General features: G+C 72.5%; 55 protein-coding genes, 1 tRNA gene and 1 pseudogene (2 of these 57 running past the window's edge). 28 read left to right on the forward strand and 29 right to left on the reverse strand.

Going from position 1 to position 55311, the window contains the following annotated elements:
* A protein-coding gene (gene metH / locus ABDB74_RS09910) for a methionine synthase (protein WP_346623666.1) crosses the window boundary here: on the reverse strand, window positions 1-2700 show its 5' portion. It extends 1101 nt beyond the left edge of the window; only the first 2700 of its 3801 coding nucleotides appear in the window; the start codon lies at window positions 2698-2700; the stop codon falls past the left edge of the window.
* Window positions 2701-2904: 204 nt separating this feature from the next.
* Here metH and ABDB74_RS09915 point away from each other — a divergent pair, with 204 nt between their 5' ends.
* Entirely contained in the window at window positions 2905-3771 is an 867-nt protein-coding gene (locus tag ABDB74_RS09915) for a PAC2 family protein (RefSeq protein ID WP_346623667.1), read from the forward strand.
* A gap of 14 nt (window positions 3772-3785) precedes the next feature.
* Here ABDB74_RS09915 and ABDB74_RS09920 read toward each other — a convergent pair whose 3' ends face one another.
* The 3 genes from ABDB74_RS09920 to mshC form a co-directional block, all read right to left on the reverse strand.
* The gene (locus ABDB74_RS09920) at window positions 3786-4118 is read right to left on the reverse strand and encodes a hypothetical protein (protein WP_346623668.1); all 333 of its coding nucleotides are present in this window, start codon (window positions 4116-4118) and stop codon (window positions 3786-3788) included.
* Between the two features lie 121 nt (window positions 4119-4239).
* On the reverse strand, window positions 4240-5289 hold the full coding sequence (locus ABDB74_RS09925) for an HD domain-containing protein (protein ID WP_346623670.1): 1050 nt from the start codon (window positions 5287-5289) through the stop codon (window positions 4240-4242).
* Window positions 5289-6539: a cysteine--1-D-myo-inosityl 2-amino-2-deoxy-alpha-D-glucopyranoside ligase gene (gene mshC / locus ABDB74_RS09930; RefSeq protein ID WP_346623672.1), complete on the reverse strand. Its 1251-nt coding sequence runs from the start codon at window positions 6537-6539 to the stop codon at window positions 5289-5291. The genes ABDB74_RS09925 and mshC overlap by 1 nt, the downstream gene beginning before the upstream one ends.
* A 117-nt stretch (window positions 6540-6656) precedes the next feature.
* On the opposite strand from mshC, the gene ABDB74_RS09935 reads away from it, so the two are divergent.
* Entirely contained in the window at window positions 6657-7373 is a 717-nt protein-coding gene (locus tag ABDB74_RS09935) for a maleylpyruvate isomerase family mycothiol-dependent enzyme (protein WP_346623673.1), read from the forward strand.
* 70 nt (window positions 7374-7443) lie between these two features.
* Here ABDB74_RS09935 and ABDB74_RS09940 read toward each other — a convergent pair whose 3' ends face one another.
* The 4 genes from ABDB74_RS09940 to ABDB74_RS09955 all read right to left on the reverse strand — a co-directional run bounded on the left by ABDB74_RS09940 (window position 7444) and on the right by ABDB74_RS09955 (window position 10094).
* A complete protein-coding gene (locus ABDB74_RS09940) occupies window positions 7444-7830 on the reverse strand; it encodes a VOC family protein (protein ID WP_346623675.1) in 387 nt (128 codons plus the stop codon).
* Between the two features lie 178 nt (window positions 7831-8008).
* Window positions 8009-8758 carry an SCO1664 family protein gene (locus tag ABDB74_RS09945; protein ID WP_346623676.1) on the reverse strand — a complete coding sequence of 250 codons (750 nt, stop codon included), beginning with the start codon at window positions 8756-8758 and terminating at the stop codon, window positions 8009-8011.
* A gap of 14 nt (window positions 8759-8772) precedes the next feature.
* Window positions 8773-9324, reverse strand: a complete 552-nt coding sequence (locus tag ABDB74_RS09950; protein ID WP_346623678.1) for a DUF3090 family protein — start codon at window positions 9322-9324, stop codon at window positions 8773-8775.
* A gap of 71 nt (window positions 9325-9395) precedes the next feature.
* The gene (locus ABDB74_RS09955; protein ID WP_346623679.1) at window positions 9396-10094 is read right to left on the reverse strand and encodes a histidine phosphatase family protein; all 699 of its coding nucleotides are present in this window, start codon (window positions 10092-10094) and stop codon (window positions 9396-9398) included.
* Between the two features lie 285 nt (window positions 10095-10379).
* On the opposite strand from ABDB74_RS09955, the gene ABDB74_RS09960 reads away from it, so the two are divergent.
* Window positions 10380-11936: a hypothetical protein gene (locus ABDB74_RS09960; RefSeq protein WP_346623680.1), complete on the forward strand. Its 1557-nt coding sequence runs from the start codon at window positions 10380-10382 to the stop codon at window positions 11934-11936.
* 50 nt (window positions 11937-11986) lie between these two features.
* On the opposite strand, the gene ABDB74_RS09965 is transcribed toward ABDB74_RS09960, so the two are convergent.
* Complete coding sequence (locus tag ABDB74_RS09965; protein WP_346623681.1) at window positions 11987-12850, reverse strand: undecaprenyl-diphosphate phosphatase; 864 nt, start codon at window positions 12848-12850, stop codon at window positions 11987-11989.
* A gap of 161 nt (window positions 12851-13011) precedes the next feature.
* On the opposite strand from ABDB74_RS09965, the gene ABDB74_RS09970 reads away from it, so the two are divergent.
* Both ABDB74_RS09970 and ABDB74_RS09975 read left to right on the forward strand, forming a co-directional pair.
* On the forward strand, window positions 13012-13992 hold the full coding sequence (locus tag ABDB74_RS09970; RefSeq protein WP_346623682.1) for an aldo/keto reductase: 981 nt from the start codon (window positions 13012-13014) through the stop codon (window positions 13990-13992).
* A complete protein-coding gene (locus ABDB74_RS09975; RefSeq protein WP_346623683.1) occupies window positions 13989-15941 on the forward strand; it encodes an AAA family ATPase in 1953 nt (650 codons plus the stop codon). The genes ABDB74_RS09970 and ABDB74_RS09975 overlap by 4 nt, the downstream gene beginning before the upstream one ends.
* 2 nt (window positions 15942-15943) lie before the next feature.
* Here the strand turns inward: ABDB74_RS09975 and ABDB74_RS09980 are convergent, their stop codons facing one another.
* From ABDB74_RS09980 to ABDB74_RS09990, 3 genes are all read right to left on the reverse strand, one after another.
* The gene (locus ABDB74_RS09980; RefSeq protein ID WP_346623684.1) at window positions 15944-16747 is read right to left on the reverse strand and encodes a DUF2470 domain-containing protein; all 804 of its coding nucleotides are present in this window, start codon (window positions 16745-16747) and stop codon (window positions 15944-15946) included.
* A gap of 94 nt (window positions 16748-16841) precedes the next feature.
* A complete protein-coding gene (locus ABDB74_RS09985; RefSeq protein WP_346623685.1) occupies window positions 16842-17168 on the reverse strand; it encodes a hypothetical protein in 327 nt (108 codons plus the stop codon).
* A 4-nt stretch (window positions 17169-17172) separates the two neighbouring features.
* A complete protein-coding gene (locus tag ABDB74_RS09990; RefSeq protein ID WP_346623686.1) occupies window positions 17173-17445 on the reverse strand; it encodes a hypothetical protein in 273 nt (90 codons plus the stop codon).
* Between the two features lie 131 nt (window positions 17446-17576).
* Between ABDB74_RS09990 and ABDB74_RS09995 the strand changes: the two genes are divergently transcribed.
* Complete coding sequence (locus ABDB74_RS09995) at window positions 17577-17780, forward strand: DUF5703 family protein (protein ID WP_346623688.1); 204 nt, start codon at window positions 17577-17579, stop codon at window positions 17778-17780.
* Here ABDB74_RS09995 and ABDB74_RS10000 read toward each other — a convergent pair.
* Together ABDB74_RS10000 and ABDB74_RS10005 are read right to left on the reverse strand one after the other, a co-directional pair.
* Window positions 17777-18601 (reverse strand): pentapeptide repeat-containing protein, encoded by an 825-nt coding sequence (locus ABDB74_RS10000; protein WP_346623689.1) that lies wholly within the window; start codon window positions 18599-18601, stop codon window positions 17777-17779. The two genes, ABDB74_RS09995 and ABDB74_RS10000, sit on opposite strands and share 4 nt — an antisense overlap.
* 40 nt (window positions 18602-18641) lie before the next feature.
* The gene (locus ABDB74_RS10005) at window positions 18642-19598 is read right to left on the reverse strand and encodes an NADPH:quinone oxidoreductase family protein (protein ID WP_346623690.1); all 957 of its coding nucleotides are present in this window, start codon (window positions 19596-19598) and stop codon (window positions 18642-18644) included.
* A 153-nt stretch (window positions 19599-19751) separates the two neighbouring features.
* On the opposite strand from ABDB74_RS10005, the gene ABDB74_RS10010 reads away from it, so the two are divergent.
* Window positions 19752-20315, forward strand: coding sequence for a methyltransferase domain-containing protein (locus ABDB74_RS10010; RefSeq protein ID WP_346623692.1), 564 nt, complete (start codon window positions 19752-19754; stop codon window positions 20313-20315).
* Between the two features lie 3 nt (window positions 20316-20318).
* Here ABDB74_RS10010 and ABDB74_RS10015 read toward each other — a convergent pair whose 3' ends face one another.
* From ABDB74_RS10015 to ABDB74_RS10025, 3 genes are all read right to left on the reverse strand, one after another.
* Window positions 20319-21122, reverse strand: coding sequence for an SDR family NAD(P)-dependent oxidoreductase (locus ABDB74_RS10015; RefSeq protein ID WP_346623694.1), 804 nt, complete (start codon window positions 21120-21122; stop codon window positions 20319-20321).
* 17 nt (window positions 21123-21139) lie between these two features.
* Window positions 21140-21547 (reverse strand): VOC family protein, encoded by a 408-nt coding sequence (locus tag ABDB74_RS10020; RefSeq protein WP_346623695.1) that lies wholly within the window; start codon window positions 21545-21547, stop codon window positions 21140-21142.
* A 70-nt stretch (window positions 21548-21617) separates the two neighbouring features.
* Window positions 21618-22943: a M20/M25/M40 family metallo-hydrolase gene (locus ABDB74_RS10025; RefSeq protein ID WP_346623697.1), complete on the reverse strand. Its 1326-nt coding sequence runs from the start codon at window positions 22941-22943 to the stop codon at window positions 21618-21620.
* An 89-nt stretch (window positions 22944-23032) separates the two neighbouring features.
* Between ABDB74_RS10025 and ABDB74_RS10030 the strand changes: the two genes are divergently transcribed.
* The 6 genes from ABDB74_RS10030 to ABDB74_RS10055 all read left to right on the forward strand — a co-directional run bounded on the left by ABDB74_RS10030 (window position 23033) and on the right by ABDB74_RS10055 (window position 28096).
* Window positions 23033-24067, forward strand: coding sequence for a GGDEF domain-containing protein (locus ABDB74_RS10030; protein WP_346623699.1), 1035 nt, complete (start codon window positions 23033-23035; stop codon window positions 24065-24067).
* Between the two features lie 68 nt (window positions 24068-24135).
* Window positions 24136-24220 (forward strand) — tRNA-Leu (locus ABDB74_RS10035).
* 485 nt (window positions 24221-24705) lie between these two features.
* Entirely contained in the window at window positions 24706-25383 is a 678-nt protein-coding gene (locus tag ABDB74_RS10040) for a hypothetical protein (RefSeq protein WP_346623701.1), read from the forward strand.
* Between the two features lie 67 nt (window positions 25384-25450).
* Complete coding sequence (locus ABDB74_RS10045; RefSeq protein ID WP_346623702.1) at window positions 25451-27460, forward strand: sensor histidine kinase; 2010 nt, start codon at window positions 25451-25453, stop codon at window positions 27458-27460.
* The gene (locus ABDB74_RS10050; protein ID WP_346623704.1) at window positions 27457-27975 is read left to right on the forward strand and encodes a response regulator transcription factor; all 519 of its coding nucleotides are present in this window, start codon (window positions 27457-27459) and stop codon (window positions 27973-27975) included. The genes ABDB74_RS10045 and ABDB74_RS10050 overlap by 4 nt, the downstream gene beginning before the upstream one ends.
* Window positions 27950-28096, forward strand: a complete 147-nt coding sequence (locus tag ABDB74_RS10055; protein WP_346623705.1) for a LuxR C-terminal-related transcriptional regulator — start codon at window positions 27950-27952, stop codon at window positions 28094-28096. The genes ABDB74_RS10050 and ABDB74_RS10055 overlap by 26 nt, the downstream gene beginning before the upstream one ends.
* A 421-nt stretch (window positions 28097-28517) precedes the next feature.
* Here the strand turns inward: ABDB74_RS10055 and ABDB74_RS10060 are convergent, their stop codons facing one another.
* Both ABDB74_RS10060 and ABDB74_RS10065 read right to left on the reverse strand, forming a co-directional pair.
* Window positions 28518-28649 carry a hypothetical protein gene (locus ABDB74_RS10060; protein WP_346623707.1) on the reverse strand — a complete coding sequence of 44 codons (132 nt, stop codon included), beginning with the start codon at window positions 28647-28649 and terminating at the stop codon, window positions 28518-28520.
* Window positions 28650-28703: 54 nt separating this feature from the next.
* Entirely contained in the window at window positions 28704-29105 is a 402-nt protein-coding gene (locus tag ABDB74_RS10065) for a hypothetical protein (RefSeq protein WP_346623708.1), read from the reverse strand.
* Window positions 29106-29247: 142 nt separating this feature from the next.
* Between ABDB74_RS10065 and ABDB74_RS20680 the strand changes: the two are divergent.
* From ABDB74_RS20680 to ABDB74_RS10075, 3 genes and pseudogenes are all read left to right on the forward strand, one after another.
* A pseudogene (locus tag ABDB74_RS20680) lies at window positions 29248-29463 on the forward strand (hypothetical protein); the annotation flags it as partial.
* Window positions 29464-29774: 311 nt separating this feature from the next.
* Window positions 29775-30167, forward strand: a complete 393-nt coding sequence (locus ABDB74_RS20685) for an EamA family transporter (RefSeq protein WP_407062172.1) — start codon at window positions 29775-29777, stop codon at window positions 30165-30167.
* 125 nt (window positions 30168-30292) lie between these two features.
* Window positions 30293-31489, forward strand: a complete 1197-nt coding sequence (locus ABDB74_RS10075) for a thiolase family protein (RefSeq protein WP_346623711.1) — start codon at window positions 30293-30295, stop codon at window positions 31487-31489.
* 21 nt (window positions 31490-31510) lie between these two features.
* Here the strand turns inward: ABDB74_RS10075 and ABDB74_RS10080 are convergent, their stop codons facing one another.
* A complete protein-coding gene (locus ABDB74_RS10080; RefSeq protein WP_346623712.1) occupies window positions 31511-32314 on the reverse strand; it encodes an SDR family oxidoreductase in 804 nt (267 codons plus the stop codon).
* A 227-nt stretch (window positions 32315-32541) separates the two neighbouring features.
* On the opposite strand from ABDB74_RS10080, the gene ABDB74_RS10085 reads away from it, so the two are divergent.
* Genes ABDB74_RS10085 through ABDB74_RS10115 form a run of 7 tightly spaced genes read left to right on the forward strand, consistent with a single transcriptional unit; the run spans window position 32542 to window position 40587 of the window.
* On the forward strand, window positions 32542-33147 hold the full coding sequence (locus ABDB74_RS10085) for a hypothetical protein (RefSeq protein WP_346623714.1): 606 nt from the start codon (window positions 32542-32544) through the stop codon (window positions 33145-33147).
* Entirely contained in the window at window positions 33147-34946 is a 1800-nt protein-coding gene (locus ABDB74_RS10090; protein WP_346623715.1) for a pyruvate, phosphate dikinase, read from the forward strand. The genes ABDB74_RS10085 and ABDB74_RS10090 overlap by 1 nt, the downstream gene beginning before the upstream one ends.
* Complete coding sequence (locus tag ABDB74_RS10095; RefSeq protein ID WP_346623717.1) at window positions 34943-35506, forward strand: biotin/lipoyl-containing protein; 564 nt, start codon at window positions 34943-34945, stop codon at window positions 35504-35506. The genes ABDB74_RS10090 and ABDB74_RS10095 overlap by 4 nt, the downstream gene beginning before the upstream one ends.
* A gap of 5 nt (window positions 35507-35511) precedes the next feature.
* Window positions 35512-36906 (forward strand): acetyl-CoA carboxylase biotin carboxylase subunit, encoded by a 1395-nt coding sequence (locus ABDB74_RS10100; protein ID WP_346623718.1) that lies wholly within the window; start codon window positions 35512-35514, stop codon window positions 36904-36906.
* A complete protein-coding gene (locus ABDB74_RS10105; protein WP_346623719.1) occupies window positions 36903-38447 on the forward strand; it encodes an AMP-binding protein in 1545 nt (514 codons plus the stop codon). The genes ABDB74_RS10100 and ABDB74_RS10105 overlap by 4 nt, the downstream gene beginning before the upstream one ends.
* On the forward strand, window positions 38447-39904 hold the full coding sequence (locus ABDB74_RS10110; RefSeq protein ID WP_346623720.1) for a hypothetical protein: 1458 nt from the start codon (window positions 38447-38449) through the stop codon (window positions 39902-39904). Before ABDB74_RS10105 ends, ABDB74_RS10110 begins: the two co-directional genes overlap by 1 nt.
* A complete protein-coding gene (locus tag ABDB74_RS10115; protein WP_346623722.1) occupies window positions 39901-40587 on the forward strand; it encodes an HAD family hydrolase in 687 nt (228 codons plus the stop codon). Before ABDB74_RS10110 ends, ABDB74_RS10115 begins: the two co-directional genes overlap by 4 nt.
* A 1596-nt stretch (window positions 40588-42183) precedes the next feature.
* Here the strand turns inward: ABDB74_RS10115 and ABDB74_RS10120 are convergent.
* A complete protein-coding gene (locus ABDB74_RS10120) occupies window positions 42184-42885 on the reverse strand; it encodes a PEP-utilizing enzyme (RefSeq protein WP_346623723.1) in 702 nt (233 codons plus the stop codon).
* 291 nt (window positions 42886-43176) lie between these two features.
* On the opposite strand from ABDB74_RS10120, the gene ABDB74_RS10125 reads away from it, so the two are divergent.
* Genes ABDB74_RS10125 through ABDB74_RS10135 form a run of 3 tightly spaced genes read left to right on the forward strand, consistent with a single transcriptional unit; the run spans window position 43177 to window position 46211 of the window.
* Window positions 43177-43914 (forward strand): SDR family oxidoreductase, encoded by a 738-nt coding sequence (locus ABDB74_RS10125; protein WP_346623725.1) that lies wholly within the window; start codon window positions 43177-43179, stop codon window positions 43912-43914.
* Window positions 43915-43956: 42 nt separating this feature from the next.
* Complete coding sequence (locus ABDB74_RS10130; RefSeq protein ID WP_346623726.1) at window positions 43957-45444, forward strand: AMP-binding protein; 1488 nt, start codon at window positions 43957-43959, stop codon at window positions 45442-45444.
* Window positions 45441-46211 carry a tyrosine-protein phosphatase gene (locus ABDB74_RS10135; protein WP_346623728.1) on the forward strand — a complete coding sequence of 257 codons (771 nt, stop codon included), beginning with the start codon at window positions 45441-45443 and terminating at the stop codon, window positions 46209-46211. Before ABDB74_RS10130 ends, ABDB74_RS10135 begins: the two co-directional genes overlap by 4 nt.
* Window positions 46212-46224: 13 nt before the next feature.
* Here ABDB74_RS10135 and ABDB74_RS10140 read toward each other — a convergent pair whose 3' ends face one another.
* The 4 genes from ABDB74_RS10140 to accB form a co-directional block, all read right to left on the reverse strand.
* Entirely contained in the window at window positions 46225-47019 is a 795-nt protein-coding gene (locus ABDB74_RS10140; protein WP_346623729.1) for a tyrosine-protein phosphatase, read from the reverse strand.
* The gene (locus tag ABDB74_RS10145; RefSeq protein WP_346623730.1) at window positions 46968-48155 is read right to left on the reverse strand and encodes a thiolase family protein; all 1188 of its coding nucleotides are present in this window, start codon (window positions 48153-48155) and stop codon (window positions 46968-46970) included. Before ABDB74_RS10145 ends, ABDB74_RS10140 begins: the two co-directional genes overlap by 52 nt.
* A 94-nt stretch (window positions 48156-48249) precedes the next feature.
* A complete protein-coding gene (locus ABDB74_RS10150; RefSeq protein ID WP_346623732.1) occupies window positions 48250-49707 on the reverse strand; it encodes a hypothetical protein in 1458 nt (485 codons plus the stop codon).
* Between the two features lie 62 nt (window positions 49708-49769).
* Window positions 49770-50351 carry an acetyl-CoA carboxylase biotin carboxyl carrier protein gene (accB, locus tag ABDB74_RS10155; protein ID WP_346623733.1) on the reverse strand — a complete coding sequence of 194 codons (582 nt, stop codon included), beginning with the start codon at window positions 50349-50351 and terminating at the stop codon, window positions 49770-49772.
* 42 nt (window positions 50352-50393) lie between these two features.
* Between accB and ABDB74_RS10160 the strand changes: the two genes are divergently transcribed.
* A complete protein-coding gene (locus ABDB74_RS10160) occupies window positions 50394-51188 on the forward strand; it encodes a FadR/GntR family transcriptional regulator (RefSeq protein ID WP_346623734.1) in 795 nt (264 codons plus the stop codon).
* 377 nt (window positions 51189-51565) lie between these two features.
* Window positions 51566-52366, forward strand: coding sequence for an acyl-CoA dehydrogenase family protein (locus ABDB74_RS10165; RefSeq protein WP_346623736.1), 801 nt, complete (start codon window positions 51566-51568; stop codon window positions 52364-52366).
* A gap of 689 nt (window positions 52367-53055) precedes the next feature.
* Here the strand turns inward: ABDB74_RS10165 and ABDB74_RS10170 are convergent.
* The 4 genes from ABDB74_RS10170 to ABDB74_RS10185 all read right to left on the reverse strand — a co-directional run.
* On the reverse strand, window positions 53056-53463 hold the full coding sequence (locus ABDB74_RS10170) for a PIN domain-containing protein (protein ID WP_346623738.1): 408 nt from the start codon (window positions 53461-53463) through the stop codon (window positions 53056-53058).
* Window positions 53460-53672 (reverse strand): type II toxin-antitoxin system VapB family antitoxin, encoded by a 213-nt coding sequence (locus ABDB74_RS10175; RefSeq protein WP_346623740.1) that lies wholly within the window; start codon window positions 53670-53672, stop codon window positions 53460-53462. The genes ABDB74_RS10170 and ABDB74_RS10175 overlap by 4 nt, the downstream gene beginning before the upstream one ends.
* Before the next feature lie 506 nt (window positions 53673-54178).
* Entirely contained in the window at window positions 54179-54895 is a 717-nt protein-coding gene (locus ABDB74_RS10180) for a hypothetical protein (protein ID WP_346623742.1), read from the reverse strand.
* Window positions 54892-55311, reverse strand: partial view of a sigma-70 family RNA polymerase sigma factor gene (locus ABDB74_RS10185; protein ID WP_346623743.1) — the 3' portion only. Its footprint extends 147 nt past the window's final position; only the last 420 of its 567 coding nucleotides appear in the window; the start codon falls outside the window, past its right edge — the gene reads right to left on this strand; its stop codon occupies window positions 54892-54894. The genes ABDB74_RS10180 and ABDB74_RS10185 overlap by 4 nt, the downstream gene beginning before the upstream one ends.

Raw genomic sequence — 55311 nt, forward strand, 5'->3', positions numbered from 1 at the left:
GGCGTAGTCGGCGTCGGTCTCGGCCAGCAGCGCCGGGCGCTGCTCGTCGGAGAGCAGCGCGGCGACGACCGGTACCGAGCGGGACGCGTCCTTCACCCAGATCACCGGGCCGGAGTACTTCTGCGCCACCTTGACCGCGGTGTGCGCCCGGGAGGTGGTGGCGCCGCCGATCAGCAGCGGGATCGTGAACCCCTGCCGCTCCATCTCCGAGGCGAGGTTGACCATCTCGTCCAGCGACGGCGTGATCAGCCCGGACAGGCCGATGATGTCGGCGCCCTCCTGCTTGGCGGCGTCCAGGATCTTCTGGGCGGGCACCATCACGCCGAGGTCGACGACGTCGTAGTTGTTGCACTGGAGCACGACGCCGACGATGTTCTTGCCGATGTCGTGGACGTCGCCCTTGACCGTGGCCATGACGACCTTGCCGTTGCTGCGCTCGGCGTCGCCCGGCTGCTTCTCGGCCTCGATGTAGGGGATCAGGTGGGCGACGGCCTTCTTCATGACGCGGGCGGACTTCACCACCTGCGGCAGGAACATCTTCCCCGCGCCGAAGAGGTCGCCGACCACGTTCATGCCGGCCATCAGCGGGCCCTCGATCACCTCGATCGGCCGGCCGCCGCGGGCGGCGATCTCCTGCCGCAGCTCCTCGGTGTCGGACTCGGCGAACTCGTCGATGCCCTTGACCAGCGCGTGGGTGATCCGCTCCCCCACCGGGAGCGACCGCCACTCCTCGGTGGCGACCTCCCGGGCGGCGCCGTCGCCGGCGAAGTCCCCGGCGATCTCCAGCAGCCGCTCGGTCGCGTCGGGCCGGCGGTTCAGGACGACGTCCTCGATCCGCTCGCGCAGCAGCTCGGGCACCTCGTCGTAGACCTCGAGGGCCCCGGCGTTGACGATGCCCATGTCCATGCCGGCCGCGATGGCGTGGAAGAGGAACACCGCGTGGATGGCCTCGCGGACGCGGTTGTTGCCGCGGAAGGAGAAGGAGACGTTCGAGACGCCGCCGGAGACCAGGGCGCCGGGCAGGTTCTGCTTGATCCAGCGGGTGGCCTCGATGAAGTCCAGGCCGTAGTTCGCGTGCTCCTCGATGCCGGTGGCGACGGCGAAGACGTTCGGGTCGAAGATGATGTCCTCGGCCGGGAACCCGACCTCCCCGGTGAGGATGTCGTAGGCCCGGCGGCAGATCTGCTTCCGGCGCTCGAGGTCGTCGGCCTGCCCGTCCTCGTCGAAGGCCATGACCACGACGGCGGCCCCGTACATCCGGCAGAGCCGGGCTTCGCGGACGAACTCCTCCTCGCCGTTCTTCAGCGAGATGGAGTTGACGATCGCCTTGCCCTGGACGCACTTGAGGCCGGCCTCGATGACCTCCCACTTCGACGAGTCGATCATCGTGGGCACGCGGGAGATGTCGGGCTCGGCGGCGATCAGCTTGGTGAAGCGGTCCATCGCCTCGACGCCGTCGATCATCCCCTCGTCCATGTTGACGTCGATGACCTGCGCGCCGGCCTCGACCTGCTGGCGGGCGACGGCGAGGGCGGCCGGGTAGTCGCCGGCCTTGATGAGGTTGCGGAAACGGGCCGAGCCGGTGATGTTGGTGCGCTCGCCGACGTTGACGAACAGGCTCTCCGCGGTGACGGCGAGCGGCTCCAGGCCCGACAGCCGCAGCGCGGGGGCGACCTCGGCCGGGACCCGCGGGGCCGCGCCCTCGACCGCGCGGGCGATCGCGGCGATGTGCGCCGGTGTGGTGCCGCAGCAGCCGCCGACCAGGTTCACGAAGCCGCTCTGGGCGAACTCCCCGACGATCGCCGCGGTCTCCTCGGGCGACTCGTCGTACTCGCCGAATGCGTTGGGCAGCCCGGCGTTGGGATAGCAGGAGACGAAGGTGTCGGCGATCCGGGCGATCTCGGCGATGTAGGGCCGCATCTCCTTCGCCCCCAGGGCGCAGTTGAGCCCCACGAGCAGCGGCTGCACGTGCCGCACCGAGTACCAGAACGCCTCGGTCACCTGGCCCGAGAGCGTCCGGCCGGAGGCGTCGGTGATCGTGCCGGAGATGAGCACCGGCCACCGGCGGCGGCGGTCGGCGAACAGCGTCTCCAGCGCGAAGATCGCCGCCTTGGCGTTCAGCGTGTCGAAGATCGTCTCGATCAGCAGGGCGTCGGCGCCGCCGTCGACCAGCCCGTCGGCCTGCTCCCGGTAGGCCGCGACGAGCTCGTCGAAGGTGACGTTGCGCGCGCCCGGGTCGTTCACGTCGGGCGAGATGGAGGCGGTGCGGCTGGTCGGGCCGAGGGCGCCGACGACGTAGCGCGGCCGGTCCGGCGTGCGCGCGGTCATGGCGTCGGCCTCACGGCGGGCCAGGCGGGCCGAGGCCACGTTGAGCTCGTAGGCGAGGTCCTGCATCCCGTAGTCGGCCAGCGAGATCGTGGTGGCGTTGAAGGTGTTGGTCTCGATCAGGTCGGCGCCGGCCTCGAGGTACTCGCGGTGGATGCCGGCGATCAGCTCGGGCGCGGTGATGCTGAGCAGGTCGTTGTTGCCCTGCACATCGCTCGGCCAGTCGGCGAACCGCTCACCCCGGTACCCGGCCTCGTCGGGCCGGTCCCGCTGGATCGCCGTCCCCATCGCACCGTCGAGCACCAGGATGCGCTGCTGCAGCAGGGCGGTGAGCTCTGCCGTGGCGTCCGGGCGGGGGGACGGGGATTCGGGCACGTGATGTCCTCGCGGTCGATCGGGCGCTGGGCCACGCCTGCGGCGCCCGGGCGGGACACCGGGGCGTCGAGAGCAGCAACGTCTGGCCCATCGTCTCATTCCGCGCCTCGCCACCCGGGTGGACGGCGGCGGGCACACGCCGGTCCCGCACAGCGGAGGGCGCACATCCGGGACCGGCGACCGGATCGACGTAGGCTGACAGGGGTGATCGATCCGAACTCCAGCGCCGAGGACCTCCCGCAGCTCACCGACCCGGTGGTCGTGGTGGCGTTCGAGGGCTGGAACGACGCCGGGGACGCCGCCACGGGGGCCGTCGAGCACCTGGAACTGATCTGGGACGCGAAGCCACTGGCCGCCCTGGATCCCGAGGACTACTACGACTTCCAGGTCAACCGGCCCACCGTCTCCCTCATCGGTGGCGTCAGCCGCCGCATCGAGTGGCCGACCACCCGTATCTCGGTGGCCCGCCCGGAGGGGCTCGATCGCGACGTCGTCCTCATCCGCGGGATCGAGCCCAACATGCGGTGGCGCGGGTTCTGCGAGGAGCTGCTCGAGATCCTGCACGAGCTGGACGTCTCGATCGTCGTCGCGCTCGGCGCCCTGCTCGCCGACACGCCGCACACCCGGCCGACGCCGGTCACCGGCTCGGCCTACGACGGCGAGTCCGCGAAGGCGTACGGCCTGGAGACCTCCGGCTACGAGGGGCCCACCGGCATCCTCGGCGTGTTCCAGGACGCCTGCGTCCAGACCGGGCTGCCGGCGATCAGCTTCTGGGCCGCCGTCCCGCACTACGTGTCGCAGCCGCCGTCGCCGCGCGCCACCGTGGCGCTGCTGCAGCGGGTCGAGGAGGTCCTGGAGACGACCGTGCCGCTGGGCGCCCTCCCGCAGCAGGCCGACGAGTGGGTGAAGACCGTCGACGAGATGGCCAACGAGGACGCCGAGGTCGTCGAGTACGTGCGCTCCTTGGAGGAACGGGCCACCGAGGTCGACCTGTCGCAGGCAAACGGTGACCAGATCGCCCGCGAGTTCGAGCGCTACCTGCGTCGTCGCGGGTCCGCCGGCGGCGCCTGAGCGGTCCGATCCCGTCAGCCACCGGCCACGAACGCCCGGGCCTCCAGCAGGTGGTCGACGCAGGCGTCCTCCTCGGGTTCCGGGATGCACACCCACTCCCGCATCGGGTGTCCGGGCCGGGGTGAGCACGGCTCGCCCCGGCCGGCGGCGATCAGCTCGGCGACCCGGCCGGCCGGGAGCTTGACCACCAGCGTGTCCGCGGTGCTGAATCCGTAGAACCTCCCGCCCGTCCGCACGCCCGGCGCGTGCAGCATGCGCCCCTCCTCGTCGCCGGGATGCTCGGCCAGCACCCGGCCTACCGCGGCGGAGAAGGCGGACGTGCGGTCGGTCGGGAGCTGCTGCGCCATGCCGGAGCCCTTCGTCGCGGGGGCCCGTCCCGGGCCGGGTCCATCGAAGCAGGGCGCGACCGTGGCCGGGGTGGGTGGCGTCGTCAGCCGCCGGGACGATCGGCGAGGCGACCGAGCACGGTCAGCCGGTGGGCAGCAGCGGGCGCATCTGCGCCGACGCGTCGGCGTCGAAGAGCCGGTCGTGCGTGGCGAGGGCGAACCGGTCGGTCATGCCCGAGACGTAGTCGACGACCTGGGTGAGCGCGTCGGCCTCTGTGTCGCGGTACGAGGCCGGGATGAGCTCCGGGTGGGCCAGGTGGTGGTCGACCAGCCGGCGGATGACGTCGACGGCCAGGTGCTTCTGCCCGGCCGCGACGTCGGAGGCGTAGACCCGGGCGAACATGAAGTCGCGCAGCTCGTGCATCGCCTCCAGCGGCTCGCGGTCCATGACCACGGCGCCGGCCGTGTTGGCCGGGGAGAGCGATCCGGCGACGACGGCGTCGATCATGGCGCCGACCATCTGGCTGCCCGGCTGCCCGAAGACGGCGACGGCCCGTGCCGGGAGGTCGGCCGCGCGGATCACGCCGGCACGGGCGGCGTCGAGCGCGTCGTGGGAGAGGTAGCCGATCCGGTCGGCGTAGCGCACGCACTCGGCCTCCCGGGTGGCCGGCGGCGGGGCGATCTTCCAGCTGTGCGCGCGGATGCCGTCGCGGACCTCCCAGCTGAGGTTGAGGTCCTCGAGCACCTCGACGATCCGCACCCCCTGGGCCGCGTGGTGCCAGCCGCCGGGCACGTACGGGTCGAACGCCTCCTCGCCGATGTGCCCGAACGGCGAGTGCCCGACGTCGTGGCCGAGCGCGATCGCCTCGGCCAGCGGCTCGTTGAGCGCCAGAGCCCGCGCCAGCGACCGCGCCACCTGGGTGACCTGCAGCGTGTGGGTGAGCCGGGTGACGAAGTGGTCTCCGTCGGGGTTGAGGAAGACCTGCGTCTTGTGCTTGAGCCGCCGGAACGCCTTGGCGTGCAGGATGCGGTCGCGGTCGCGCTCGAACGTGGTGCGCAGGGCGTCCTCCGGCTCGGGGCGCGCCCTCCCCCGGGACGCCGCCGCGCGGGTGGCGGCCGGCGCGAGCTGCTCCTCGGCGTGCTCGCGGGCCGCGCGGTCGGTCAGCCGGAACGGGCCGGCGGTGCTGGCCATCAGGAGCCCTGCAGCTCCACGCCGAGCAGCGCGTCGACGGCGTCGCAGACGATCTGCGGCGCGTGCTCCTCCAGGTCGTCGCCGGCGGCCAGGGTCCGTGCCGCCCACGCGTCGACCAGCGCGATCGCGCCCGGGGTGTCGAGGTCCTCGGCCAACCGGTCGCGGAGCCCGTGCAGCACCGGGCCGGCCGGCGCCCCGGCGTCCCGTGCCACCGCGCGCCGCCAGGTACCGAGCCGCTCCTGGGCCTCGCGCAGCAGCTGCGGGCTCCAGGCGCGATCGGTCCGGTAGTACCCGGACAGCAGGGCCAGCCGGATGGCCATCGGGTCGACGCCCTCGCCGCGGAGCTTGGAGACGAAGACCAGGTTGCCGCGGCTCTTGCTCATCTTCTCGCCGTCGAGGCCGATCATCGCCGCGTGCACGTACGCCTTGGCGAACGGCTTGGTGGCGCTGAGCGCCTCGGCGTGCACGGCGGAGAACTCGTGGTGCGGGAAGACCAGGTCGTTGCCGCCACCCTGCACGTCGAAGCCCATGCCGACGGTGTCCAGGGCGATCGTGGCGCACTCGATGTGCCAGCCAGGGCGGCCGCGCGTCCCGTGCGGCCCGGGCCAGGCCGGCTCGCCGGGGCGCTCCCCGCGCCACAGCATCGGGTCCAGCCGGTTCCGCTTCCCGGGCCGGTCGGGGTCTCCCCCGCGCTCGGCGAAGAAGCCGAGCATCGTCGTCTCGTCGTAGCCGGACCCCGAGCCGAACCCCGGCGCCTGCGCCACGTCGTGGTAGACGTCGCCGGTGCCGTCGTCGAGCACGTAGGCCAGCCCGTCGTCCAGCAGCCGCTCGACGTGCGCCACGATCCGCGGGATCGACTCCACGGCACCGACGTAGTCCTCCGGCGGCAGCACCCGCAGCGCGGTCATGTCCTCGCGGAAGAGCGCCGTCTCGCGCATGCCCAGCACGATCCAGTCCTCGTTGTCACGGGCGGCGCGCTCGAGCAGCGGGTCGTCGATGTCGGTGACGTTCTGGACGTAGTGCACCGCGTGTCCGGCGTCGCGCCACATCCGGTTGATCAGGTCGAAGGCCAGGTACGTGGCGGCGTGGCCGAGGTGCGTGGCGTCGTACGGGGTGATGCCGCAGACGTACATGCGTGCGGTCCGGTCGGGGGTGGTCGCGACGATCTCGCCACGGGCGGTGTCGTAGACCTTGAGTGCGGGGCCGGTGCCGGGCAGGGTCGGTAGCAGCGGAGCGGGCCAGGAGAGCACGGCACGAGCCTAGAGCCGAGCTCCGACGGCGCTGTCCTGCACGTCCGTGGGGGTCATCACGTCGGAGGGGGCACCATGCCCCACCGGCCGGCGGCGACCGGGCCAGGAGGAGGAGCGATGGACCTCGACGAGTACCTGCCGGTCCTGAGGCGGGCCGACGCCCGGTTCGCCGAGGCGGCCGCGGAGGCCGTCCTGGCGCACGGCTGGCGCGCCCCCGTGCCCGGATGCCCGGACTGGGCGCTGTCCGACCTGGTGTGGCACCTGGCGGAGGTGCAGCACTTCTGGGCGTGGGTGGTGCGCACCCGGGCCGGTGAGCCGTCGGGATACGTGCGGCCGCGCCGGCACCCCGACGACGAGCTGCTCGGCTACGTCACCGCGTGCAGCGCCGAGCTGGAGACGGCGCTGGCCGGCGCGGATCCGGGCGACCCGGTGTGGACCTGGGCGCCGCGCAAGGACGTCGGGTTCGTGCTCCGCCGGCAGGCGCAGGAGGCGGTGGTGCACACCGTCGACGTCGAGCAGGTGCTGGGCGACCCGCGGCCGATCCCGGCGGCGGTGGGCCTCGACGGCCTCGACGAGTGGCTGGACCTGATGGTGCCCGCGGCCTTCCCCGACGGGCCGCCCGAGGAGGCGCACCCGGTCGTCCTCCACGCCGTGGACGCCGACGCCGAGCGCACCCTCTTCCCCGGCACGAGACCCTTTCCGATCGCCGCGCTCACCGGGACCGCCGGCGACCTCCTCTTGGCCGTCTGGCGCCGGGTGCCGTTGGACGTGCTCACCGTCGACGGCGACAGCCTGCAGGCCGCGGCGATGATCGACCTCGTGCGCAACGACTGAACGCGACGCCGCCGGATCCGGGTCGGTCTGCGGCGTACGGCTCCGTCGTCCACGGGTCGCCGGGCCTCCCTCACGGCCAGGTCACCGCATGGCGGTCGAACTCGTCGCCGGTCTGGACGCCCACGACGCAGAACACCAGCCCGGCCGGGTCGAGCAGCTGCCAGAAGCTGCCCATGTCACGGTGCCGGGTGGCGCCCAGCGCTTCCAGCCGGGCGACCTCGGCGTCGACGTCGTCGGTCTCGACGTCGACGTGCCAGCGCGGTGGCGTCCCCTCGCCGGTGCGCTGGACCTCCACGTGCCACCCGTCGGCGAACGAGCCGAGGGACGCCCACCTCTCGTCGTCGGCGTCGGGCTCGGCGGTGCGGCCGGTGGCCCCGGCCCAGAAGGTGCTGCCGGCCGCGTGGTGCTCCGGCGGCAGGTCGAGCAGGAGGATGGATAGACGGCTGCGATGGGGCATGGGGGGCATTGTGCCGACGAGCGGGGGCCGGAGGCTCCTCGAGGAAGCACAGGAGTCGCCCTGCGAGGCGAGCTGCCGAGCGGGGGCCGGAGGCTCCCCGAGGCAGCGCGGGAAAGGGCTCAGCGCGCCCGGGGAACGGCACCTGGCTGCGGTCGGAGCCCGGAGGGCGACAGTGTGCTCAGAAGGGCGGCCAGGGCAGGGCGGGCCACTCGCCGCTGGGCTCGGGGTGCCGGCCGGTGCGCAGCAGCTCGGCGATCCGCCGCTGGGTGCACCGGACCTCGGCGCGGGTGAGGTGCTCGTGCAGCCGCTCCCCCAGTTCGCCCCGCAACTCGTCGCCCAGCCGCTCCAGGACGGCCAGCGCCTCGGGGAGCAGGGGCGTCCCTGCCCAGCGCCACAGCAAGGTGCGCAGCTTCGGGTCGACGGAGAAGCAGATGCCGTGGTCGACGCCGTACACGTGGCCGTCGGGCATCGGGATGATGTGCCCACCCTTGCGGTCGGCGTTGTTGACGACCGCGTCGAAGACGGCCATGCGACGCAGCGCGGGGTCGTCGCGGCGGACGAAGGCGGCGAGGTCGACGTCTTCGTCCCCGTCGATCCACAGCTGCACCATCCCGGGGCCGAACGGGCCCTCGCGCAGCACCGTGGGCGGGACGATCCGCCAGCCGGTGGCCTCCGAGATCAGGTGGGCCGAGATCTCCCGGCCGGCGAGCGTGCCGTCGGGGAAGTCCCAGAGCGGGCGCTCCCCGGCCACCGGCTTGTAGACGCACTCGGCGGCGAGCGTGCCGGAGCGGATGGTGCCGACGAGCGTCACGTTCGACGCGTCCAGCATCCGGCCCTCGAGGTCGATCTCGCCCTCGGTGAGCAGCTGGTGGGCCTCGGCGTCGTCGGCGGGCGGGCGGAGGTCGGGATCCGCGGGCTGCTCGCTCATCGAGGGGGCGCCGCTCAGCGGCGGTAGCCGTTCTGCCGGGGGCACACGTGGCCCACCGCGTCCAGCGGCAGCGAGCACAGCGGGCAGGACGGCCGGCCGGCGGCCACCACGCGCCGCGCGCGGGCGATGAACGACCGGGCCGCCATGGGGGTGATCGTCACCCGCAGCGCGTCGGGACCCTCCTCGCTGTCGGAGAGGATGGCGTCCTCGTCGATCGGCTCCTCGCCGGCGGCGACGGCCTCCACGACGACGGCCTCGGCGGTGCCGTCCCAGGCCAGGCCCATGGCCGCGACGCGGAACTCCTCGTCGACCGGCGCGGTGAGCGGCTCCAGGTCGTCGACGTCGGCCTCGGGCGGGATGACCGCGCTCGCCCGGCTGCTGACCTCGTCGAGCAGGTCGTTCATCCGGTCGGCGAGGACCTGCACCTGGGTCTTCTCCAGCGCGACGCTGACCGTGCGGCCGGCGTCGTCGCTGGCCTGCAGGTAGAACGTGCGGTCCCCGGGCTGCCCCACCGTCCCTGCGACGAACCGGGTGGGGCGATCGAAGAGATGGACCTGGCGGGGCACGCGCCCAGGTTACGCGGGGCCGCCGACGGCCCGCCGGTCGCGACACCGGCCGCAACCGGAACGGCAGCGGCTCAGGCGGGTGCGCCGGCCCCGCCACCGACGACCGCGTCGGAGGACGGCTTGCGGCGCCGGCCCTTGCGCGGCGGCGGGATCAGCCCGGAGACGTCGCCGCCGGTGTCGTTGATCCGCACGACGAACGGCCGGGTGTCGGTGTAGGTGATCACCGAGATCGACGCCGGGTCGACGACGATGCGCTGGAACTGGTCCAGGTGCAGCCCCAGGGCGTCGGCGAGCACGGCCTTGATGACGTCGCCGTGGCTGCAGGCCAGCCACACCGCGTCGGCCCCGAGCCGCGCGTTCCACTCCCGGACCGCGGCCACGGCACGGGCCTGGGTGTGGGCGAGCCCCTCCCCCTCGGCGCCGGGGAAGACCGCCGCGGAGGGGTGCTGCTGCACCACCTTCCACAGCGGCTCCTTGACCAGCTCCTTGATCGGCCGGCCGGTCCAGTCGCCGTAGCGGCACTCGCCGAGCCGCTCGTCGGCCTGCACCTCGAGCGGCCGGCTCCCGGCGACCGCGCCGGCGGTCTGGCGGCAGCGCTCCAGGGGGCTGCTCACGACGGCGGCCAGCGGGACCTTCGCCAGCCGCTCCCCCACCGTCCGGACCTGGGCCTGGCCGGTCTCGTCGAGCTGCACGCCGGGCGTCCAGCCGGCCAGGATCCCGCCGGCGTTGGCCGTCGTCCGGCCGTGCCGCAGGAGGATGACGGTGGTCACGCGGCCGAGCCTAGGCGGGCGCGGGTGTCCCCCCGTCGTCAGCCGGGCCGGTCGGTGCCCCGACGGAGGCCACCACGTGCGGCGCCGCCGTCCTCGCCATGGTGGCGGCACGCCTGCGGCTCCCCGCTCCCGGCCCACCGGGTCCGCCCCTCCTCCGACCGCGGCGCGCGCCGGCTCCGGGAAACGTGACGATCCGATGACGCGACGCCGAGCCGGGTTCGGGGGCGCAGTGCGCGGGCAGGCCCACCGGGTACCGGAACTCCGAGACCGGAAGGTGAGATCGCGATGATGCGACTGCTCCTCGCCGGGCTGGGTGCCAGCACGCTGCTGGCGACCACCGGCACCCCGACCGCCCCACCACCGACCACCGCCCCGACCGCCCCCGGCGCGGTGCAGCTGACCCATCCGCACCCGCTGCCCCCGGTCGGCGATCCCGGCACGGAGACGGTGGAGACCGACGACTTCCCGGTCGGCGGCTCGCCGGCCCACCTGACCGACGTGCGCGCCGCCGGGCACGAGAACTTCGACCGCTTCGTCCTCGAGTTCGAGGGTGACGAGGTCCCCAGCTACCGGGTCGGCTACGTCGAGCCGCCGATCACCGAGGACGGCTCGGGCCGGCAGGTCGACGTGGCCGGCTCGGCGTTCCTGGAGGTGCGGGTCAGCCCGGCCAGCGGCGTCGACCTGTCCGGTGAGCAGCCGCGGGAGACCTACACCGGGCGCGACCACGTCACCGCGCCCGGCGGGCAGGTGATCACCGAGGCGGTCCGGACCGGCGACTTCGAGGCCATGCTGGCCTGGACGATGGGCCTGGAGGAGCGGCTGCCCTTCGGCGTCACCACCTTCTCCGACCCGGCGCGGCTGGTCGTCGACGTCCTGCACCAGCCCGGCGAGGACGGCGGCTCCGGGGGCCTGGAGCCCATCGGCCAGGGGGGCACCGACGACGTCGACGCCGAGGCCACCGGATCGGCGGTCACGCTGACCGACGTCCGGCTGGGCGCGCACGACGGATTCGACCGGATCGTCTTCGAGCTCGCCGGCGACGGCGAGGCCGGCTACGAGATCGGCTACACCGAGGACCCGCGCAGCGCGGGCTCGGGCCACCCGCTGGAGGTCCCCGGTGAGGCGACGCTGGGGATCACGCTGTCCAACCTGCTGTACCCGGGTGACGCCCCCGAGGGCGTCGAGCCGTGGGACGGCCAGGAGCGGCTAGAGATCGCCGGGACGAGCACGCTGGAGGCGCTGGTCGCCGACACCCTCTACGAGGGGCGGTACGCCTTCTACGCCGGCCTCGACCAGCAGCGCCCCTTCGCCGTCGCCCGCCTGTCCGATCCGCAGCGGATCGTGATCGACGTGCTGACCCGGGAGGCGGACGGCGTGACGATGGGCGAGCGCTGCACCAGCCCGGCCGGCTTCGCGGTCGACCACCCGTCGGACTGGTCGGTCAACGCCGGTGAGACCGTGCCGGCCTGCAGCCGGTTCTCCCCGCAGGACTTCGACGTGCCCGATGCCACCGACGTGCGCGTGGCCGCGATCGCCTTCTCCATCGAGCCGGTGGCCTTCGACCGGGTCGCCCAGGAGCAGCCCGGGGAGCAGGCCCGCCGTGAGCTGACCGTGGACGGCCGGGACGCCGTGCGGATCGAGCGCACCGCCACCGGCGAGGGGTTCTGGCCCGAGGGCACGCCGTCGACCCGGTACGCCCTCGCCCTCGAGGACGGTGAGCACGGACCGCGCACGCTGGTCGCCGACACCGTCGGCCTGCCGAGGTTCGACTACCAGCGCAACGTCGAGGTGCTCGACGCGATGATCGGGACGCTGGACCTCGACGCCGGCACGGAGGGCTGAGCCCCACCGCACCGTGGCGACGGAGCCGGACCGGCTCCGGGTCGCCGGGGTCAGCGCGGGATCGGCGGGGTGGTGATCTCCGTGCCCACCGGGTCGAGCACGCCCGTGCCGACCAGCACGAGGATCAGCGCACCGAGCACGATCCGGTACACGACGAACGGCACGTAGCTGCCGCGGTCGAGGTAGCGCAGCAGCCAGGCGATGACCACCAGGCCCACGGCGAAGGCCAGGACGGTGGCCAGGATCGTCGGCCCCCAGGCCACCTCGGCACCGGCGACGTCGCCGCTGAGGACCTCGTACACCTGGAAGAACCCTGCGCCGAGCACCGCGGGAACGGCGAGCAGGAACGAGTACCGCGCTGCCGCCGACCGGGTGTAGCCGAGGAACAGCCCGGCGGTGATGGTGCCCCCGGAGCGGGAGACGCCCGGGATCAGCGCCATCGCCTGGGCGAAGCCGTACGCGATGCCGTGCCCGACGGTCAGGTCCTTGAGTTCCCGCTGCTTGGCGCCGACGCGGTCGGCCCAGAACAGGACGAACGAGAAGAGGATGAGCGCGACCGCCACGATCCTCAGGTCGCGCAGCGTCGTCTCGATCTGGTCCTGGAACAGCAGGCCGAGCACGACGATCGGCAGCGTGCCGACGATGATCAGCCAGCCCATGCGGGCGTCGGGATCGCCCTTCCGGCGGCCGAACAGGGAGGCGGTCCAGGCGGTGATGATCCGCCAGATCTCGTGCCGGAAGTAGAGCAGGACGGCGGCCTCGGTGCCGATCTGGGTGATCGCGGTGAACGCCGCGCCGGGGTCCTCCCAGCCGAAGGCCTCCCCGACCACCCGCAGGTGCGCGCTGGAGGAGATGGGCAGGAACTCGGTCAGGCCCTGGACCACGCCCAGGACGACGGCTTCGACCCAGCCCACGTCAGCACCCCCCGCTCGAGCGGCGGGTGGCGGGGCGGGAGCGGGGTCGGGCAGGCACGGGCCCTGACCTTAGGGGGCCGGGCCGCGACGCTCGGGCACGGCGCCCCGACGCCGCCGGTGCTCCGGGTGCCGGCCCCGGGGCGACGGTAGGTTGGCCGGTCGTGGAGCAACGGGCACTGGGACGCAGCGGACTCGTCGTGTCCCGGCTCGCGCTGGGCACGATGACGTGGGGCCGCGACACCGACGAGGACGAGGCCGCGATGCAGCTCACGGCGTTCGTCGACGCCGGTGGCACGCTGATCGACACCGCCGACGTCTACTGCGAGGGCGAGAGCGAGCGGATCGTCGGGCACCTCCTGGCCGACGTCGTCCCGCGCTCAGACGTCCTCGTCGCCACCAAGGCCGTCGGCCGCACCGGGCCCGGGCCGATGGGCCGGGGCGCCTCCCGGGGGCACCTGATCTCGGCGCTGGACGCCTCGCTGGAGCGCCTGGGCCTGGACCACGTGGACCTGTGGCAGCTGCACGCCTGGGACGAGACGACGCCGCTGGAGGAGACGCTGGCCGCCTGCGACCTCGCCGTCTCCTCCGGCCGGGCCCGCTACATCGGCATCAGCAACTTCACCGGCTGGCAGACGGCGCACGCCGCGACCTGGCAGCGGGCCTGGCCCGGCCGGACGCCGATCGTGAGCACCCAGGTCGAGTACTCGCTGCTCCAGCGCGGGGTGGAGCGGGAGGTCGTGCCCGCCGCCGAGGCGCTGGGGCTGGGCGTCCTGGCGTGGTCGCCCCTGGGCCGGGGCATCCTCACGGGCAAGTACCGGCACGCCACCCCGTCGGAGTCCCGCGGGGCCGCGCCGCCGTGGCAGGGCTTCATCGACGGGCTGCGGTCGGCGAAGTCCGACCGGATCGTCGAGGCGGTGATCACCGCGGCCGACGGCCTGGGCACGAGCCCCCTGGCCGTCGCGCTCGCGTGGGTGCGGGACCGGCCGGGCGTGGTCGCCCCCGTGGTGGGGGCCCGCACCGCGCAGCAGCTCCAGGCGTCGCTGGACGCCGACGTCGTCCGGCTCCCGGCCGCGATCCGCACCGCGCTGGAGGACGTCTCCGCCCCGCCGTTCAGCTACCCGGAGCGGCGGTCGGACCGGTGACCGCCGACCCGACGACGCCCGGCCCCGACCTGGTCTTCGCCGCGTTCTGCACCGCGGGCCTGTGGCCGGGCCTCGGCAAGCGCACCGCGGCCGAGCTGCCGGCCGCCGGCATCACGACCCCGGACGACGTCACGGCCGATCGGCTGATGAAGCTGCCCCGGGTGGGCCGGCAGCGGGCCGAGCGGCTGTTCTCCAGCTTCCTCGCCGCCGCACCCACCTACGAGGTGGTCGAGATGCTGGTCGCGGCCGGCCTGCCGGCGAAGCTGGCCGCCGGTGTCGCCGACGGGCTCGGCCCCGACGCCGCCCGGCGGCTGCGCGACGACCCGTGGGCGCTGCTGGCGCTGCCCGGGGTGGCGCTCGCCGACGCCGACCGGCTGGCGATCGCCGTCCTCAAGGGGGCCGATCGGCAGGACACCCGCCGGGGACGCGCCATCGTCGGGCTCACCCTGCGCACCGCGACCCGGGACGGGCACACCGTGCTGCCGCTGGACCTGATCGTCGCCGCCCTGCGGGCCGAGGGCATCGGTGACCCGGTGGCCGCGGTCGTGGCCGCCGTCGACTCCGGTGAGGTGCTCGACCACGAGCCGCCCCTGCCGGAGCAGGACGATGACGCGGAGGAGCCGGCCGAACCGGACCCGGCGCTGCGGACGCTGTCGCTGGCGCGGTTCGGCATGGCCGAGGAGGCCGTGGCCGAGAACGTCGCCCGGCTGGCCGCCGCGGCCGAGCGGATCGCCGACCCCGCGTCGGTGCGCTCGGTGGCCAAGGGGCTGGACGAGGCGCAGAAGCAGGCCGTGGCCCAGGTGCTGTCGGCCGGCGTCAGCCTGCTCACCGGCGGGCCGGGCACCGGCAAGAGCCGCACCGTGGCCGCGATCGTGAAGCTGCTGCAGGCGAAGGGCACCGACGTCGCGCTCGCCGCGCCCACCGGGCGGGCCGCCAAGCGCCTGGAGGAGCTCACCGACCACCCGGCGGTCACCGTGCACCGGCTGCTCGGCGCCCAGGGGGCATCCGGCGGGTTCGCCCGCAACGAGGAGTGGCCCCTGGACGCCGACGTCGTCGTCGTCGACGAGGCCTCGATGCTCGACGTCGAACTCGCCGCGGCCCTGCTCGAGGCGTGCCCGGACGGCACCCACCTGCTGCTCGTCGGCGACCCGGCCCAGCTGCCCTCGATCGGCCCCGGGCACGTCCTCGGCGACCTCATCGACTCCGGCACCGTCCCGGTCACCGAGCTGACCACCCTCTACCGGCAGGCGGAGGGCGGGGCGATCGCCCGGCTGGCGTCCGCGGTCCGTGGTGGCGAGCTGCCACCGGTCGACTCCCCCGACCGCGAGGTCGTCGTCGTGCCCGCCACGGGCAGCGCGGAGGCCGCCCGCCGGGTGGTGCAGCTGGTCACCGACTCTATCCCTCGCGCGCTCGGCATCGACCCGGGGGCGGTGCAGGTGGTCACGCCCGTGCACCGGGGCCCGGCCGGCACCATCGAGCTGAACAAGGCGCTGAAGGCGCAGCTCAACCCCGGCGACGGCGCGGTCTTCGGCTTCGACCCGGGCGACCGCGTGGTGGCCACGGCCAACCACCTCGACCTGGAGCCCACCGGCTTCGCCAACGGGGAGGTCGGCGTGGTCACCGGCACCGGCGAGGGATCGCTGAACGTGGACTTCAGCTCCGGGCCGGTCACCGTCAACGGCCAGGCGCTGTTCGACCTGCGGCACGGCTGGGCGATCACCGTCCACCGGGCGCAGGGCTCGGAGTGGCCGGGGGTCGTGGTCGTGCTGCCGCCGGAGGCCGGCGGGATGCTGTCGCGGCCGCTGGTCTACACGGCGCTGACCCGCGCTCAGCGCCACCTGTCGATCGTGCACGCCAGCGGCGCCGCCCTCGCCCGCGCGGTGCGGGACGTGGACGTCCGGCCGCGCCGCACCCGGCTGGCCGAGCTGCTGCGGGAGATCGCCGGCTGAGCTCAGCTCCGGCGGGCGGCGGCGGTGCGCACGGCGCAGAGCAGCTCACCGATGGCGGCGTCGAGCTGCCCCGCGCAGGTGATCGGCCGGGGGAACGGGATGCGGACGTCGGTGTGACCCAGCGGCCGCTCCACCCGCAGCCGGAAGCCGAAGCGGTCCAGGCCCAGCGGCCGGACCGCGGCGCCCGGCCCGGTCAGGTCGGGCGGGATGCGGCCGGCGAGCAGGGCGAGGACGTCGGCGTGGTCGCGGACCAGGTGCTGCAGGTGCCCGGCCTCCAGCCCGGCCAGCGGATCGGGGCGGGCGGCGAGGAAGTCGTGCGGGCTGACGTCGAGGCCCTCCCCGCCCTCCCCGAGGACGACCTCGGCCAGGTCCAGGCGGAGCAGCTGGGCCGTGCGGCCGACGTCGAGCAGCACCGCGTCGGGGCGGGTCTCGGCGAAGGCCAGCACCGCGGCCCGCTGGTCGGCCGGCCGGACGGGCGTCGCCCAGCCCGAGAGCCACAGCTGGGCGCGCACCGGCCGGCGCAGGGGCACCGGGGCGTGGTCGCTCACCATGAGCAGGGTGGAGAGATCCTGGCCGGGCGCCTGGCGGACGGCCGTGGCGAGATCGCCGTCGTCGGGGACGACCAGCAGCAGCTGACCCGCCGAGGTGACGGCGTGGGCCAGCACCCGGCCGCCCTCGACGCCGGCGGCGCAGACGGTGGCCGCGGACCGGGTCGCGACGGTGCGCGCCCGCTCGGCGACTCCGGGACGCAGGCCGTCGGCCTGGGGACGGCGCTCGGGCGCGGGGTGGCTCGGGCAGATCGGCATGACCCCTCCTCGGTAACTTAGGGCAGCCTAACCAAAGGAGGGGGTGGGGGCCAGAGCCCGCTGCGCGCGGAGCTCGGCCTGCGGCCCGGAGTCGTCAGCGACCCACCGGCTGGGAACGGGCGGGCCGGCGGGCCACGGAACGCTGCGGTGTCGTCGCGGCCAGCAGGAAGCCCGTGCCGAGTGCCAGCAGGACCCACACGAGGGCGGTCGGTCCGTCGACGGTGACCGGCCACAGCAGCAGCGCCCCGACGGCGCAGCCGATCAGCAGGCCGCGGAGGAACCGCGTGCCTGCGCCCGGGTCGCCGTCCGGCGCGGCGCCCTCGGCCACGCTGACGGGCACGCCGGCGGCCCGGGCCCAGCGCTCGGTGGCCGCCCGGACGGCGGCGTCGCGCGTCGCGTCGTCGCTCTCCACGGTGGTCACGCCGTCAGGAGTGGACGTCGTCCTCGTCGACGGGCACGACGGCGTCCTGCTCCAGGACGTCGGCGTCGTCGGCCTCGCGGTACCCGATGGGCCCGCGCGGCGTGCCGATCTCACCGGGCCGGGCGGCCAGCTGCTGCTCCAGCGCGTCGGCCTCCGGGACGTCGCCGACGGGCGGCCTCGCCTCTCCGGCGCGGCCGGGGGCGGGCGGGTCGAGGAGCGCCTCCTGCTCCGCGCGGTCGGCGTCGGGCACGTCGCTCGAGAAACCGGGCTCGGTCACGTCGTCCTCCCTGGGAGTCGGGTGTGGTTCCCTCCATCGTGCCGTCCACCTGCGGATCCGGCAGATCGGGATGGTGTGAGGCAGGCGACCAATCCGTGACCGGACCGGGAACGGCAGGCACAATCGGGGCGATGGAGACCGCCGGGGAGTACGAGTTCGCGCCGCTGCGGATCCCGCCGGGGACGTCCCGGTCCGCGGCGGCCACCATGCTCAGCCTGCAGTCCGACGTCGGCGGCTGGGAGCTGGCCCGCCTGCAACTGCACGCCGACGGCACCCGCAAGGTGATCCTCCGTCGCCGTGCGCGGCTGTCCTACCTGCCCAAGCCGGTCATCTAGCGCCAGTGCGCCGGGCGGCGCACCGCCGCCGGGATCCGCGTGGCCGCGTCGCCCCGGGCCGCCGAGACCTGTGGCTGGGTGAGGAACAGGCACCGTCCGAGGTCCGCACCCCGGACGTCGGCGGCGCGCAGGTCGGCACCGAGCAGGTCCGCCGTCCCCAGGTCGGCGCCGCGGAGGTCGGCACCGATCAGGTAGGCCCCGCGCAGGCTCGCGCCGCGCAGATCGGTACGCCGGAGGTCGCGGCCCACGAGGTCGGCGCCCCGGCGGTCCCGCGCCCGCGTCCCCGCGCGCACCAGGTCGCTGACCCTGCCCAGCAGCTCCCCCACCGGTCCGCGCTGCGCGCCGACGTCGAGCGCGGTCAGCTGCTCCGGGGTGCCGCCGGTGAGCCGCTCGATCCGGTCGCGCACCGCGTGGAGCTCCGCGTGCAGCGGCGCGGCCGCGGGCAGGGAGACCGCCTCGGTGAGGTGCCAGAGCATCTCGTGCAGCTGGCGCATCACGGGCAGGACGGCGAACTGGGCACGGGCCAGCTCCGGCGTCTCCCGCCAGGTGCGGCCGCCGAAGGTCGCCTGGGTGATCTGCTGGCCGGCGCCGAAGCAGTCGAACACCGTGCAGCCGGGGAAGCCCCGGTCGCGCAGCGTGGCGTGGACGCCGCAGCGGAAGTCCTCGCCCAGGTGCCGGCAGGGGGTGCCGGCCGGTTTGTCGATCGCGAAATCGGCCGATGCGGCGAACTCGGGTGCGACGCAGCACAGGCCGGCGCACCGGGAGCAGTCCGCCCGCAGGTGGGCCCGGTCGTCGACGACGGGCAGCGGGCGGGACGGCATGGCGGGGACCAGGCTAGGCGCCGGTCCCCGCCCGGCCGTGTCAGGGCACCAGCACGACCTTGCCGACGGTGCTGCGGTCGGCCAGCTTGGCCAGTGCCTGCGGCGCCTGGTCCAGCGGCAGGGACTCCCCCACCAGCGGGTCGACGGCGCCGGACTCGATGAGCGCCACGAGCTCGTCGTGCACCTTGCCGATGAGCGAGGGCTCCATCTTCCGGTACAGCCCCCAGTGCAGGCCCACGACGCTGTAGTTCTTGACCAGCAGGTGGTTGGCCGGCGCCTCGGGGATGCGGCCGCTGGTGAAGCCGACGACGACGATCCGGCCCTCGAAGGCGATGCACTTGCGGGACTTGTCGAAGACGTCGCCGCCGACCGGGTCGTAGACGATGTCGGCACCGTGCCCGCCGGTGACCTCCTTGACGATCGGGACGAAGTCCTCGGTCGTGTAGTCGATGACGTGGTCGGCCCCGAGCTGGCGGCAGATCTCGGTCTTCCGGGCGCCGCCGGCCGTCGCGATGACCTTCGCCCCGGCGGCCTTGCCGATCTGGATGGCCGCGGTCCCCACACCGCCGGCGCCGGCGTGCACCAGCAACCAGTCGCCGGCCGTGATGCCGGCTCGGCGGTGCAGGCCCACGTACCCGGTCTGGTAGGTGAGATACAGCGATGCGGCCTTCTCGTCGGTCATCGAGTCGGGCACGGGCCAGGCGTTGTTCGCGTCCATCAGCGCGTACTCCGCGAAGGCGCCGGGGCCGCCCGACGGGGACCCGATCACCCGCTGCCCGGTCTCGACGATCTCCCCGCACAGCTCGACGCCCGGGGTGTAGGGAAGCGGCGGCTTCTCCTGGTACATGCCCATCGCCATCAGGACGTCGGGGAAGTTGAGGGCCGCCGCCCGCACCTTGACCAGGACCTGCCCCTCGCCGGGGGTGGGCCGGTCGACCTCGTCGAGGCTCATGACCTTCGAGGGGTCACCCAGTTCGTGTACCCGCCATGCACGCATGGGCCCGACCTTGCCAGACAGCCCGTGACGATCGTCACCGGGGCCGCCGGTCGCCCTGGTCAGGCGCCCGGCTCCCCTGGCCAGGACGCGCCGGTCGTGTCAGGGTGCGCAGCGGTGGCCACCCACCTGCCGGTGGCCCGAGGAGGGATTCCCATGCTCGAGCACGTGACCGACCGACTGCGCTTCCTGGGCGCGTTCCTGGCCCACCCGCGACAGGTGGGGGCCGTGCTGCCCACCTCGCGGGCCGCGGTGCGGGACATGCTGGACATGGCCGACGTGCCGGGCGCCGACCTGGTGGTCGAGCTGGGCGCCGGCACCGGGGCGCAGACCCAGGAGATCCTGGCCCGGCTGCGCCCCGGCGCACGCCTGATCACGATGGAGATCGACCCCCGGCTGGCGAAGCTGCTCGACGAGCGGTTCGACGACCCGCGGGTGCAGGTGGTGTGCGACTCCGCCGAGAACCTCGAGGCCCACCTCGGCGATGCGCGCGCCGACGTCGTCGTCTCGGCGCTGCCCTACACCTCGCTGGAGCCGGGCCTGCGGAAGCGGATCCTCGACGTGGTCCCCCGGGCGATGGCGCCGGGCGGCACCACCGTGGTCATCCAGTACTCGCCGCTGCTGCTGCCCGAGCTCCGGAAGCGGTTCACCACGGTGCAGTGGCGGATCACCCCGTGGAACGTGCCGCCGGCATTCCTGTACTCCTGCCGGCAGGACTGAGCGTCAGCGCATCGACGGCGGGCGCAGCGCCTCGGGCACGACGGCGGTCTCGCCGGCCGTCGTCCTGGCGCTCGGCACACCCTTGAACTTGTAGGGCACGGTGCCCACGCCGGGCTGGATCACGTACGCCGCGCCGGGCTCGGCCGACCCCCACGCCATGATCATCGCGTCGGCGACCTCCTCGGCCGTGAGCACCGGGAAGCCGGCGGCGGTGAACTGGTCGCGGATGCGGTCGATGATCGCGGTGTCGGCGAAGCCGGGGCAGATCGCCGAGATCGTCGTCCCCTCGGCGGCCAGCCGGGGAGCCATGGAGCGCACGAAGGCGATGGCGCCGCCCTTCGCGACGCTGTACCCGGGGTCGGTGGCCATGGGCGAGAGGCCGGCCAGCGACGCGGTGACCACCATGGCCCCACCCCCGGCGCGCTTGATCGCCGGGCGGGCCGCCGCCACGCCGTAGACCACGCCGAAGAGGTCGATGTCGACGACGCGCATGAACTCGTCGAGGTCCAGGACGTCGTCGCTCTTGGCCGCGGAGATGCCGGCGTTGAGGTAGGCGGCGTCCAGGCGCCCGTGGTCGGCCTCGATCGTGGCGACGAGGGCCTCGTTGGCCGCGCGGTCGGTGACGTCGAGGACGGCGAACTCGCACCCCAGGTCGGCGGCGACCTGCCGGTTGCGCTCGCTGTCGAGGTCGGCGAGGACGACGGTGACGTCGCGCTCGCGGAGCTTCGTGCCGAGGGCGCGGCCGAAGCCACCGGTCCCTCCGGTGATCAGGGCGACGGATCCGGGGCGGGGTGTGGGAGAGCTCACCGACGCATCACACCACGTCAGGCCTTCCTGGAACCGCCGAGGGTCGAGCCGGGGCCCGGGCGCTCGGGCTGGAAGAACGTGACCGCGTTGCAGTCGGCGTCCAGAGCGGTGAACTCCGGGCCCCACGGCCCGTCGTCCAGGCTGCCCTTCGGGTGCACCACCCCGCTGGCGCGCAGCTCCTCGTAGAGCCTCGTCACGTCCGCGACGGCGATCCGGCACGACGCGCTGCCGGCCAGGTGCGGCTCCGCTCCCGCGACCTCGGGGGAGTTCGCCGGCCACAGGTGCAGCTCCACCCGGTCGCGGGTGACGACGCCGTAGTCGGCGTCGACGTAGCCAGCGGTGAAGCCCAACCGGGCCACGAAGTATTCGACCGCCCGCCGGACGTCACGGGTGGGCAGGGCGGGGACGGCGCTGAGCAGGGTCATGGCGCACCTCGTGTGCTGGGGGCAGGAGCGTTGGCCCAGCATGCACCCGTGGCGCGGCCCGCGGGTCGGCTCAGGAGTTCCGCAGGAAGCGGTCCAGCACCCGGACACCGAAGCGCAGCGACTCGACCGGGACGCGCTCGTCGATGCCGTGGAACAGCGAGGCGAAGTCGAGGTCCGGCGGGAGCCGCAGCGGCGAGAAGCCGAAGCAGCGCATGCCCAGGCGTTGGAAGCTCTTGGCGTCGGTGCCGCCGCTCATGGTGAAGGGCACCGGCCGGGCGCCGTCGTCCTCGGCCTTCAGCGCCGCCACCATCTGGTCGACCAGCGGCCCGTCGAACGTCGTCTCCACCGCCTGGTCGTGCACCAGCCACTCGCGCTGCACCCCCTCGCCGATCAGCGCGGCGAGCTGGCGCTCGAACTCCTCCTCCTGGCCGTAGAGGAACCGGCCGTCGACGGTGGCGCTCGCCGTCCCGGGGATGACGTTGGCCTTGTAGCCGGCGTCGAGCATCGTGGGGTTGGCGGTGTTGCGCAGCGCCGCGCCGATCATCCGGCTGATGCTGCCGAGGCGGGCGAGGGCCAGCTCGGGCTCGGCGGGGTCTATCTCCACGCCGTAGGCGTCCTCGACGGCGGCGAGGAACTCCCGCATCGGCGGGGTCAGCGTGAGCGGGAAGCGATGGGCGCCGACGCGCGCGACCGCCTCGCAGAGCCGGGTGACGGCGTTGTCGTCGTGCACGAAGGAGCCGTGGCCGGGCTTGCCCCCGGCAGTGAGCCGCATCCAGGCCAGCCCCTTCTCGGCGGTCTGGACGAGGTAGAGGCGCAGGTCGTCGCGGACGGTGATGCTGAAGCCGCCGACCTCGCTGATCGCCTCGGTGCACCCCTCGAACAGGTCGGGGTGCTCGTCGACGAGGAAGTGCGCGCCGAGCTTCCCGCCGGCCTCCTCGTCGGCGACGTAGGCGAGCACGATGTCGCGCGGGGGCTGCACACCGGTGCGGGCCCAGTCGCGGACCAGCGCCAGCACCATGGCGTCCATGTCCTTCATGTCGACCGCGCCGCGGCCCCAGATGTAGCCGTCGCGCTCCTCGCCGGAGAACGGGTGCACGCTCCACTCCGCCGGGTCGGCGGGGACGACGTCGAGGTGGCCGTGCACGAGCAGCGCCGGGCGGCTGCGGTCGGCGCCCGGGATGCGGGCGACCAGACTGGCTCTCCCCCGCTCCGACTCGTGGATGACCGACTCGATGCCGGCGTCGTCGAGCTTGCCGGCGACCCACTCGGCCGCGGCCCGCTCCCCCGCGCTGGTCGCGGTGCTCCCGGTGTTCGTGGTGTCGATCCGGATCAGGTCGGAGAGCAGCTCGGCGACCTCGTCCTGGGCGCCGGCGAGCGGGGCGGGGTTCTCGGCCATGCCGCGATCGTCCCCCACCGCCGGGCCGGATGCCCCGGACGGGTGATTCGGGTCTCGGTCGTCTCATTTCCTGTGACGATGCCTGGGGGGTGACGACGCGAACCCTCCGCGCCCGGGACCCGCAGGTAGCGGTCGACAGCGCAGCCTTTCTCCTGCTGGCGAGCACGCTGGTGCTGCTGGCGCTGCCGCTGTTCGGGATGTCGGGTGGAGGGACCGTGCAGCGGGTCGCGCACTGGATCGGGGTGGCCACGCTGGTCGGGGCGGCGCTGGTCTGCCGGCTGCTGCCCCCGGAGCGGCTCGACCGCTGGCACGTGGGCCTCGGACTCGGGCTGGGCAGCGTCGTGCTGATCGCGGCGCTCAACCTGGCCACGGCGGACAGCTCCGCGGGCGCGCAGGCGTGCTACGCGTTCCCGGTGCTGTGGGTGGCGGTGCACCTGCGCGGGCCGGCCGTGGCCCTGGTGACCACCGCTGCGCTCGCCGCCGACCTGATCACCCTGCTGGTGCTGATGCCGACCGCCGCCGCGATCGCCGACGTCGTCTTCTTCGGGGCCGTCCTCGCCGTCATCGCCACGCTGCTCGTGCGGGCCAACCGGACGCAGGACGAGCTGGTCGACGCCCTGCAGCGGCAGTTGACCGTGGACTCGCTGACCGGCCTGGCGACCCGGCGGGCGTTCGACCAGGCCCTGGAGACCTCGCTGAGCCGATCGGTGCCCGGTGGCACCGCGCTGGTGCTCATCGACGTCGACTCGTTCAAGTCCATCAACGACAACCACGGCCACCCGATCGGGGACGACGTCCTGGTGCACCTGGCGGCGGTCCTGCGCCATCGCATCCGCAGCGACGACGCCGTCCTCTCCCGGCTCGGCGGGGACGAGATCGCCGTCCTGCTGCCCGGCTGCGGGCGCGACGTCGCGGCCCGCCGCGCCGAGGAGCTGCTCGACGCCGTGCGGGGCGAGCCGCTGCCCCTGCCCGACGGCACCCTGCTGGCGCTGTCGATCAGCCTCGGCGTGGGGCACGTGCCGCGGCACTCGAGGGATCGCAGAGGGCTCTACTGCTCGGCCGACGCAGCGCTCTACGAGGCCAAACGGGCCGGCCGCGGGCGGGTGGCGCTGGCTCCCGCCTGACGCGCCGCAGGCCCGTCGGGGGGTGCGTGATCCCACCCGGGCGGTCAGGTAGTCTTCTCCACGCACTCGTCCGGGTGGCGGAATGGCAGACGCGCTAGCTTGAGGTGCTAGTGCCCTTTATCGGGCGTGGGGGTTCAAGTCCCCCCTCGGACACCGAGTTGAACCCCCAACGGCTCTCCGGCCGGTGGGGGTTCTCCTGCTTCTGACGCCGGCACGTCCGCTCTGTGCCTGACAGGCCACAGCGGCCGGCAGACCGGCGGGTGCCCGGGTACCGACCCACGATCCCGAGGGGATCCCCGGTGGGATCGCCGACCCCGAGCGGGTCCGCCGGTTCCACCTCTACTGCTCGGCGCTGCCGGACCACCGCGTGTGCGGGCGTCCGGCCGCCGGCGTGCCGGTGCGGCGAGCGGGCCGACGCGAGTTCCGCCGCTCGTCGGGTACGGCCTCGCCGTCGGGGCCGGCGGCCACGCGGACGGCTGGCTCACGCGCACCGGGAGAACTTCCCGGCCGGACGGGAAGGCGTCGGACGACACGGGAATGGACCGACCCCCACGCTCGCCGTGTCCGCACCGCTGAAGCCTGGCCCATTCCCGAAGCGCCCGGCGGTGCACCGCCACCCCGAGCGAAAGGGATTCACCATGTCCAGCCCGACGACGTCCGGCACGACGTCTATCACCACGACCCGATGGGCCCCGGTCATCGCTGCCGGTGCCTTCACCGTCCTGGCCGTTGCCGGCAATGCCCTGCAAGGCAGCACGCCGGCATTGCACGGCGACGCGGAGGCCGTCGTGCGGTTCTACTCCGCGGCACCCGAGCGCATCGCGGTCGCGATGATGCTCTCGCTCCTCTCGTTGTTCGCGCTGGCGTCTCTTCTCGCCGTTCTCGTCCGCACCGTGGAGGCGGCGCAGCCGCGGGATGTCGCCGCGAGTCGCATGACGTCCATAGGAGGTTCCGCGACCGTCGCCCTCCTGGCCGGCGGCTTCGCGCTCAACTCCGCCGGCGCCCTGCGGGCGGGCAACGCGGCCCCCTTGGCCCCGGAGAGCGCCGTGGTGTTCTACGACGGCGGCCTGGCTCTCTCCGGCCTGGCGGCGCCGCTCGGGATGGCTGTGCTGCTGGCCGGCACCGCCCTGTCGGTCTTCCGTACGGCGGTCCTGCCCCGGTGGTTCGGGTGGACGAGTGCGGGTCTCGCGGTGGTCGGCCTCGTGACCCCGGTGTCGTTCGTCCTGGCGCTCGTCTTCCCGCTCTGGGCTCTGGCGGCCGGGGCAGTCCTCGTCCGCAGGCCCGTCCCGGCGGATGAGGACGATCTCCGCCGGTAGGGGCCCGACGGCAGCTCCGCGGGTCGGGGTCTCGCGCACGCCGCCTCGGGACTTCACCATGGGCGCCGTGACCCGGGGCGCGGCGGCGGCGCTGTGGCTGGCGACGCTGGCTGCCGCCGCCGCCGCGGTCGCGGCCGCAGTGACGGCGCACGGCAGCCGCCTCGCCCAGGCCGACGCCCGCGTGGTGGACGCCGTCGTCGTCGTGATGTTCCTGGTGTCCGGTGCCGTTGTGCTGGTGCACCGTCCGGGCCACCGGATCGGTTTGCTGCTGTGGGCGGGAGGTGCTCTCTGGGGCCTGGCGTCACTCCCGCTGGAGGTGGCCGCGGCGGGGCTCCTCGAGGATCCCGGCCGGCCCGGGCTGGCACTCGTCGCGGTCGTCGCTCTCGCGGTCCGGGGCGCGGGCTGGATCCTCGTCGTCGTCCTGCTCCCGTTGCTCTTCCCGGACGGGCGGCTGCCCTCGTCACGGTGGCGTCCCGCGGTGGTCCTGGCAGCCGGTTCCCTGACCCTGTTCACCGCCGCGGCGATCACCGCCCCCGAACCTCTGGACTACCGGCTCACCGGCATCCGCAACCCGATCGGACTGCCGGTCGAGTGGCGCCCGGGCGTGGATCTCCTTCCGGTGACCGGCCTCGCGCTCGTCGTGGGCAGCGCACTCGTCGGCCTGTGTGCCGTCGGTCTGCGGTGGCGGCGGGGAAATCCGCTCACGCGGCAGCAGGTCGGCGCGCTCCTGCTGGCAAGCGCGGTGTCACTGCTGGTGGGGATCTGGATCGTCACCGATCTCAGCCAACGGGCGGTCGCCTTCCCCCTCGCCGTCGCTGCGGTCCCCATCGCCGTCGGCGTGGCCGTCCTGCAGCACGGCCTCTACGACGTCCGCCAGGTGGTCAGCCGCACCCTCGTCTACGGCGTGCTCACCGCGGTGGTGGTCGTCGTGTACGTGGTGATCGTGGGCGTCCTCGGCACGGTCCTCCGGTCCGGCGGTTCCGGTTGGTTGTCCCTCACCGCTGCCGCGATCGTCGCGCTCGTGTTCCAACCGGTCCGGGATCGGGTGCAACGGGCGGTGAACCGGCTGGTCTACGGCGCCTGGGACGAGCCTGCGGAGGTGGTGGGACGCCTGGGTGAACGGCTGGCGGACGCCGCCGCGCCGGAGCACACCCTCCCCGCGGTCGTGGACGCGCTGGCCGAGTCGCTACGGCTGCCCTACGTAGCGGTGCTCGGCGCCGACGGTGCGGTCCTGGCCTCCCGGGGCCGGCGCGGGGAACGGGAGGAGGACGTACCCCTGGTGCACCAGCGGATCCACGTCGGTGTCCTGCGGCTGGCCGACGTCCAGGACGACGCCGCCACCGGCCCACTTCTCACGGCGTTGGCCCACCAGCTGGCACCCGTCGTGCGGGCGCTGGAGCTCTCGCGGGAGCTCCAGTTCTCACGCGAGCGGTTGGTGCTGTCGCGCGAGGAGGAGCGCCGCCGCCTCCGCCGTGACCTCCATGACGGGTTGGGGCCGACCCTCGCGGGTTTGACCCTCCGCGTCGACACCGCTCGCAACACCGTGGGCAGTGATCCGGCCGTGGATCGCGCCCTGCTGGAGTTGCGCGACGACGTCCAGGAGGCGATCGCCGACGTGCGCCGGGTCGTGGAGGATCTCCGCCCCGCAGCGCTCGACGATCTGGGGCTGGCCGGCGCGGTGCGAGCTCTGGCCCGTCGGATGAGCGCCGGTGACCTCCGCGTGGTCGTCGAGGGTTGTCCCTGCGTCCCGTCGTTGCCCGCCGCGACGGAGGTCGCCGTCTACCGGATCACCCAGGAGGCCGTGACCAATGCGGTGCGCCACGCCGGACCGGCGGCCAGGTGCGTGCGCGTGCAGATCGCGACGAGCTCCGAAGGGTCGCTGACCGTCTCCGTCGAGGACGACGGGAGCGGCCGAGGCGGGCCCTCCTCCCCAGCGGGACGAGGGAACGGGCTCTCGACGATGAGGGAGTGGGCAGAGGAACTGGGCGGCGAGCTCGTCGTCGCGAACCGGCCCGACGGCGGAACCGTCGTCCGCGCCTCGCTCCCCGTGGCCGCCCACGGCGGAGGAAACCCGTGAACCCGCGGATCGGCATCGTCCTGGTCGACGACCACCCGATGTTCCGGCGCGGGTTGCGAGGGCTGCTCGAGTCGGTCGGGGACACCGTCGTCCTGGGCGAGGCCGGCACGGGCCAGGAGGCGATCCGGCTGGCCACCGAGCACCGGCCGGACGTCGTCCTCATGGACCTAAACCTGCCCGGCATGTCGGGGATCGAGGCGACCCGTGGTGTGCTGCGGGCGAGCCCCCGCACCGCCGTGCTGGTGATCACCATGGTCGAGGACGAGGACGCGATCATGTCGGCTGTCGATGCCGGCGCCCGGGGATACGTGATGAAGGGAGCCGGTCAGGAGGAGCTCCTGGCCGCCGTGCGGTCGGTGCACAGCGGTTCGGCTGTCTTCGGCCGGACGCTGGTCCCCCTGGTGCTCGCCAGGCTCAGCGCGGTCCCGGAGCCTGGACGTACCTCGGTCCCCGGGGCTCAGCGAGCGGGAGAGCGACGTCCTCCGTCTCATGTCCCGGGGACTCGACAACGGTGACATCGCGCGCCGGCTGGGGGTGTCGGTCAAGACGGTGCAGAACCACGTCTCCCGCCTGCTCACCAAGCTCGACGCCCGAAGTCGCGTCGAGGTGGTCCTCCGCTTCCGCGGCGACCTGTGAGGACGGTCGCGGCGTGGCCAGGACGACCACCTCGGACGAGGAAGCACGATGCGTGTGTGGACGCGAAGAGTCGACCCACCGGCACAGCCGAGGGCCGATGTCGTCGATCGTGGACTTCCGGCTCCGGTGGATGGCGACGCCACCCGTCCCGCGCGGCGTTGTCGACCAGCCCGCGACTACGGAGCAGGGGCTTCCATGACGTGAGGCCCTCGTCCGGGTCGTCCGAATCTCGCACAGGGCGGACGTCCAGGGCTCACTGCCCGTCATGGTTGGCGTTGGCAGAAAGGCGTGTGCGTATGTAGCGCGTCGCCCCTCGGACACAGCCTCACCCCGATGTTCCTGCAGGTCAGGGAGCCGGGGTGTTCCTCTGTCAGGGCCTCGGCTTTCCCCGTGATACCCGCGTGATACTTCGTGCCCGAAGTCAGCCCTGCAACAAGGCGGCGAAGCGGTCCGCGGCCTCGCGGCCCATGCCGGGGTGCACTTGCTGGTAGACGGTGAACGTGATCGTGGCGCTCGCGTGCCCCAGCCGCTCCGAGACGGCGATCACCGGCACGCCGTCGACCAGCAGCAGGGGTGGGGTGGGTGAGGCGGAGGTCGTGCAACCGGATCACCGAAGTCGCTCCTCCCCCAGCGCCTCGAGCCTGGACGACCTGACCGACGAAACGGCGGGAAGCCGCTCCGGGTGCCGGTCGCTGCCGTCGGGATTGCTCAGGACGAGCACTGGATCTTGGACGAGGTCCACGGCAAGGACCGCGAGCCGCCCGGTAGGCGCGCAGTGCGCCACGCTGCCCGAGTGCAGGGCGACGACGCGAGCGCGGCCCGTCTTTGTCGGGCCCTCGATCAGCTCCTCGCCGGCGCCCTCGGCCTTCACCGCGCCGACGCTGCGGCGGACCGCGAGCCGGTCGACGTCCAGATCGATGTCGCGCCAGCGGAGGGCCAGCGCCTCGCTGCGGCGCGTCCCAGTGCCGGTGACCTGGGCAACTGCCGGTCGACACTGTTCCCACGGCAATTCACCGCGAACGGCCCGACCGCGGTTAGGGGTGGCGTCGCTTCTGGAGGCCGTGGCCGTGGGTACCTGTCCGTGGATGTTCTGCGGTCGGCGGAATGCGGACGCACCGTCCGACCTCGTGGTCCGGTTACATGTCAGCCCCATGGAACCGCTCGCGCCGTCGTCCCGGCGCCCCCCTCGGAAGCCGTCCGCGGGCCCCGCGCGGGCGGGTGCGCTTGCGGCGGTCGCGGCACTGCTCTTCGGCATCACCATCGTGGCCCAGCGCGCGCTCGCGCTCGACGGCGTCCCGGCGCTGAGCGTCGTCGGCCTCCGCTACGGCATCGGAGCACTCCTGCTGCTGGTCTTCCTCGCCGGACGGCGCGAGCCGCTCGTCCCGGAAGCCGGTGAGCGGCTGCGCGCGATCCTCCTCGGGGCCGGCGGTTACGCCATCCAAGCCGTGTTGTTCTACCTGGCCCTCCGTCACGGATCCGCAGGAACCGTGGCGATGCTCTTCTACGTGTACCCGGCGATCGTTGTGCTCATCGAGGTGGTGTTCGGCCGGGTGCGACCCGGCCCGCTCATCCTTCTGTCCGTGCTCCTCGCGTGCTCCGGTGCGGCCGTGGTGGTGACCGCCGGTCGAGCCGTCCAGGTGACCCTCGTCGGGGCGGGCCTGGCCCTGACCTCCGCGGTGTGCATCGCCGTGTACCTGACCGTCAACGCGCGGCTGCTGCCGCGGACGCGGCCGGCTGTGTCCGCGGCTTGGGTCTCCCTCGGGACGGCCCTGTCCACGTTGGTCCTTGCCGGCGTGCAGGCATTCCTTCGCTGCACGCGGGGCAGTGGGTCTGGCTGGGCGTCGCCGGCGGCACGACCGGTGCAGCCACCGCCTGTATGTACGCGGCGCTGGCTCAGGCCAGTGCGAGCAGGGTGGCCGTTGTGCTGGCCCTGCAGACGCTTGTCGCACTGACGCTCGGCGCCTGGCTCCTGGGTGAACCGGTGGGGGCGGTCCAGCTCCTCGGGATCGTTGCCATCCTTTCGGCGGTCTCCCTCGCCGGCCGGGCCCACCAGCGCCCGGCCGCACCTTGAAGCGCCCTGCCACGACAGGGCAGCCGCCGCGGCCGACCGGCTCGGAGACGGAGCGACCGGTCCGCGCGAATCATCGAGGGCACGGTTACCGTGGTGCGGACACCTGCTCACGGAGGGAGTTCCTCGTGGCCGAAGTGCGGATAGCTGGAGCAGCGATCACCGCGTTCGGCAAAATTCCCGGCCGGACGCTCAGGACCCTTGCGGAGGAAGCCGTCCGCGACGCGCTGGCCGACGCGGCCCTGGCCCCGCAGGACGTCCAGATGATTTTCTTCGGCAACGCCGCGGAGGGGCTGATCTCCGGACAGGAGATGGTGCGCGGGCAGTCCGCGCTCCGCCACACCGGACTGCTCGGAAGACCCGTCATCAACGTCGAGAACGCGTGCGCGTCTGCGACGACCGCTTTCCGGCTGGCCTGCATGGCCGTCGAGTCGGGGGCTGCCGACGTGGCGCTCGCCGTCGGCGCGGAGAAGCTCACGCACTCGGACAAGGCTCGCCCGCTGGCCGCGATCGGCACGGCGATCGACATGTCGGAGCCGCCCACGCTCGGCGGTCGGACGACCGCCGACCAGACACCGGCCGGGCCCAAGTCCTACTTCATGGACGTCTATGCGGCCATGGCAGTGGAGTACGCCCGGGAGTCGGGTGCGACCGAGGCGGACTTCGCGGACGTCGCGGTGAAGAACGGCCGCCATGGCGCGCTGAATCCGAAGGCCCAGTACCGCAACGGGGTCACCCGCGAGGAGGTCCTGGCCAGCCGGGTCATCTCCGCTCCACTGCGCTTGCTGATGTGCTCCCCCGTGGGGGACGGCGCCGCGGCGATCGTGGTGTGTTCCGAGGCGTTCGCACGGCGGCACGGCAGCGCGGAGGTCCGGGTGCGCGCCTGCATGCTGAGGTCCGGCACGGATCGCGCGACCGGAGACCCGCCGGGTGTCACCCTGGCCGCACAGGCGGCCTACGAGAGCGCTGCGCTCGGCCCGGAGGACGTCCACGTGGCCGAGGTCCACGACGGCGCCGCGCCCGCCGAGCTCATCGTCTACGAGCAACTGGGGCTGTGCGGTCGCGGTGAGGGGCCGAAACTGCTCGCGTCCGGCGACACGGCGCTGGGCGGCCGGATCCCGGTCAACACCGGGGGCGGGCTGCTCTCACGCGGTCACCCCATCGGCGCTACCGGGTGCGCACAGCTCGTTGAGCTGGTGGACCAGCTGCGGGGCCGGTCCGGCGACCGACAGGTTCCCGGAGCCAGGGTCGCGCTGGCCGAGAACGCCGGCGGATACCTGGACAATGACTCGGCGGCGATCGGGGTCACCCTGCTGTCGCTGTGACCCCGACCAGCCGCGGAGCGTTCAACTGGGCTTGCAGATCATCCCGCCGTCGATGGTGAGGACCGCGCCGTTGCAGTACCTGGCCTCGTCCGAAGCCAGGTAGAGCAAGCCGTATGCGATCTCTTCCGAGGTCCCCATCCGGCCCATCGGGTTCCAGTTGAACCGGTTCTCCTCGCTGTTGAGGTAGTCGATGTACTCCTCGACGAGCGGGGTCTCGGTGTAGCCGGGGCAGACCACGTTCGTCCGGATCCCGTTCTTGCCGTACGCGACGGCCATCGAGCGGGTCAGGTTGATGATTGCGCCCTTGGCCGCGGTGTAGGCGTGCGCATCCGGATTGCCCACGAGCCCCAGCACGCTGGCCACGTTGACGATGGCGCCACCGCCTCGCTCCTGCATCTTGGGAATTGCGTGCCGGCTGCAGTTGACCACCGAGCCGAGGTTGATGGACATGACGTGGTCCCACTCCTCGGCTGTGGACTCGCCGATGGCGTTCATCGACCCGGGCCGCACGCTGCGGTACGAGTACCCCACCCCGGCGTTGTTGACGAGGACGTCGACGCCGCCGAAGTTCGACACCGCGGCGTCGATGACCGTGGCCGCCGCGGCGTCCGACGCGAGATCCGCCGACACCGCCAGCGCCTCCCCCCCGAGGTCCTCGACGGCCTTGACGGCCTCGTCGAGGTTGGACTGGGTCCGGGCGGCCCCGACCACCTTGGCCCCGGCCGCGGCGAACATCTCGAACGCCGCGCGGCCGATCCCGGTGCTGGCGCCCGTGATGACCGCGACCTTGCCCGCGAGCCTGCCGTTCAACCTGCTGTTGTCCACAGTTCCTCCAGTCGGTCCGCCGACGATTGCGGGCGTCTGGCCGCACAACCGTCGGGTAAGGGTCGGGTCATTGGGGCGTCCACACGGCGGGTACCGCTCGGCGCTGTTTCCCGGTAGTGTGGCGCGGGTCACGCTATTTCCCACGTGGCTCCCGCGCAATGGCTCTGCAGGGGCTTGCTGCGCACGGCGACGCCGACGTTGGGACATCGGATGTATAGGAGGAGCGGGTGGCCGACCTGCGACTGCTGGCGCTGCACGGCTTGGCGGTGAAGAGCGCTGCCACCCCCGACGCCGTCGCCGATCTGCTCGGGCAGTCGCCCGAGGACGTCCAGCAGGCCTTGGAGGCGGCTGTCGCGGAGGGGCACGCCATCGGGGCCAAGGGCAGGTTCATGGTCACGCCGGGTGGCCGGGCCTGGCTGGACGAGAGCTACCCGCAGGCGTTCGCCGCGCATCGCGACGACCCGGGGTTCACCACGGCAGCGGACAAGTTCGAGCGGATCAACCGGGACCTGCTGGCTCTGCTGACGGACTGGCAGAGCATCCCCGCGGGCGGCGAACGGGTGCCCAACACCCACACCGATCCCGACTACGACCGCGCCATCCTGGACCGGCTGGGTGACCTGCACGACCGCGCGGCCAAGGTCCTCCAGCGCTTCACAGCGGCCGAACCCCGACTGGAGGCCTACGTCGGGCGTCTGGACGCCGCCTACGACCGAGCCCTGGCAGGCGAGGCTGACTACGTCAGCGGCGTCCGCGTGGACAGCTATCACGTCGCGTGGCACGAACTCCACGAGGACCTGCTCCGCATGCTCGGGCGCACGCGGGAGGAGTGATGTCCACACTGACGAGCGATCGGGTGGTCCCGCTCGACGGGTCCGTATCCCCCGGCAAGGACCGCCTCGGGGGCAAGGCCGATGGCATCGTGCGCATGCGCCGGCTGGGCCTCCGGGTACCGTCCGCCTTCACCATCCCCGTCACCGAGTGCCGCCGGTACCACGAGTCGGGCGGACGGCTGGACGAGGAGACCTGGCAGGCCGTCCTCGACGGCCTGAGATGGCTCGAGCGGGAGACCGGACGGCGGCTGGGCGACCCGAGTGCCCCGCTGCTCGTGTCTGTCCGCAGCGGCGCGCCGGTCAGCATGCCGGGCATGATGGACACCGTCCTGAATCTCGGCATCACCGACGAGGTCGAGCAGGCGCTCGCCGGCCTGTCGGGAGATCCCGACTTCGCCCGGGACACGCACACCCGTTTCTGCGCTCAGTTCGGCAAGGTCGTGCTCGGTGCCGACGTCGAGGACCCCCGACCCGGCGCGGACGCCGACAGTCTCCGCGCGGAGGTCGCAGAGGACAGCGGACGGGAGGTCCCGCGCGAGCCGCTGGATCAGCTCCGTGAGGCAATCAACGCGGTCTTCGCGTCCTGGCGGTCCCGTCGGGCCATTACCTACCGGAAGCATTGGGGCATCAGCGATGAAGGCGGGACCGCGGTCACCGTCCAGGCCATGGTCTTCGGGAACCTCGGCGAGGCATCGGGGACCGGGGTCTTCTTCACCCGCGACCCGCTCACCGGCGCACCGGATCCCTATGGCGAGTGGTTGCCCGGCGGCCAGGGCGAGGACGTGGTCAGCGGCACCCATGCCGTCCAGACCCTCGCCGACCTGGCCGCACAACTGCCGGACGTGCACGCCGAGCTTCTCGAGGCCGGGCGCGTCCTGGAGCGGGAGAACGGCGACGTCCAGGACATCGAGTTCACCGTCGAGAGAGGACAGCTGTTCCTCCTGCAGACCCGGTCGGCCAAACGCTCTCCCTCGGCTGCGGTGCGCACCGCGGTGGACTTCGCCGAAGCGAACCTCGTGGACCGGGCCACCGCCCTGCAGCGTGTGACCCCGGAACAGGTGGCCAGCGTCCTGCAACCTCGGCTGGCCCCGGGCGCCGCCGAGGCCACCGAGGTCCTCGCGCACGGTGAGCCCGCCTGCCCCGGCGTGGCGGCCGGTGTCGCCGTCGGTGACAGCGAGGCCGCAGAGGCGGCAGCCGGCGAGGGCCGGGCGGTGATCCTCGTCCGGCCTACGACGAGCCCCGAGGACATCTCGGGAATGATCGCCGCCCGCGCCGTCGTCACCGAGCTCGGCGGCTCCACCTCGCACGCCGCCGTGGTCACCCGCGCGCTCGGACGTCCCTGCGTCGTGGGTGTCGGGACCGGCGTCACCGCCGGCTGGTCCGGCCGGACGGTGACGATCGACGCCACCAAGGGCATCGTCTACGCGGGGCGGCTGCCGACCGAGGCGGTCCGAGCCGAGGACGACCCGGCCCTGTCGCGGCTCCTGGAGTGGGCTCGGGAAGCCAGCCCCGTGCAGGTCGTCGAGGAGATGCCCGAGGGGTCTGTCGACCTCGACGCAGCCGGCGTGGGACTGGACCCCTCCGCGCCTCCGGAGCCTCAGCACGTGGTCGGGCTGCTGACCGGGGCGAGTTGTGCCCGCGGTGTGGTTATCGCGACGCCGGCGGGGGCGGGCGCGGTCCTCGAGGCAGGCGTCCCCGCCGTCGCGGCCGCACCGGGCCAGCACCCGCTGGTGCTCCTCCTCCACCTGCTGCACGCCGGGTCGCAGCGACGGGCCACCTCCGCGGGAGACGGCGCGTGAGTCTCACGCCGGCCGACCTCCAGGCCCTGATCTCGGCCTTCGACGCCTCGGAGTGGGACGAGATGACGCTCGTCCTCGACGGCGCCAACATCCAGCTGAGCAGGATCGGGCAGCCACCGGCGACCGCGGCGGGCGCCCAGCCGCGCCCCGCCCCGGACCCGCGAACAGCGAGCCCCAGCCGCAGGCCCAGCGGAGGGGCGCACCTCCCCGCAGCCACCGCGGCCGGCGCCATCGGCTCCCCCGCCGATGTTGCGCCGGTGCCCGCGGTCGAGGCCGGGGAGCGGTCCACCGAGCTGATCTTGGAACACACCAGCGGCGTCCACCGCGTCACCTCGCCCAGCGTGGGCGTGTTCTGGCGGGCGCCGGATCCCTCGGCACCGCCATTCGTGGAGGTCGGCGGGCGGGTCGATCCCGACGACCCCGTGTGCATCATCGAGGTGATGAAGTTGTTCAACCACGTCCAGGCCGGAGCCGGCGGGGTCGTCCGCTCCGTCGAGGTCGAGAACGGCGCGATGGTGGAGCACGGCCAGACGCTCTTCCTCATCGACCTGGACGGCTGAGCCCAGTGCCGCTCCGTCGCGTCCTGGTCGCCAACCGCGGCGAGATCGCCGTCCGTGTCGTCCGTGCCTGCGCCGACGAGGGCATCGAGAGCGTGGTCGCCGTGTCGGAGGCCGACCGGGACTCCCGCGCCGCACTCGTGGCCGACCGCGCCGTGTGCATCGGTCCGGCGTCGGCGACGTCGAGCTATCTGGACATCCCCCGCGTGGTGGCGGCGGCGCTCGGCACGGGCTGCGATGCCATCCACCCCGGCTACGGCTTCCTGTCCGAACGCCCCGAACTCCCGGAGGCCTGCGCCGACAACGGCCTGGTCTTCGTCGGTCCGACGGCCGACACCATCCGGCGCGGCGGGGACAAGGCCGCGGCCCGGCAGCTTGCCACCTCCCTCGGCATCCCGGTGGGTGCCGGGTCGGACACCATCGCCGACGGCGTCACGGCCCGCGACGTGGCCGACCGGGTCGGCTATCCGGTGGTCCTCAAGGCGGCCGCCGGTGGCGGTGGACGCGGCATGGTCCTGGTCGAGAGCGCCGACGCCGTCGAGGCCGCCTTCGAGGGCGCCAGCCGCGAGGCGCAGGCCGCGTTCGGCGACGGACGCATGTACCTGGAGCGCTTCATCACCCGGGCCCGGCACGTCGAGGTGCAGGTGCTCGCCGACACCCACGGCTCGGTGGTGCACCTCGGCGAGCGCGACTGCTCGGCGCAGCGCCGCTACCAGAAGCTCGTCGAGGAGGCGCCGGCGACGGCGGTCCCCCTCGACGTACGGAAGGCCCTGCGCGAGGCCGCGGTGGAGCTCGCGCGAGCGCTGGACTACGTCGGCGCGGGGACGGTCGAGTTCGTGGTCGACGCCGAGACGGGCGACTACGCCTTCCTCGAGGTGAATACCCGGGTCCAGGTGGAGCACCCGGTCACCGAGATGGTCACCGGGATCGACATCGTGCGCGCCCAGCTGCAGATCGCCGGCGGTCTGCCCCTCCCCTTCTCCCAGGACGACGTCCGGCTCGACGGCCACGCGGTGGAAGTGCGGATCAACGCCGAGGACCCCTATCGCGGTTTCGCCCCGGGCCCCGGCACGGTCAGCCGCTGGGTGGAGCCGGTCGGCGGCGGACTGCGCATCGACACCCACTGCTTCGGCGGCTACCGCATCCCTCCGCACTACGACTCGCTCCTGGCCAAGGTCATCGCACACGGAGCGGACCGCGAGGAGGCGTTGCGCCGCCTCGACCGGGGGCTGCGGAAGCTGGTCGTGGACGGCGTGCCCACCACCGTCCCCATGCTGCTGGCGGTCATCGAGGCACCCGAGTTCCGGGCGGGCACCCACCACACCCGATGGGTCGAGCAGGAGCTGATGCCGTCCCTCTCCGCGCCGCAGGCGACCCCCAAGCCGGCCGCCGCTCCTGCATGAGCGGTTCGGCCAACCTGGCGCTCCTCCTGGACGCACCGGCGCGCGCGAGGTCCGACGACCCGGCCGTCCTGGTCGGCAACCGGCCGGTCCGCAGCTGGCAGACGCTGGCCGAGGTAGTCGCCTGTCGCGCCGGGGCGCTGTCGGCGTCCTACGGCATCCGGCCGGGCGACCGGGTCGCCCTGGTGGCGGGCAACTGCCCGGAGTACGTGGAGCTGCTGTTCGCCATCTGGCACGCCGGCGGCGTCGCGGTTCCGATCAGCAACCGCCTGCACGCCCGCGAGGTGGCCATCCTCCTCGACGACTGCGCGGCCGGCCTCTGCGTCGCGAGCGAGGACTCGGCCGAGGACCTGGCGCCGCTCCTCCCGCCCGCCACCCGGCTGCTGATCCTCGGAACGGCCGAGGAGCGCGCCACGACCGGAGCTGCTCCGGTGGAACCGGCCCGCCGCGGCGGGCTGGACGACGCCTGGATCTTCTACACGTCGGGAACGACCGGCCGCTCGAAGGGCGCACGGCTAAGCCACGGCAACCTGCTGGCCATGAGCGCCGCGTACTACGCCGACGTGGCGGAGGTCGGGCCGGTGGACAGCTTCCTGCACGTCGCCGCGCTCAGTCATGCGTCCGGGCTGTTCGCGCTGCCCTTCCTGGCTCGTGGAGCAGCGCAGGTGCTCCCCTCGTCCGGGGGTTTCGACGCCGCCGAGCTACTGGAACTGGTGGGCAGGCACCGGCGCTCGACCTTCTTCGTCCCGCCGGTGCTCCTGCGCCGGCTCGTCGCGGCCGTGGAGCAGGCGCCGGCGGCTCCCGTCGAGCGCCTGGGCACCGTCCTGGTCGGCGCGGCGCCCGTGCCGGCCGGCGATCTGCGCCGCGGCATCGCGGTGCTGGGCCCACGGATCTGGAACGGCTACGGCCAGGGCGAGAGCCCCTGCACCATCACGGCCATGTCGGCCGCGGCCACGGCCGCGGCCCTCGACGACCCGCAGCGGCTGGCCTCCGTCGGCACGCCGCGCTGGGCGACCCGCGTCCGCGTCGTGGACCAAGACGACCGGCAGGTCCCGGTCGGCGAGGTGGGTGAGGTGGTCGTCGACGGCCCGACGGTCATGGCCGGCTACCTCGGCCGTCCCGAGGCGACCGCGGAGGCCCTCCGCGGCGGATGGCTGCACACCGGCGACCTGGGCCGCATGGACGCCGGCGGGTACCTGACGCTGGTCGACCGGGCCAAGGACGTGGTGATCTCCGGTGGGTACAACGTCTATCCCCGTGAGGTCGAGGACGTGCTCCTGACCGATCCCGCGGTGGCCGACGCCGCGGTCGTGGGCGTTCCGGACCCCGACTGGGGCGAGCGCCTGGTGGCCTTCATCGTCCCAAGCGAAGGGGGCCGACCGGACCCGCGGGACCTCGACGCCCGCTGCCTGTCGGCGATCGCCCGGCACAAGCGGCCCAAGGAGTACGTCATCGTCGACGCCCTCCCCCGCAACCCCACCGGCAAGGTGCTCAAGACGGTGCTGCGCCGGCAGGTGCCCGGCGCAGCGGAGACGGGAGCCTGATGACGACGCACGTCGAGATCCTGGACACCACCCTGCGAGACGGACAGCAGAGCCTGTGGGGCATGCGGATGCAGGCGGGGATGGCGTTGCCGATCGCCCACCTGCTCGACCAGACGGGGTTCCGGGTGATCGACTACGCCGGGAGCTCGATGTTCGAGGTGCTCGTCAAGTACTGCCGGGAGAACCCCTGGGAGGGCCTGGACCTCGTCCGCGAGCGGATCCGGCGCACCCCGATGCGCGGGGGCATGCGCGGGAACGCGGCGGTGTCCTTCGGCGTCACGCCGGACGCGCTGATGGACCTGTGGATGCGCCGGCTCAACGAGCACGGCGTCCGCTCGTTCTGGATCTACGACGTCCTCTACGGGGTGCACAACTTCGCCCGGCTGGGGCGGGTGGCGAAGGAGTACGGCTCCGAGATCGCCGGAACGGTCTTCTACACCCTCTCCCCGGTGCACACCGATGAGTACTTCCGGGACAGGACGGCGGAGATGGCTGCCGTTCCTGAGATCGACACAATCCTGTTCTACGACACGGCGGGCAACCTCGACCCCGACCGGCTGCGCACCCTCGTCCCCGCGATCGTGTCGGCGGCCGACGGCAAGCTGGTCGAGTTCCACTCCAACAACCTCATGGGGCTCTCGGGGCTGGCCTACGCGGAGGCCGTGCGGCACGGCATCACCATCCTGCACACGGCGAGCCGACCGATGGCCAACGGCCCGTCGGTGCCGTCGACGGAGAGCGTCGTGCGCAACCTGGAGATGATGGGGTGCACCCACTCGGTCGACACCGCCCTGCTCCCGCCGGTGGCCGACCACATGCGCGCCGTCGGCAGAGCGGCCGGCTACCTCGTCGACCAGGTCAGCGAGTACGACCTCTTCAACACGACGCACCAGGTGCCCGGTGGCATGGTGGGCACGCTGAAGGCCCAGCTGGTGCAGCACAGGATGGACCACCGCCTCGACGAGGTGCTGGAGGAGACGGCCGCGGTGCGCCGCGAGCTGGGCTATCCGGTGATGGCCACGCCCTTGAGCCAGCTCGTCGGCACCCAGGCGGTGCTGAACATCGTCACCGGCCGGCGCTACGGGCACGTGCCCGACGAGGTGATCGCCTACGCCGCCGGGCACTACGGCACACCGCCGGCGCCGATCGACGCCGACGTCCTGGACCGGATCATGGCCGCGCCCCGCGCGGCCCTAGTGACCGACAGCCCGCCGGAGCAGCCGACCCTCGAAGAGCTGCAGAAGCGGCACGGAACCACCGACGGGGACGACCTGGTCCTGCGCGCGCTCCTGCCGGAGCCCGCGCTCGCGGCGATGCGCGCCGCCGGTCCCGTGCAGCGGGACTTCCCGCTGGCCTCGCCGGAGGTCGAGGAGGTGCGCGCCCTGCTCCGGGCGACGGCCACCCCCTACGTGCGCGTGGTGACCGAGTCCATGGATCTGGAGCTGCGTCGCTCGTGACGACCACGGGAGGGCGGCCCTGGGCCGGTGCGGTGCTGTTCGACTGGGACGGCACGCTGGTGGACAGCAGGCAGGCCCTGCTGGCCGCCTGGCACGACGTCACCTCGCGGGTCCTCGGCCGGGCCTGGCCGGTCGAGGAGGACGACATCGGGGTGGTCCTCAGCCGCCGCGGAACGGAGGTCTTCCCCTCGCTCAGCGACGACCCCGCGGTCGTCCAGGCGCTCGCCGACGCCTTCACGCCGGCCTACGAACGGCACGCGGCCGAGGGCGTGCGCCCCTTTCCCGGCGCGGTGGACCTCCTCGAGGAACTGAACGGCCGCGCCGTCGCCGTGGGGGTGGTCACGAGCAAGGCGAGGGCGCGCTACACGGCCGACGCCGTACGCGGCCGGATGAACCACCTGATCGCGGCGGCGACCTGCGCCGAGGACGTGATCCGCGGCAAGCCCGACCCTCAGGCGGCGCTGTCGGTGCTCGAGCAACTGGGCGTTCCCGCGGACCGCGCGGTGATGGTCGGGGACACGGTCGTGGACATCAGGACCGGCCGGGCCGCGGGGATCCGCTCGATCGGGGTGACCTGGGGATCGACGCCGGCAGGCCCGCTCGTCGAGGCGGGCGCCGACGCCGTCGTCGAGACCTTCGACGAACTCCGCGCCGCGCTGAGCACCGGTCCGCTCGCCCCCTGAGCCGTTCCCCGCTCGCGCTGCCCACCCGGCCGGCCTCCTTGCGCAGAGCCAGGACGTCCTCGCGCAACAGCCCCGCCCCCTTGTCCTTGATCACGAGCGAGCGGGCCTGCGTGCGACGGTAGAGCTCGTGCGCGCGAGGGTCATCCGGGTGGTTCTTCACCCAGGCGTCGTCCAGGTAGCGGAAGCCGTCCTCCAGTGCCGGAACTCGCAGCGCCCGAACTGCCTGGTTGCACTGCTCCTGCGTGAGCTTTCCCTGCGTGGTGGTGTAGAGGGCGGTCTTGGCCGGCAGGGACGTGCTTCCTCCCCGGATTGGCCCGACCCCGGCGGTCCACTCGTCATCGGTGAGCACCGAGTACGGAATGGTCGACCACATGTCGCCCCGAGCGCCGGAGAACTTGGCCATGTGGGACTCGCTGCCTTGCTGCGAGCGCAGGGAGATGTAGCCGACCAGCTCGGCGATCAGGTGATTGCCGTACTCGTCGTTGAACATGGGCTTGAACCGCTGCACCCGGTCCTCGACCGTGTACCAGTCCTCCTGCTCGTAGACGCCGGCGATGTGAGCCAGGTCCTTCGGGACGTTGTAGTACACCAGCAGACCCGAATCGATCATCTGGTCACGGGACCATCCGGCGACCTCTTTCCACAGGCGCTGAGTGGCGTCGTGGATCGAATCCCGCAAGTGGTCTAGGTAGTCGGCGAGCTCGGTCGCTGAGCCCATGTGGACCGGGATGTACCCGTCGGACAGGTAATCGGAGGTGTAGAGCCCGACGGCGTACATGTTGTCGTGGTTGTAGCTCGGCTGGGCCTCGAAGCTGGCCCAGTCGTCCACGATGTTGAAGTGGGTGTCCTTCATGAACACCGTGAGCGTGATGTTGTTCAGCTCGATGTTCTCGGCCACGCCGTCGAGCCACGGGAGGTCGCTCTCGGCCAGGTCGACGAACTCACGGACGAGCATCTCGCCGCCGGCGACCTTGTACGGGCCGGAGTTGTGGATGCCCAGCCGGTTCTCGGAGTTCTTCAGGAAGGCGTACTGCGAGAGCGCGGCCAAGCACTGTGCGACCGCGGTGTGCAGCTTGTCCCCGGGTTTGGTTCCCAGCGCATCGGCCTCGAAGACCTGCACCTGACGTTCAGGCAGCAACTGGGCCGACAGCCCGGCGTCGGTCGGCAGGATGTGGGCGTGGTTGCGGTGGTAGCTCAGGTTCAGCCGCTGGGTGAAGTCGAGTACGTACATGACGTCGTCGATGGCGTCCGTCGGCTTGAGCATGCCCATGTCCATCAGCATCTGGCGGCCACCGAGGTAGAACTGCTCGATGATCCCGTTGGTGATGATGTTCGAGGACGTGGTCCGCTCGCGGGCGTGGTCACCGATCTCCTCGGCCGGCATCGCCTCCTCGATCTTGCGGAACAGGTCGGGATACCGGTACCAGGCATTGAGGTAGGACAGGGCAATGTAGGGGTTGACGGGGAAGAGTTTCGACTCCTGCACCGTGCGGGCCGTGCACTGGAAGTAGAAGGCGTCGCTCGCCTTCCGGATCCAGGCGTTCGCCGCGAGCAGGTCGGCGTAGCTGTGCTGGACGGGCATCGTGCACGGTCCTCTCAGTCGACCTTGATGATGCGTGGACGGGCGGAGTCGTCCCGCTCTGCATAGGCGTCGGCGGCGGGCTTGGAGTACTCCACGAGGACCGTGTCGCCCTCTCGCAGGCCATCGAGGTCGGCAGCCATGAGACACGGGATGTTGTACTCACGGGTGAGAATCCCGAGGTGTGAGCGGATGGTGCCGCCCATGCACACCACCCCGGCGAAGCCCTCGAGGATCGGTGCGGTGAGCGTGCCGCCCGAGTCGTCGATCACCGCGATGGTGTTCTCCGGGACGCCCTCGAGGAGCATCTCCATGACGACGTCGACGGTGCTGATCAGCCGTGCCGTACCGGTGACGTCGCCCTTGGCCTGGAAGACGTTGTCCCCGGTGCCGACGACCAGGCGCCCCTGCTCGTCGCGGGGCTGCGAGCCCGTGTCGGCGATGGCCGCTTCAGGCTTGTACTTGTCGGGCTCCTCGACCGCCGAGACCTGTGCGGAGGCCTCGAACCGGTAACCGGTCGCCAGCATGTCGGCCTCGATGCGAACGAAGTCCTCCTGAGTGAGTTCCAGGCTGGGGTCGATCACGGCCTCCTCCCAGGTCTTGCCGGAGGCGGCCAGCCGTTCGGCCACCAACGTGCGTATCGCGGAGTGGAAGAACTCCACCGTCGGATTCATCGCCTCCCCGCCCCACTTGTCGGGAATGGCACCGGCTTCTGTCATGGCCCCTCCTCGGGCGAGGTCACGGAGACAGCGACCCCTAGACATCGGATGGTTCGGTCGCAGCAGGTCAGTGAGCGGTGACTGCAACGAGTCGCCGGATGCAACTCCCGTACCCATCGCCCGAGGCTGTCCGGGCTGGTACGGCCGCCGTCCATGCCGGAGAATGTAGCGTAAGTCTCAATTCTGGCCCAGAGCAGCGAGCGACGCACCCGAGCGCTCGACCGCCTTGACGGCCGTTCTCGCTCGGGGGAGTCTGCAGACCTCGGATGTCCGGCGGCGACGGAGGTCGGAATGGCGGTGGTTGTCACCGGCGGGACGAGAGGCATCGGCCTGGAGATCGCCGCCGCGCTGGCCCGGCCGGGTTCCACCGTCGCCGTCGGCTACCGGCAGGACGCCGCCGTGGCCGACGCCGCCTGCGCCCGGCTGGCCGCCACCGGCGCGTGGCCCGTGGCCGTCGCGATGGATGCGGGCACCGCCGCGGGCGCGGAGGAATTGGTGGCTGCCGTGCCCGCGGGCGAACCGGTCGACCAGCTGGTGCACTGCGCGGTCGAGGTCGTGGCCGGGTCGGCGCTGGAGAGCGACGGGGAGCGTTTCGGGCACGCCGTCGCCGTCAACGGACTCGGCCTGCTGCATCTCGTCCGCGCGGCGCTCCCCCGTATGACCCGCGGCGGACTCGTCCTGTACCTGACCAGCCGCGGGGGTCGCGTGGTGATCCCCGGCTATGCGTCGGTGGGGGTCGGCAAGGCCTTGGGCGAGGCGCTCGTACGGTATCTCGCCGTGGATCTGGCGCCGCGCGCCGTGCGGGTCAACGCACTGGCGCTCGGGCTGCTCGACACCGCAGCCGTGCGGACGTTCCTGGGGGACCGGACCGACGCGGCCCTGGAGGCGAGAGCCGCCAGGGCGCCGTCCGGCCGCGGGCTCACGCACGAGGACTACCTGCCGATGGTGTCCTTCCTCGCCTCACCGGCGGCTGCCATGGTCACCGGACAGGTCGTCGGGGTGTACGGCGGAGCAGATCTACTCGGCTGACGAAGCGGCCACGGTCGGACGACATTCGTCGAAGGAGGAGCAGTGCAGGTCGGTTCTCTCATCCGGGCAGCCGCGCGTCGGTACGGCGAGGCGCCCTGTCTCACGGCGGACGGACGCACCGTCTCCTTCGCCGAGTTCGACCGGGCCACCGACCGGGTCGGTAACGCCCTGCTCGCAGGTGGGATGTCCCCCGGGGACCGGGTGGGCGTGCTGCTGCCGAACGGCATCGAGGGCCTGGTCGTCTACTACGGGCTGGCCAAGGCCGGGCTGGTGCGGGTGCCGCTCAACCACCGTGAGACGCCCGCGGAGTGGACCTACAAGCTCCAGGACTCGGGATCGCGGGGCCTGGTCCACAGCGGCACCGAGATCGACGGGCCGGACCTGGTGCAGTCGTGGGATCCGGCCTGGCTGGAACGGACGGCCTGGTCCGGTCCCGCAGAACCGTGTGATGTTCCCAGGAACGTCGAGGCCCCGTATCGCCTGGGCTACACGGGGGGCACCACGGGCAAGCCCAAGGGTGCGGTCCTCACGATGCGCAGCGAGCACGCGGAGCTCGCCCACTTCCTGGTCGACCTGCTCCCCGGCGTCGGCCCTGGTGACGTCATGCTGCATGCCGCACCCGTGATCCACGCCAGTGGTGCCTTCTTCCTCCCACACCTGGTCCGGGGCGCGCACAACGTCGTGATGACCGCCTGGGATCCCTCCACCTACCTGGAGGAGTTGCAGCGGACGGGCGCGACCGCGTCGTTCCTGGTGCCGACGATGATCGCGATGGCGATCGACGAGCCGGGCGCCGAAGCCCTGCACGTTCCGCGGCTCCGCCGCCTCTGCTGGGGAGCCTCACCCATGTCGCCGTCGGTGAGCGATCGAGCCCAGCAGGTCTTCGGGCAGGTCCTCGCCCAGACCTACGGGCAGGCGGAGGCGCCCATGGCCATCACCGTCCTCCAGCCGGACGAGCACGACCGGATCGGCTCGGCCGGTCGGCCCTACACCCTTGTGGAGGTCCAGGTCGTCGACGAGGACGACCGGGAGGTTTCGGTCGGCGAGTCCGGCGAGGTGGTCACCCGCGGCCAGCACGTGATGAGCGGGTACTGGAACCGCCCGGATGTCAGCGCGCAGACGCTCCGAGGCGGCTGGCTGCACACGGGCGACATCGGCCGCATGGACGACGAGGGCTTCCTCTACCTGGTCGATCGGCGCAACGACGTCATCATCACCGGGGGTTCCAACGTGTACCCCCGTGAGATCGAGGACGCGCTGACCGGCCATCCGGCCGTCCGCGAGGCAGCGGTCGTGGGGCTGCCCTCGGAGCGCTGGGGCGAGGTGGTGCACGCCGTGGTGGCCCTGCGGCCCGGGGAACAGGCGTCCACGGAAGACCTGCTGGCCTTCGCCGCCGGCCAATTGGCCGGGTACAAGCGGCCCCGGAGTCTGGCGGTCTGGGACGCCCTGCCGAAGAGCCCTGCCAACAAGATCCTCCGGCGAGAGGTCCGCGACGCCGAACGAGCGCGGCTGCACCAGGATGAGGCATGACCACGGACAGTCCGGACGACGCGAGAGGCCGGCGGCTGCACCGGCTTGAGGGCGCATACAACCTGCGGGACCTCGGCGGCCTTCCGACCGAGGACGGCGGGGAGACCCTGACCGGCCGGGTGTTCCGCAGCGACAGCCTCCAATCCGTGACGCTCGGGGACGTGGCCCGGCTGCACGACGCCCTGGGGATGCGGTCGCTGATCGACCTGCGTGGGGAGGACGAGGTGGTCGCGGAGGGTCGCGGTCTGTTGGCTGACCGGCACCTCAGGTACGTCAACCTCCCGCTGGTCCAGGAGGACGGCTCCTTGGTCAGCTACCTCGAGGACGGCCGCACGGTCGACCTCGTTCCGCGTTACCTCTCGTACCTGGCCTCCCCCGGGCGCACGATGCTGCGGGCGATCGAACTGATCAGCGAAGCCGGGTCTGCGCCCACCGTCTTCTTCTGCGCCGCCGGAAAAGACCGCACCGGCGTCCTCTCGGCGTTGGTCCTGCGCCTGGTGGGCGTGCAGTCCGAAGCCGTGGTGGACGACTACCTGCTCAGCGCCGAGAGCGCCGAGATCATCCTGCGGGAACGGCTGATGCCCTCCCCCACCTACGCCCACCACATCGCGACCCTGCCACCGGAGGTCTACCGCGCCGAGGCCGCCACGATGCGCCGCTTCCTCGTCGCCTTGGAGGACCGCTTCGGCGGCGCGGAACAGTGGGCGTTGGAGGCCGGGCTGGAGCCCTCGGTCCTGGCCCGCTTGCGGACGGCGTTGCGCGGGTAGCAGCCGGCCCAGGTCAGTCGGCCGGCGCTCCGGCAGGGTCGACCAGCCGGTCCCGCAGTCGCTGGACGACGTCGTCCTCGAGCCCGGCCTCCCGCAGGAAGCCGGACGCCGACCCGTACTGCTGGTCCACCGCGCCGAGGAAGTCCGCCATCGTGTCGGCCCGGCACTCGTGCACCTCGGGCGGCAGCAGGTCGATGCGGTCGGCGTAGGCGGGCAGCCGGCGCAGCCTGGCCATGATGGCGGGAAGCGCCTCGGCGCTGCGCGCGTAGTCCTCCGCCACCACGTCGGCGGGCACGCCCACCGCCCGCAGCACCAGACCGGTCATCACACCGGTCCGGTCCTTTCCCGCCGCACAGTGGACGACGGCCGGGAGCCCCTCGTCGGCCAGGAGACGGAAGGCCTCCACAGCCGCCGCCGCACTGACCGCCAGGTAGCCGAGGTAGTGGTGGACCAGGGTGTCCGCGGTCAGGTCCGGGACCGGCCGCTGGTCCCGGCTGTGCAGCGCCAGGTTCACGTGGCGGACCGGCTCGGCTTCGAGCAGGCCCCGGCCCTCGCCGGCCACCTCCCCCGGCGCCCGCAGGTCCACGACCAGCTGCAGCCCTAGCCGCCGGACGAGCACGTCGACATCCGCTGCGGTGAGCTCCTGGAGTGTGTCGCTGCGGAAGAGCAGGCCGGGACGTGTGCGGCCGCCGTCCTCGGTCGGGAGTCCGCCCAAGTCCCGGAAGTTCGCCGTCCCTGCCGGACGCCAGGGCGTGCTCACGACAGCCGCTCGAGGACCGTGGCGTTGGCCATTCCCCCGCTCTCGCACATGGTCAGCAGTCCATACCGCCCGTGCCGCCCCTCCAGCGCATCGATCAGCGTGGCGAGCAGCCGTCCACCCGACGCGCCCACGGGATGGCCGAAGGCTATGGCGCCCCCGTGGACGTTGACCCGTTCGGGATCGGCGCCGGTCTCCTTGAGCCAGGCCAGGACGATCGGCGCGAAAGCCTCGTTCACCTCAGCGACGTCGATGTCGTCGATCGCCAGGCCGGTGCGGGCGAGCACGCGTTCGGTGGCCGGGATGACGCCGTGCAGCATCAGCACCGGGTCCACGCCCACCACGACACCGCGCACCACCGCGGCGCGGGGCCGCAACCCCCAGCGCTCCGCGACGTCCTCGGACACGACCAGCGCGGCCGCAGCGCCGTCGCTGACCTGGGAGGAGGATCCGGCGGTGACCACCCAGTCGATCTCGGGGTACCGCTCGGCCATGGCCTCGTCGCGGAAGGCCGGCTTCAGGCGGGCCAACGTCTCCATCGAGGACTCCGCCCGGATCCCCTCGTCGCGATCGACGACGGTGCCGTCCGGCCGGGTCACCGGCTCGATCTGGGCGGTCAGGTCACCGGCCTCCTGGGCTGCTGCGGCCCGCCGGTGAGAGCGGACCGACCAGGCGTCGCACTCCTCCCGGCCGATGCCCCAGCGCGCGGCGATCAGCTCGGCGGAGATGCCCTGGCGCACCATGCCGTCGGGATACCGCCCGCGCAGGCGCGGCCCGAGCTCGTCGCGTCCCAACCGGTTGGCCTTCATCGGGACGGTGCTCATCATGTCCACGCCCGCGGCGACGACGGCGTCCTGCTCGCCGGCCACGACGGCCTGGGCAGCGAACTGCAGGGCCTGCTGCGCCGAGCCGCACTTGCGGTCGATGGTGGTCGCGGGGACCTCCTCGGGCCATCCGGCGGCGAGCACGGCGTGGCGGGCGACGTTGCCCGACTGCTCACCGACCGGCAGCACGCAGCCGGCTATCACGTCGTCGATCCGTCCCGGGTCGATCCCGGTGCGCTCCTGGAGGGCGGCGAGCACCCCGGCCAACAGGTCGACCGGGTGCACTCCGACGAGAGCGCCCGTGTCCTTGCCCTTGGCGAACGGGCTGCGGACGACGTCGACGACGACCGCTCGGCGCGTCATGGCATCTCCAGGGGTCGGCCTGACGGAGATCAGGTCAGGGTTGGTGGGCCTCGCGTCGGCCGGCTCGCCGCCGGACCGGGCAGGGAGAGCGGGCTCAGCGCCGGAGCGTGACCGACACATCGCCGGATCGAGCCTCGAGTGACCGGGCGGTTGTCGAGGCCACGAGATCACGGACCCACCGGGTGTGCGGCGAGACGTCCGTGGGAATCCGCTGCGGGACCGGACCGGCGGCGTACATGGCGTCCACGTCCGGGCCGGGCATCAGGTAACGCAGCAGCAGTTCCTCGTCCGACAGGGTCTCGCCGTACTCGTGCCGGATCTCCGCGAGGCTCGGCTGCGGCGGCGGATTCTCCTGGATGTGCTTGCCCCGAGGGCTGGAGAAGGCTCGGTCGAGCAGGTCGGGATCGACCTCGCCCGGGTGCGGGCCGAGATGCCCGGCCAGGTAGACCAGGTTTTCGTCCGGGATGACGCCGTAGCGCTCCTCGTTGACGACGTTGAGCATCGCCTGGATTCCCACAAGTTGCGAGAAGGGCGTCGCCATCACCGGATAGCCCATCTCCGCGCGGACCACCTCGACTTCCTCGAGGACCGCGGTGAGGCGGTCCTCCATGCCGTAGGTCCGCAGCTGGTTGAGCAACGTCCCGGTCATGCCACCGGGCAGCTGTTGGTGGTAGACCGACAGGCGGAACTCCGCCGGTGTGCCGGTGGCGTAGCCCTCCGCAGCGGCCACGGCACGGAAGTGCTCGGCGACCTCGGGCAGTCGCGAGTCGTCGACCGCCACGTCGTGCCCGAGCCGACGCATGTTGTCGAGGGTGGCCTCGGTGGAGGGCATGGAGGGCCCGTTGGCCAGCGTGGACACCGCCGTGTGGACGATGGTCACGCCTTCCTCGGCCCCGGTGAGGTAGTTGACCGTGCCCAGCCCGGTGGTGTTGTGGAAGTGCATCTCCAGCGGCACCTGGCCCGCGGCATCGCGCATCCGCGGGATCCAGGAACGCGCCCGTTCCGCGGTCAGGACGCCGGGCTCGTCGCCCAGGATGATCGTGTCCAGGCCGTCCCAGCCGGCCATGTCCCCGACGATGCGCTCGAAGTACTCGTCGGTGTGCACGGGCGAGTGGCTGAACATCACCTGCGGTGAGACGCGCATCCCCGCGTCATGAGCGACGCCGGCGATGTGCCGCATCTGATCCAGGTTGAACAGGCAGTCGAAGATCCACAGGCTGCCGATCCCGTGCTTGGCCAGCGTCCGCACCCAGAGCTCGACGATGGAGTCGGGCGTACGCCCCATGCCGACGACGCCGTTGCTGCGGGTCCCCGCGCGCAGAGTGCTGTTCGGCATGGCCGCCTTGACGAGGTCGAGCCCCTCCCAAGGGTTGTCCCGGCAGTAGCGGACCTGCACCTCGAACTGCGAGCTACCCGTGAGGTCGACGATCCGGTAGCCCGCCTGGTCTATCGCCTCGGCCACCGGCAGGATGTGCCCGGCGCGCATGCGCATGCCCCACAGGCTCTGCTGCCCGTCGCGCAGCGACTGGTCGATGAACTCGATCGTGGCCATCGCATGCCACCTCTCGGTCTCGGCTCCCGCGGCGAGGTGACGCCCCCGCCCGGTTTTCGTGGTCAGGCAGAGGGGTTGATCAGGATGAGCGGCTGACCGTGCTCGACCATCCCGCCGTTCTCGACGAGCACCGCGGTGACCACCCCGGACATCCCGGCGGAAACCCGGTTCATCAGCTTCATGACCTCTACGATCCCGACGACGTCCTCGGGCCCCACCCGGGTGCCGACGTCGACGAACGGGGGCGCTCCGGGACTCGGCGCCCGCCAGAACAGGCCCACGGAGGGGGCCGCCACGGGAGTCCCCGATGCCTCCGGCGGCGCGGGCACCGCACTCGCAACTGGGACGGGGACGGGGTCGGGCTGCGGCGCCCCCGGTGGCGCCGGCGGTGGGTCGAGTGCCGGTGCGGGCGCAGCCGCGGTGACGGGTGCGACATCCGCCGGCCTCCCGGCACCCGCCGCGCCATCGCGGCGGGAGACGTGCAAGGTGTCACCGGCGACCGACACCGTCATCTCCTGCCAACTGCTCTGCTCGAAGGCCGCCAGCAGTTCCTGCAGGTCGGCTGGTTTCAGGCCCATGCACATCCCTACCCGAGCTGGAGTCGTCGTCACAGACATCCCATGTCTGGGGACTTTGTAGCGCATGGCGCTAGTCTGCGAAAGCGCTGACGGAGGAGGCCAACAGTCATGGGGGTCATCGACACCGCCATCACACGCATCCGCGACCGCATTGCCGCTGGAGAGCTGGCCCCAGGTGACCGCCTCCCGCCGGAGGCGGAACTCGCCGCGCTCCTGGGCGTCTCGAGGAATTCCCTCAGAGAGGCCGTCCGCGCACTCATCCAGGCCAATGTCCTCGATGTGCGGCGGGGCGACGGGACCTACGTCACCAGCCTCGAGCCCCAGCTGCTCTTGAGCGGTCTGGCGTTCGTCGTGGATCTCATGCAGGACCGCACCGTCCTCGAGCTGTTCGAGGTCCGCCGTCTTCTGGAGCCGACCGCCACGGGGGTGGCCGCCGGTCGCATCACCGACGACTCGATCAACGGACTTCGTGGGCTCCTCGAGGCCATGCGGCGGACGACCACGGCGGAGGAGCTGATCGCCCTCGACGTCGAGTTCCACCGCTCGATCGTGCAGGCATCGGGCAACCAGACCCTCGTATCGCTACTGGATGCACTGTTCAGCAGGACCGCCCGTGCACGAATCTGGCGCGGTATCTGGGATCGCGGCGCTCTGGACTGGACCTATGCGCAGCACGAACTCATAGTGGAAGCGCTGGCTCAGCGCGACGCCACGCTCGCCACCGCCGCGGCAACCGTGCACGTCGCCGCATCCGAACGTTGGATCAGGCACCTGCTCGAGGACGACGACGAGCCGGTCGCTCCCTCGCCACCCGCCTACGACGCCGGCGCTGTGGTCCGTGCTGCCACCCCCGACGGCGTGGCCGGGCCCGCTGCGGCGCACAACCCATGGACCTTCGACTGACGGAGCCCGCCCCCGCCCTTCTCCGGGGTCCGATGCCGATGGCGGCCGGTGGGCCGGCACCGGCCTCGACGGAGGGGGGAAGCCACCGCGGCCGCCGGCCACCCACGCTGATCGAGGCGCCATGGACTTCACGTCCGACAGCAGGACCGCCGAGCTGGCTGCCGAGCTGCGTGACTTCCTCACCGAACGGGTCATCCCGAGTGAGCCGGTCCTCGCCCGGCAGGCCGAGACCTCGGGGTGGGACACCCCTCCGGTCCTGGAGGACCTCAAGGCGGAGGCGCGGGCGCGTGGGCTGTGGAATTTGTTCCTTCCCCGGGAGCACCACGAATGCAGTGGCTCGATCCACTGTTGGCGGGGCGATCCGGTCGGTGTTCTCGATGACCGAACCCGCGGTCGCCTCGTCGGACGCCACGAAGATCGCCACGTCCATCCGCCGGGACGGCGACCGGTACGTCGTCCAGGGCCGCAAGTGGTGGTCGTCGGGCGCCATGAGCCCGCGGTGCAAGTTCGCGATCGTCATGGGCGTCACCGACCCCGAGGAACACCCGCACCGTCGCCAGTCGATGCTCCTGGTCCCGCTCGATACACCCGGTGTTCGCACTGAACGTTCGACCAGCGTGTTCGGGTACACCGACGGCAGCCACGGCGGCCACGCGGTCATCCACTACGACGACGTCCGGGTGCGGGTGGAGAATCTGCTCGGCGAACCCGGGGCGGGCTTCGCGTTGAGTCAGGCGCGCCTCGGTCCAGGACGCATCCACCACTGCATGCGACTGCTCGGCATGGCGGAGAGAGCCCTCGACCTCATGGTCAAGCGGGTCGAGGGCCGGGTCGCGTTCGGCAAGCCGGTGGCCGAGCAGGGGATCGTCCAGCACTGGATCGCCCAGTCCCGCATTCGGATCGAGCAGGCCCGCCTGCTGGTGCTCAAGACCGCCTGGCTGGTCGACACCGTGGGCAACCGGGGCGCCCGGACGGAGATCGCCGCCATCAAGGTGGCCGTCCCGGAGGTCACCAGGTACGTCGTCGACCGAGCGATCCAGGCGCACGGCGGGATGGGGGTCAGCCAGGATACCCCCCTGGCCGCGCTCTACGCCCAGGCGCGCCTGCTGCAGATCGCCGACGGCCCGGACGAGGTGCACGAGATGGTCATCGCCCGCCGGGAGCTGCGGGCGCGGTGATTCGGTGGCGCCGTCGTTCACGGCCACCCGAGCGCGCCGGTCCGGCGAATCAGCATGGCGGGTTCGTGAGCGGGCTCAGCGTGCAAGCACGTGAGTACGCCCGCTCGGAGTGGGCGGCCGACGCAGAACTGTCGCAACCGGTCAGCGTGAGCCCGGCTATCGGGATGCCGAGATGCGTGGGGAGCGCGTGAATGGACCGGAGTCGTCCCCACGGTCTCGTCTTCGGCATGGTTCTCCAGCACCGACAGCAGCCGGATACCGCCTCGGATCCCCACACGCAGCACCGGACCGGCGGGGCCAGTTGCCGGTTCCACTCGGCCACTCTCCGTTTCAGGTCTGGCAACACGATCGTCTGGAAGCGTGAGGCCATGGCGTCACCAGCGTCCGGAGACTTGCGCCCGCTCCTCCCCGCCAGGCGCCCGCGAGCTGTCACCGCGGGCCGGTCCGCACACAACCAGTGGCTGGCGCGGCAGTAGAAATACACAACGGCCTGGCGTGTGCGCATGTTCAAGTCCCCCCTCAGACACCGAGTTGAACCCCCACGGTCCTCAGACCGATGGGGGTTCTCCTGCTCTTGATGTCGGCACCGTCGATGCCTGAAGGAGTCCACCGGCCGGATCCCACGGCTTCAGACGCCCGTAGGTCGACCCGCATGGGTCAGGGCGGGCTGAATCGCGACCCCTGCGTGGTCAGTCCGTGGCCCGCGGTTCCACGGACACACCCAAGACGTCGCAGATGCGATCGACGTCCGCGTCCTGTGCGATCACGGTGGCTCCACTGCGCCAAGCGACCGCGACAACCAGGCAGTCCACGAGGCCGCGAGGGGTCACCCCGACGCGACGACATCGCCGATAGACGCGGGCGGCCGCATCGAAGTCGGCGGCAGGGTCGATCGCCAGTAGGTGACATCGCAACAACAACCGACGGAGATCATCCGCCCGCCGATCATCGCGTGCGCCGGCAAGTACCTCCATCAGCACGGGCTCTGTAACGGCAAGAGGCCCGTCGGAGACGATCAACTCAGTCATCCGCCGGTCCACGGCGCTGCCCGTCGCCCGGTCGAACTCCACCCAGGCAGAAGTATCGGCGAGGATCACGCCGCGCCGCGCGGCGCGCGGTCCTCCGGAACGTCCTCCATGGCTCGGGCGCCGCGCATGGACAACGCCTCATCGCGACTCATCGGCTGACCGGCCAGGTGGCGCAGCGCGAGGTCGACCGCCTCCGTCTTGGTCCTCACTGCGTAGCGGGTCATCACGACCTGAACCAGTTCGTCTTCGATCTCGATATTCGTCCGCAGTCGCGTCATACACCTATCATACACGTGGTGTGTACGATAGGTGTACCGCTTGCCGACCGACCTACGGGTCGCCCCTGCCCGAGCCCCCCGTATCGAGGACAGAATCCCGGCGGGCCCCGCGGCCGGTCACTCGATCGTCGACGAACAGCCGTGTGCGTATGTAGCGTGTCGCCCCTCGGACACCGAGTTGAACCCCCACGGCTCTCGGGCCGGAGGGGGTTCTCTTGTCTCTGGTATCGGCTTACCCGCCGACTGACTGAAGGACTGCATCGGCCGGCCGCTGGCCTGAGCCCTCGGGCGTCAACGGCCGCCCCTCATCGGCAAGTCGGCCGGGCGCGGGGCATTCCCCTCGAACCGGACGCCCGGCCTGAGTCCAGCCGGTCGACCCGGTGGAACCGTCTCCACACCTGATGGCCGGCGTTCTCGAGGCTCGCTGATCGTGGCGGCCTGGCAGGCGAGGCGCGGATCGGCCGGACGTGTGCGGACCGCAAGAAGCGCTTTGCGCCACGCGTCGCTCAGCGTGGTACTCGTTCGGAGAAGTCCAGAGTGCCCACGACGGAGCCGTCGGCCGCGTATCCGGTCAGTACGCCGTCGGACCCAGGCGGGAACCACCCGTGCAAGAACCCGCGCGCGAGCACGGTCGGGTAGGTCGAGCCGTCGGGCAAGCGCAGTTCGCCGCGCACGGCGTTTCCGGCCGTCGTCACGTACCCGACGTAGGGGGCGGTCGGGCCGATGCCCAGCTCCGTCCCGAAGTCGTTCGGGAACTCTGATGGACCGCACGCCCCGCCGTTCTCGTCGAAGTCGGCGGGTGCTGGTCCGGCAGCGCTTTCCGTCGTTTCGAACAGCTGTGCGGTGCACCAGGTGTAGCCGGTTGCGGGGTCTTCCTCCCAGGTCACCACCGTGAAGACCCGTCCGTCGGGCCCAGGGGCGGTCCCGGCCCGCTGAACCGTCGCAGCAGCAAGGTCCGGCTGGGACCTCGCGCCGAGCAGGTCGGCGAGCCGGTCTGGCAGGAGGCCAGTGGCGGCTGCGGTCCCGATGCCACCGGCGAGCAACGCCCCGGACAAGACGCCCGACACGATCTTCCGGCGGTGGCGCCTGGGGAACCGTTGCTCCGGAGCGGCTGTGGTGAAGGCGGTGATGCGGGCGAGTTCAGCAGCCGACCAGTCCTCGTCCAGCGCGGGAGTCGGGCGAAGCGCCTTGAGGCGGGTGAGCGGATCGGTCCTCTCGGTCACGAGACACTCCTTGGATGTGTCGCTCGGATGCGGAGGGAGGCTGGCTCTGGGTCCGCGGTCGCCTCCCGCAATCGACGGCGCGCGCGGTGCAACCGAACGGCGAAGGTGGAAGCCGAGCAGCCAGCCACCTGCGCGGCCTGGGTGGTGCTCAACCCGTCCCAGGCGACGAGCAGCAGCGCCTCCCGCTCGGTCGAGGTGAGCGTGGCCAGTGCCGCCAGCATCGCTTGGCGTTCGACAGCGGAGATCTCGGCCGCCGGGCCGTGCTCGGTCAGTTCGGCCAGCCGCTGCAACTCTCCCTGTAGCAGGGCTTGTCGGTAGCCCGAGCGACGGTGGTTGGTGAGCGTGTTGCGGGCGACGACGAGCAGCCAGGGCAACGGCTCCCCCGGGACATCGGCCAGTCGCCGCCAGGCCACGAG

The sequence above is a fragment of the Blastococcus sp. HT6-4 genome (assembly GCF_039679125.1).
In the GTDB taxonomy this organism is placed as follows: Bacteria; Actinomycetota; Actinomycetes; order Mycobacteriales; family Geodermatophilaceae; genus Blastococcus; species Blastococcus montanus.

What these genes read in the sequence shown, in the direction of transcription:
- ABDB74_RS09995 (WP_346623688.1), top strand. Translation starts at nt 17,577, where the DNA reads ATGGAGACCGCCGGGGAGTACGAGTTCGCGCCGCTGCGGATCCCGCCG.
- accB (WP_346623733.1), bottom strand. Translation starts at nt 50,351, where the DNA reads ATGCGCTACAAAGTCCCCAGACATGGGATGTCTGTGACGACGACTCCA.
- ABDB74_RS09920 (WP_346623668.1), bottom strand. Translation starts at nt 4,118, where the DNA reads ATGGCGCAGCAGCTCCCGACCGACCGCACGTCCGCCTTCTCCGCCGCG.
- ABDB74_RS10020 (WP_346623695.1), bottom strand. Translation starts at nt 21,547, where the DNA reads ATGACCCTGCTCAGCGCCGTCCCCGCCCTGCCCACCCGTGACGTCCGG.
- ABDB74_RS10090 (WP_346623715.1), top strand. Translation starts at nt 33,147, where the DNA reads ATGTCCACACTGACGAGCGATCGGGTGGTCCCGCTCGACGGGTCCGTA.
- ABDB74_RS10000 (WP_346623689.1), bottom strand. Translation starts at nt 18,601, where the DNA reads ATGCCGTCCCGCCCGCTGCCCGTCGTCGACGACCGGGCCCACCTGCGG.
- ABDB74_RS10160 (WP_346623734.1), top strand. Translation starts at nt 50,394, where the DNA reads ATGGGGGTCATCGACACCGCCATCACACGCATCCGCGACCGCATTGCC.
- ABDB74_RS10120 (WP_346623723.1), bottom strand. Translation starts at nt 42,885, where the DNA reads ATGACAGAAGCCGGTGCCATTCCCGACAAGTGGGGCGGGGAGGCGATG.
- ABDB74_RS10135 (WP_346623728.1), top strand. Translation starts at nt 45,441, where the DNA reads ATGACCACGGACAGTCCGGACGACGCGAGAGGCCGGCGGCTGCACCGG.
- ABDB74_RS09945 (WP_346623676.1), bottom strand. Translation starts at nt 8,758, where the DNA reads ATGAGCGAGCAGCCCGCGGATCCCGACCTCCGCCCGCCCGCCGACGAC.
- ABDB74_RS10150 (WP_346623732.1), bottom strand. Translation starts at nt 49,707, where the DNA reads ATGGCCACGATCGAGTTCATCGACCAGTCGCTGCGCGACGGGCAGCAG.
- ABDB74_RS10025 (WP_346623697.1), bottom strand. Translation starts at nt 22,943, where the DNA reads ATGGCCGAGAACCCCGCCCCGCTCGCCGGCGCCCAGGACGAGGTCGCC.
- ABDB74_RS10055 (WP_346623705.1), top strand. Translation starts at nt 27,950, where the DNA reads ATGTCCCGGGGACTCGACAACGGTGACATCGCGCGCCGGCTGGGGGTG.
- ABDB74_RS09960 (WP_346623680.1), top strand. Translation starts at nt 10,380, where the DNA reads ATGATGCGACTGCTCCTCGCCGGGCTGGGTGCCAGCACGCTGCTGGCG.
- ABDB74_RS10005 (WP_346623690.1), bottom strand. Translation starts at nt 19,598, where the DNA reads ATGCGTGCATGGCGGGTACACGAACTGGGTGACCCCTCGAAGGTCATG.
- ABDB74_RS10165 (WP_346623736.1), top strand. Translation starts at nt 51,566, where the DNA reads ATGACCGAACCCGCGGTCGCCTCGTCGGACGCCACGAAGATCGCCACG.
- ABDB74_RS10125 (WP_346623725.1), top strand. Translation starts at nt 43,177, where the DNA reads ATGGCGGTGGTTGTCACCGGCGGGACGAGAGGCATCGGCCTGGAGATC.
- ABDB74_RS10175 (WP_346623740.1), bottom strand. Translation starts at nt 53,672, where the DNA reads ATGACGCGACTGCGGACGAATATCGAGATCGAAGACGAACTGGTTCAG.
- ABDB74_RS09935 (WP_346623673.1), top strand. Translation starts at nt 6,657, where the DNA reads ATGGACCTCGACGAGTACCTGCCGGTCCTGAGGCGGGCCGACGCCCGG.
- ABDB74_RS10010 (WP_346623692.1), top strand. Translation starts at nt 19,752, where the DNA reads ATGCTCGAGCACGTGACCGACCGACTGCGCTTCCTGGGCGCGTTCCTG.
- ABDB74_RS10040 (WP_346623701.1), top strand. Translation starts at nt 24,706, where the DNA reads ATGTCCAGCCCGACGACGTCCGGCACGACGTCTATCACCACGACCCGA.
- ABDB74_RS09925 (WP_346623670.1), bottom strand. Translation starts at nt 5,289, where the DNA reads ATGGCCAGCACCGCCGGCCCGTTCCGGCTGACCGACCGCGCGGCCCGC.
- ABDB74_RS09940 (WP_346623675.1), bottom strand. Translation starts at nt 7,830, where the DNA reads ATGCCCCATCGCAGCCGTCTATCCATCCTCCTGCTCGACCTGCCGCCG.
- ABDB74_RS10145 (WP_346623730.1), bottom strand. Translation starts at nt 48,155, where the DNA reads ATGACGCGCCGAGCGGTCGTCGTCGACGTCGTCCGCAGCCCGTTCGCC.
- ABDB74_RS10110 (WP_346623720.1), top strand. Translation starts at nt 38,447, where the DNA reads ATGACGACGCACGTCGAGATCCTGGACACCACCCTGCGAGACGGACAG.
- ABDB74_RS09980 (WP_346623684.1), bottom strand. Translation starts at nt 16,747, where the DNA reads ATGCCGATCTGCCCGAGCCACCCCGCGCCCGAGCGCCGTCCCCAGGCC.
- ABDB74_RS10105 (WP_346623719.1), top strand. Translation starts at nt 36,903, where the DNA reads ATGAGCGGTTCGGCCAACCTGGCGCTCCTCCTGGACGCACCGGCGCGC.